Origin of the sequence: Photobacterium sp. SP02 (genome assembly GCF_038519165.1) — a bacterium.
In the GTDB taxonomy this organism is placed as follows: Bacteria; Pseudomonadota; Gammaproteobacteria; order Enterobacterales; family Vibrionaceae; genus Photobacterium; species Photobacterium halotolerans.
On record NZ_JASJOJ010000024.1, the window covers coordinates 1 to 57,671 of the forward strand.

53 protein-coding genes and 1 riboswitch (1 of these 54 running past the window's edge) are annotated in these 57,671 nt (G+C 48.8%); of the genes, 20 read left to right on the forward strand and 33 right to left on the reverse strand.

Annotated elements, in window-relative coordinates; all coding sequences use genetic code 11:
- Window positions 1–16: 16 nt before the first annotated feature.
- Genes P0Y67_RS11980 through P0Y67_RS11990 form a run of 3 tightly spaced genes read right to left on the reverse strand, consistent with a single transcriptional unit; the run spans window position 17 to window position 1,493 of the window.
- Window positions 17–250 carry a hypothetical protein gene (locus tag P0Y67_RS11980; protein ID WP_342392040.1) on the reverse strand — a complete coding sequence of 78 codons (234 nt, stop codon included), beginning with the start codon at window positions 248–250 and terminating at the stop codon, window positions 17–19.
- Window positions 250–648: a flagellar motor switch protein FliN gene (gene fliN / locus P0Y67_RS11985; RefSeq protein WP_027252352.1), complete on the reverse strand. Its 399-nt coding sequence runs from the start codon at window positions 646–648 to the stop codon at window positions 250–252. Before fliN ends, P0Y67_RS11980 begins: the two co-directional genes overlap by 1 nt.
- Window positions 649–677: 29 nt before the next feature.
- Entirely contained in the window at window positions 678–1,493 is an 816-nt protein-coding gene (locus P0Y67_RS11990) for a FliM/FliN family flagellar motor switch protein (RefSeq protein WP_027252351.1), read from the reverse strand.
- Window positions 1,494–2,010: 517 nt separating this feature from the next.
- Here P0Y67_RS11990 and P0Y67_RS11995 point away from each other — a divergent pair.
- Genes P0Y67_RS11995 through fliJ form a run of 8 tightly spaced genes read left to right on the forward strand, consistent with a single transcriptional unit; the run spans window position 2,011 to window position 9,930 of the window.
- On the forward strand, window positions 2,011–2,895 hold the full coding sequence (locus P0Y67_RS11995) for an OmpA family protein (RefSeq protein WP_342392041.1): 885 nt from the start codon (window positions 2,011–2,013) through the stop codon (window positions 2,893–2,895).
- Window positions 2,895–4,259, forward strand: coding sequence for a sigma-54-dependent transcriptional regulator (locus P0Y67_RS12000; protein WP_342392042.1), 1,365 nt, complete (start codon window positions 2,895–2,897; stop codon window positions 4,257–4,259). The genes P0Y67_RS11995 and P0Y67_RS12000 overlap by 1 nt, the downstream gene beginning before the upstream one ends.
- 18 nt (window positions 4,260–4,277) lie before the next feature.
- Window positions 4,278–4,628: a flagellar hook-basal body complex protein FliE gene (gene fliE, locus P0Y67_RS12005; RefSeq protein ID WP_342392043.1), complete on the forward strand. Its 351-nt coding sequence runs from the start codon at window positions 4,278–4,280 to the stop codon at window positions 4,626–4,628.
- Between the two features lie 3 nt (window positions 4,629–4,631).
- Entirely contained in the window at window positions 4,632–6,341 is a 1,710-nt protein-coding gene (gene fliF, locus P0Y67_RS12010) for a flagellar basal-body MS-ring/collar protein FliF (protein WP_342392044.1), read from the forward strand.
- Window positions 6,319–7,347 carry a flagellar motor switch protein FliG gene (locus P0Y67_RS12015; protein ID WP_027252346.1) on the forward strand — a complete coding sequence of 343 codons (1,029 nt, stop codon included), beginning with the start codon at window positions 6,319–6,321 and terminating at the stop codon, window positions 7,345–7,347. The genes fliF and P0Y67_RS12015 overlap by 23 nt, the downstream gene beginning before the upstream one ends.
- Before the next feature lie 3 nt (window positions 7,348–7,350).
- The gene (gene fliH / locus P0Y67_RS12020) at window positions 7,351–8,148 is read left to right on the forward strand and encodes a flagellar assembly protein FliH (RefSeq protein ID WP_342392045.1); all 798 of its coding nucleotides are present in this window, start codon (window positions 7,351–7,353) and stop codon (window positions 8,146–8,148) included.
- Window positions 8,141–9,484, forward strand: coding sequence for a flagellar protein export ATPase FliI (fliI, locus tag P0Y67_RS12025; RefSeq protein ID WP_342392046.1), 1,344 nt, complete (start codon window positions 8,141–8,143; stop codon window positions 9,482–9,484). The genes fliH and fliI overlap by 8 nt, the downstream gene beginning before the upstream one ends.
- 11 nt (window positions 9,485–9,495) lie before the next feature.
- Window positions 9,496–9,930 (forward strand): flagellar export protein FliJ, encoded by a 435-nt coding sequence (gene fliJ, locus P0Y67_RS12030; RefSeq protein WP_342392084.1) that lies wholly within the window; start codon window positions 9,496–9,498, stop codon window positions 9,928–9,930.
- A 297-nt stretch (window positions 9,931–10,227) separates the two neighbouring features.
- Here fliJ and P0Y67_RS12035 read toward each other — a convergent pair whose 3' ends face one another.
- The 5 genes from P0Y67_RS12035 to punC all read right to left on the reverse strand — a co-directional run bounded on the left by P0Y67_RS12035 (window position 10,228) and on the right by punC (window position 16,498).
- Window positions 10,228–11,460 (reverse strand): L-lactate MFS transporter, encoded by a 1,233-nt coding sequence (locus P0Y67_RS12035; protein ID WP_342392047.1) that lies wholly within the window; start codon window positions 11,458–11,460, stop codon window positions 10,228–10,230.
- Between the two features lie 235 nt (window positions 11,461–11,695).
- On the reverse strand, window positions 11,696–11,932 hold the full coding sequence (locus P0Y67_RS12040; RefSeq protein WP_120511864.1) for a YdcH family protein: 237 nt from the start codon (window positions 11,930–11,932) through the stop codon (window positions 11,696–11,698).
- Between the two features lie 256 nt (window positions 11,933–12,188).
- On the reverse strand, window positions 12,189–12,533 hold the full coding sequence (locus P0Y67_RS12045; protein WP_027252341.1) for a hypothetical protein: 345 nt from the start codon (window positions 12,531–12,533) through the stop codon (window positions 12,189–12,191).
- An 80-nt stretch (window positions 12,534–12,613) separates the two neighbouring features.
- On the reverse strand, window positions 12,614–15,079 hold the full coding sequence (locus P0Y67_RS12050; protein ID WP_342392048.1) for an EAL domain-containing protein: 2,466 nt from the start codon (window positions 15,077–15,079) through the stop codon (window positions 12,614–12,616).
- 204 nt (window positions 15,080–15,283) lie between these two features.
- A complete protein-coding gene (gene punC / locus P0Y67_RS12055; protein WP_342392049.1) occupies window positions 15,284–16,498 on the reverse strand; it encodes a purine nucleoside transporter PunC in 1,215 nt (404 codons plus the stop codon).
- A gap of 131 nt (window positions 16,499–16,629) precedes the next feature.
- Between punC and punR the strand changes: the two genes are divergently transcribed.
- Together punR and P0Y67_RS12065 are read left to right on the forward strand one after the other, a co-directional pair.
- Window positions 16,630–17,532: a DNA-binding transcriptional activator PunR gene (punR, locus tag P0Y67_RS12060; RefSeq protein WP_342392050.1), complete on the forward strand. Its 903-nt coding sequence runs from the start codon at window positions 16,630–16,632 to the stop codon at window positions 17,530–17,532.
- Window positions 17,533–17,773: 241 nt separating this feature from the next.
- The gene (locus P0Y67_RS12065) at window positions 17,774–18,004 is read left to right on the forward strand and encodes a hypothetical protein (protein ID WP_342392051.1); all 231 of its coding nucleotides are present in this window, start codon (window positions 17,774–17,776) and stop codon (window positions 18,002–18,004) included.
- Window positions 18,005–18,079: 75 nt separating this feature from the next.
- Here P0Y67_RS12065 and P0Y67_RS12070 read toward each other — a convergent pair whose 3' ends face one another.
- From P0Y67_RS12070 to P0Y67_RS12125, 12 genes are all read right to left on the reverse strand, one after another.
- Entirely contained in the window at window positions 18,080–18,697 is a 618-nt protein-coding gene (locus tag P0Y67_RS12070) for a CDP-alcohol phosphatidyltransferase family protein (protein WP_342392052.1), read from the reverse strand.
- The gene (locus P0Y67_RS12075) at window positions 18,690–19,346 is read right to left on the reverse strand and encodes an ATP-binding cassette domain-containing protein (RefSeq protein ID WP_342392053.1); all 657 of its coding nucleotides are present in this window, start codon (window positions 19,344–19,346) and stop codon (window positions 18,690–18,692) included. Before P0Y67_RS12075 ends, P0Y67_RS12070 begins: the two co-directional genes overlap by 8 nt.
- A complete protein-coding gene (locus P0Y67_RS12080; protein ID WP_342392054.1) occupies window positions 19,312–21,006 on the reverse strand; it encodes an ABC transporter permease in 1,695 nt (564 codons plus the stop codon). The genes P0Y67_RS12075 and P0Y67_RS12080 overlap by 35 nt, the downstream gene beginning before the upstream one ends.
- 57 nt (window positions 21,007–21,063) lie before the next feature.
- Window positions 21,064–22,257: an ABC transporter substrate-binding protein gene (locus tag P0Y67_RS12085; protein WP_446728831.1), complete on the reverse strand. Its 1,194-nt coding sequence runs from the start codon at window positions 22,255–22,257 to the stop codon at window positions 21,064–21,066.
- A complete protein-coding gene (locus tag P0Y67_RS12090; protein WP_446728832.1) occupies window positions 22,254–24,476 on the reverse strand; it encodes an FAD-dependent oxidoreductase in 2,223 nt (740 codons plus the stop codon). The genes P0Y67_RS12085 and P0Y67_RS12090 overlap by 4 nt, the downstream gene beginning before the upstream one ends.
- 59 nt (window positions 24,477–24,535) lie before the next feature.
- Window positions 24,536–25,135, reverse strand: a complete 600-nt coding sequence (locus tag P0Y67_RS12095; RefSeq protein WP_342392055.1) for a carboxymuconolactone decarboxylase family protein — start codon at window positions 25,133–25,135, stop codon at window positions 24,536–24,538.
- A 90-nt stretch (window positions 25,136–25,225) separates the two neighbouring features.
- A complete protein-coding gene (locus tag P0Y67_RS12100; protein WP_342392056.1) occupies window positions 25,226–25,618 on the reverse strand; it encodes a hypothetical protein in 393 nt (130 codons plus the stop codon).
- 196 nt (window positions 25,619–25,814) lie between these two features.
- On the reverse strand, window positions 25,815–26,429 hold the full coding sequence (locus P0Y67_RS12105; protein ID WP_120510715.1) for a TfoX/Sxy family DNA transformation protein: 615 nt from the start codon (window positions 26,427–26,429) through the stop codon (window positions 25,815–25,817).
- A 131-nt stretch (window positions 26,430–26,560) separates the two neighbouring features.
- A riboswitch (cyclic di-GMP riboswitch) is annotated at window positions 26,561–26,660 on the reverse strand.
- Between the two features lie 213 nt (window positions 26,661–26,873).
- On the reverse strand, window positions 26,874–27,878 hold the full coding sequence (locus P0Y67_RS12110; protein WP_342392057.1) for a substrate-binding domain-containing protein: 1,005 nt from the start codon (window positions 27,876–27,878) through the stop codon (window positions 26,874–26,876).
- 437 nt (window positions 27,879–28,315) lie between these two features.
- Window positions 28,316–29,137 (reverse strand): heme ABC transporter ATP-binding protein, encoded by an 822-nt coding sequence (locus P0Y67_RS12115; RefSeq protein ID WP_342392058.1) that lies wholly within the window; start codon window positions 29,135–29,137, stop codon window positions 28,316–28,318.
- Complete coding sequence (locus P0Y67_RS12120) at window positions 29,134–30,180, reverse strand: FecCD family ABC transporter permease (RefSeq protein ID WP_446728833.1); 1,047 nt, start codon at window positions 30,178–30,180, stop codon at window positions 29,134–29,136. The genes P0Y67_RS12115 and P0Y67_RS12120 overlap by 4 nt, the downstream gene beginning before the upstream one ends.
- Window positions 30,181–30,223: 43 nt before the next feature.
- Window positions 30,224–31,060 (reverse strand): heme/hemin ABC transporter substrate-binding protein, encoded by an 837-nt coding sequence (locus P0Y67_RS12125; protein ID WP_342392060.1) that lies wholly within the window; start codon window positions 31,058–31,060, stop codon window positions 30,224–30,226.
- Window positions 31,061–31,417: 357 nt separating this feature from the next.
- On the opposite strand from P0Y67_RS12125, the gene hutX reads away from it, so the two are divergent.
- Window positions 31,418–31,930: a heme utilization cystosolic carrier protein HutX gene (hutX, locus tag P0Y67_RS12130; RefSeq protein ID WP_342392087.1), complete on the forward strand. Its 513-nt coding sequence runs from the start codon at window positions 31,418–31,420 to the stop codon at window positions 31,928–31,930.
- Complete coding sequence (gene hutZ / locus P0Y67_RS12135; protein WP_342392061.1) at window positions 31,930–32,475, forward strand: heme utilization protein HutZ; 546 nt, start codon at window positions 31,930–31,932, stop codon at window positions 32,473–32,475. Before hutX ends, hutZ begins: the two co-directional genes overlap by 1 nt.
- 56 nt (window positions 32,476–32,531) lie before the next feature.
- Here the strand turns inward: hutZ and panP are convergent, their stop codons facing one another.
- The 5 genes from panP to P0Y67_RS12160 form a co-directional block, all read right to left on the reverse strand.
- Entirely contained in the window at window positions 32,532–34,193 is a 1,662-nt protein-coding gene (panP, locus tag P0Y67_RS12140; protein WP_342392062.1) for a pyridoxal-dependent aspartate 1-decarboxylase PanP, read from the reverse strand.
- Window positions 34,194–34,318: 125 nt separating this feature from the next.
- Window positions 34,319–34,831: a hypothetical protein gene (locus P0Y67_RS12145; protein ID WP_192016582.1), complete on the reverse strand. Its 513-nt coding sequence runs from the start codon at window positions 34,829–34,831 to the stop codon at window positions 34,319–34,321.
- 239 nt (window positions 34,832–35,070) lie between these two features.
- Entirely contained in the window at window positions 35,071–35,169 is a 99-nt protein-coding gene (locus P0Y67_RS12150; RefSeq protein ID WP_120510723.1) for a MetS family NSS transporter small subunit, read from the reverse strand.
- Window positions 35,170–35,171: 2 nt separating this feature from the next.
- A complete protein-coding gene (locus P0Y67_RS12155; protein WP_342392063.1) occupies window positions 35,172–36,653 on the reverse strand; it encodes a sodium-dependent transporter in 1,482 nt (493 codons plus the stop codon).
- Between the two features lie 386 nt (window positions 36,654–37,039).
- Entirely contained in the window at window positions 37,040–37,666 is a 627-nt protein-coding gene (locus tag P0Y67_RS12160; protein WP_342392064.1) for a hypothetical protein, read from the reverse strand.
- Window positions 37,667–38,032: 366 nt separating this feature from the next.
- Between P0Y67_RS12160 and P0Y67_RS12165 the strand changes: the two genes are divergently transcribed.
- The 3 genes from P0Y67_RS12165 (at window position 38,033) to P0Y67_RS12175 (ending at window position 41,537) form a co-directional block, all read left to right on the forward strand.
- On the forward strand, window positions 38,033–39,238 hold the full coding sequence (locus P0Y67_RS12165) for a patatin-like phospholipase family protein (RefSeq protein ID WP_342392065.1): 1,206 nt from the start codon (window positions 38,033–38,035) through the stop codon (window positions 39,236–39,238).
- Between the two features lie 131 nt (window positions 39,239–39,369).
- Complete coding sequence (locus tag P0Y67_RS12170; protein ID WP_342392066.1) at window positions 39,370–40,665, forward strand: alpha/beta fold hydrolase; 1,296 nt, start codon at window positions 39,370–39,372, stop codon at window positions 40,663–40,665.
- A 272-nt stretch (window positions 40,666–40,937) separates the two neighbouring features.
- Window positions 40,938–41,537 carry a GTP cyclohydrolase II gene (locus P0Y67_RS12175; protein ID WP_027252319.1) on the forward strand — a complete coding sequence of 200 codons (600 nt, stop codon included), beginning with the start codon at window positions 40,938–40,940 and terminating at the stop codon, window positions 41,535–41,537.
- Window positions 41,538–41,710: 173 nt separating this feature from the next.
- Here P0Y67_RS12175 and P0Y67_RS12180 read toward each other — a convergent pair whose 3' ends face one another.
- The 4 genes from P0Y67_RS12180 to P0Y67_RS12195 all read right to left on the reverse strand — a co-directional run bounded on the left by P0Y67_RS12180 (window position 41,711) and on the right by P0Y67_RS12195 (window position 48,092).
- Window positions 41,711–42,253 (reverse strand): GNAT family N-acetyltransferase, encoded by a 543-nt coding sequence (locus tag P0Y67_RS12180; protein ID WP_342392067.1) that lies wholly within the window; start codon window positions 42,251–42,253, stop codon window positions 41,711–41,713.
- Between the two features lie 110 nt (window positions 42,254–42,363).
- Window positions 42,364–43,752 (reverse strand): efflux transporter outer membrane subunit, encoded by a 1,389-nt coding sequence (locus P0Y67_RS12185; RefSeq protein ID WP_342392068.1) that lies wholly within the window; start codon window positions 43,750–43,752, stop codon window positions 42,364–42,366.
- Between the two features lie 4 nt (window positions 43,753–43,756).
- Window positions 43,757–46,891, reverse strand: coding sequence for an efflux RND transporter permease subunit (locus P0Y67_RS12190; protein WP_342392069.1), 3,135 nt, complete (start codon window positions 46,889–46,891; stop codon window positions 43,757–43,759).
- 22 nt (window positions 46,892–46,913) lie between these two features.
- Window positions 46,914–48,092, reverse strand: a complete 1,179-nt coding sequence (locus P0Y67_RS12195) for an efflux RND transporter periplasmic adaptor subunit (protein WP_342392070.1) — start codon at window positions 48,090–48,092, stop codon at window positions 46,914–46,916.
- A gap of 102 nt (window positions 48,093–48,194) precedes the next feature.
- Here P0Y67_RS12195 and P0Y67_RS12200 point away from each other — a divergent pair, with 102 nt between their 5' ends.
- The 3 genes from P0Y67_RS12200 (at window position 48,195) to emrD (ending at window position 51,590) form a co-directional block, all read left to right on the forward strand.
- A complete protein-coding gene (locus P0Y67_RS12200; RefSeq protein WP_342392071.1) occupies window positions 48,195–48,971 on the forward strand; it encodes a response regulator in 777 nt (258 codons plus the stop codon).
- Window positions 48,968–50,023 carry an ATP-binding protein gene (locus P0Y67_RS12205; RefSeq protein WP_342392072.1) on the forward strand — a complete coding sequence of 352 codons (1,056 nt, stop codon included), beginning with the start codon at window positions 48,968–48,970 and terminating at the stop codon, window positions 50,021–50,023. Before P0Y67_RS12200 ends, P0Y67_RS12205 begins: the two co-directional genes overlap by 4 nt.
- Before the next feature lie 358 nt (window positions 50,024–50,381).
- Entirely contained in the window at window positions 50,382–51,590 is a 1,209-nt protein-coding gene (gene emrD, locus P0Y67_RS12210; RefSeq protein ID WP_342392073.1) for a multidrug efflux MFS transporter EmrD, read from the forward strand.
- A 59-nt stretch (window positions 51,591–51,649) separates the two neighbouring features.
- Here emrD and P0Y67_RS12215 read toward each other — a convergent pair whose 3' ends face one another.
- Window positions 51,650–51,976 carry an HI1450 family dsDNA-mimic protein gene (locus P0Y67_RS12215; RefSeq protein WP_027252317.1) on the reverse strand — a complete coding sequence of 109 codons (327 nt, stop codon included), beginning with the start codon at window positions 51,974–51,976 and terminating at the stop codon, window positions 51,650–51,652.
- Window positions 51,977–52,184: 208 nt separating this feature from the next.
- Between P0Y67_RS12215 and P0Y67_RS12220 the strand changes: the two genes are divergently transcribed.
- Complete coding sequence (locus tag P0Y67_RS12220; RefSeq protein WP_342392074.1) at window positions 52,185–52,958, forward strand: nucleotidyltransferase domain-containing protein; 774 nt, start codon at window positions 52,185–52,187, stop codon at window positions 52,956–52,958.
- 40 nt (window positions 52,959–52,998) lie between these two features.
- The gene (locus P0Y67_RS12225) at window positions 52,999–55,377 is read left to right on the forward strand and encodes a DNA polymerase II (RefSeq protein ID WP_342392088.1); all 2,379 of its coding nucleotides are present in this window, start codon (window positions 52,999–53,001) and stop codon (window positions 55,375–55,377) included.
- Here the strand turns inward: P0Y67_RS12225 and P0Y67_RS12230 are convergent.
- From P0Y67_RS12230 to P0Y67_RS12240, 3 genes are all read right to left on the reverse strand, one after another.
- A complete protein-coding gene (locus P0Y67_RS12230) occupies window positions 55,374–56,015 on the reverse strand; it encodes a response regulator transcription factor (RefSeq protein WP_342392075.1) in 642 nt (213 codons plus the stop codon). The genes P0Y67_RS12225 and P0Y67_RS12230 overlap by 4 nt on opposite strands.
- Window positions 55,984–57,378 carry a cache domain-containing protein gene (locus P0Y67_RS12235; RefSeq protein WP_342392089.1) on the reverse strand — a complete coding sequence of 465 codons (1,395 nt, stop codon included), beginning with the start codon at window positions 57,376–57,378 and terminating at the stop codon, window positions 55,984–55,986. Before P0Y67_RS12235 ends, P0Y67_RS12230 begins: the two co-directional genes overlap by 32 nt.
- Window positions 57,379–57,517: 139 nt before the next feature.
- Window positions 57,518–57,671 carry the end of a TRAP transporter large permease gene (locus tag P0Y67_RS12240; protein WP_342392076.1) on the reverse strand. It continues 1,130 nt past the right edge of the window, so only the last 154 of its 1,284 coding nucleotides appear in the window; the start codon falls outside the window, past its right edge; its stop codon occupies window positions 57,518–57,520.

Below are 57,671 nucleotides of genomic sequence, written 5' to 3' on the forward strand. Positions count from 1 at the left end.
TGAATCGGCACCGGCTTCACAGGCTCTGAAGCAACAGGGCAAAAATCTGAACGAGCGGCGTTCTTAACAGCAGCACCTGCAGCTTGACGCTGTATTCCTGGTTGGCGGCACCATCAGACACTGTCATCAGTGTCAGGCCGCCACTTTCAGCCGCAAATACCGGATGTGAAGACAGAAGAAAGACGAGAAAACCGGTGATACATAGCCCGCCTGTGCGGGCTATTCGGTGACAGGTACTGCGGAGCATCATCAGGATTCCACGGAGTTAAGCGGCGAATCCACGATGTCGATCAGGCGCAGACCATATTTATCATTGACCACCACAACCTCGGCATGGCCCATCAGCGATCCATTGACTTTGACATCCAGTGGTTCGCCGTTGAGCTTATCCAGCTCAATCACGCTGCCTTCACCGGCTTTCATCAGTTCGCCCAGCGAGACTTCGGTACTGGACACTTCCAGCGTGACAGTGACGGGGATTTTCTTGAAGAAATTGATATCGCGTGAAGGCACGTCGTCATAGGGAATAAAGGGCGAAGCAGCTGAATCCTGCTCGGTTTCAATATCATCATCCAGCTGGTCCAAATTCAGATCATCAAAGTTCAGATCGTCTTCGCTGAATGCGTTTACGTCTGTCATCTCATTCAAATCAGTCATGTTTCAATCCTGTAATAGTGTTATTTATCTTTAAGAATCAGGACGAGCTGGCCGTCTTTGTCGGCCACGCATCCGTTAAATAAATGTTCCTGTCCGATACGCACCGGCACATTGGTGAGGAGATCAATGTTCAGCACATCGTCAGGACGCAGCTTGAGCACATCATCCAGCGGCATTTTTTTCTGGCAAAGCGTGGCATGAAGCTGAACCGGCGTATTCTCCAGCGCGAGCCTGAAATCATCGCTCAGGTGATGGTTGGTCTGGAACGCCATATCATCCATCAGTACCTGAAGCATGTTTTCATCGAAGTACAGGCGGAACGCCGCCACTTTTTTACGGTAGCTCACAGTGAAAGTGGCCAGTAAGCCGACACCGTAAGTCATGCCATCATCGGTCAGTTGCCACGCCTTCTCATCGGCAACCAGTGAACAAATACGTTGCAGTAATCGCTGCTGAAGACGCAGGTCACTGGCTGTCAGCGTCGAATTCGCGTAACCGGCATCGCTGCGATCGATATCGGCGTTGTAAAATTTATCCGACAGCGCCAGTAACAACTGGGTATCCAGTTGCGCTTCAATCAGCCCTCCGGCTTCATGGCGAATGACAGAGGCATTGTTGCTTTGATCCGTGGCATCCCGGTTGGAGAGTTGAATGTCAGCCAGCTTAATGGTCAGATTTTTGTCTTTCACCCAGCGTTGTAAATCCTGGGTAATTGACGAATCTGCCTGCGAGAAGATTTTCTGCAACTCTTCCCGGATGACATGGATTGGGCGCCCTAAATGTTCAACGTTCAGTGTGGGGAAATGTTGAGCACTGTTTAACTCAATTTTTTTCATATTGGCATATCCGTCAGAACTCATATGCAACTTATTAACTGTTGCGAATTTAATTTACTTCTATTTTGGTAAAACCACTATTAGTTTCGCTAAGTCTAGCCTGAGCTAATTCCTGTGTTTTAGTTATTGATTTTGAATTTGTGATGTTAGTCCACATGTTGATTATATCTTCATTTATAGGGTTTTCTTATATATGAATTGATGAGACTTTTATGGCCGCCTTTGAAATACCCAGTGTTTTGTTAGGTTTTGCTTGCCACAAGTTGCTGTTTTTGAAGCCATATCAAAAAAATCATTCTGACGGATAGAATGGCGGTACGGTGTCAAATTTGTGTCAGGGTGGCGTCAAATATAAATTGAATCAAGATCACCTTTATTTTATTAAAGTGATTTTGAGCAAGAAACAAATATATAGAAACAACAAACCAATTTGGCTGTTTAATATTTTGTGGCTAAGTTGGATATTATGATTAAAAAATGAATTTTGGTTTTTTTCCAAAATCTGAGAAGGGTAAAAATGTTAATTTCATTTCTCAAGAAATACACATTCTTATTTATTGCTCTTGCGGCAGGTTCGGTTGAAGCAAAGCTTGTTTCAACACCGATGGATCTTGTCGAGTGGAAATACCAAGGCGACAAATTTCACTGCTCATTAAATCAGCAGGTGGATAATTTCGGTCAGGTGAGCTTTATTGCGGATGCCGGGGAAAATCTGTCGCTGAAAGTGAAGCCTATGCGACCTGTGGTTCAGTTTCAGTCTGCAGGTCTGTATCTGCAGGATGGCCCTTGGGTGGTGACGCCTAAGCAGACATCACTGAGCCCGGGTAAGCAGGTCAGCCCGACTGAAGTGAGGTTCACCCAGGCGGTCGATGCGCTGCTGGACGGTATGACAGCAGGGCAGTGGGCGCGGGTGGCGATGATTTATCAGAACAACAATACTCCGGTCGATCTGTTGTTATCGAGTGTCAATATGGCACCGGCACTGGCTGACTTTACGCGCTGTCGTTCCCGCTTGCCGGCCATGTCGTACAAACAGGCGCGTGACCTGGTGTTTCAGTTTGATTTGGGACAACGCACAGTTTCCACGGAGCAAAAAGAAACGCTGTTAAAACTGGCTGAATACATCCGTCTGGATACGTCAGTCAATCAAGTGTTGATTGACGGTCACTCAGATAATGTCGGTTCAAAGCTGGGCAATGTTCAGGTATCCAAAGTGCGTGCCGATGATGTGGCCAGTTTTCTCCGGGAAGCCGGTGTGAAAGACAGCTTGATTCAAATCAGGGCACATGGTTCCCGCTATCCGATCGCCCATAACGAAACGGCGAAAGGACAAGCGTTAAATCGTCGGGTAACAGTGCGTGTTATGCGTGCTGGCAACAATGATGAAAGCAGGGTTCAGTAATGATTACGAAGACAATTCAGTTCATTGAACCGGACAGGCAGCAGGCCCAGCAAGTGATTCAGGTGCTGGAGCAGGCGGGCTATCAGGTGGATTACCTGACCTCCGGCAAGGCCGGTTTGCAGTCTCGCCGGGCAGCGATCACTCTGGTCAGCTCCTCGCTGCCGGATATGTCACTGACAGAATGGGTTCGCTACAGCCAGACAGTGGCGGACACTCAGCAGCGCCGGATTGCCATTGCGATTGTCGATCAGCACGAAGGCTTGCTGGCGGCGGAAGCGATGAAGGCCGGTGCGACGGATTATTTGTTAAAACCGTTCGAACCCAGCCAGTTGTTAAGCCTGATTGCCCGGGTGGAAGCACTGCAGAAACCCATGTCTGACATAGTGGCGCAATCCTGGCGCAGCAAGCAGATTCTGCAACTGGCCCACCGTGCAGCCTGTACCCACGCCAGTGTGCTGATCACCGGCGAATCAGGGACAGGCAAAGAAGTGCTGGCGCGCTATGTTCACCAGCAGTCACCGCGCAGCAAGATGCCGTTTGTCGCGGTGAACTGTGCTGCTATCCCGGAATCCATGCTTGAAGCCGTTTTGTTTGGCCATGTGAAAGGGGCCTTTACAGGGGCAACCGGCAGTCAGAGCGGCAAGTTCGAAGAAGCGAACGGCGGCACCATTTTGCTGGATGAAATTGCTGAAATGTCGCCGGCGCTGCAAGCCAAATTATTGCGTGTGCTGCAAGAGCGCGAAGTTGAGCGTGTGGGCAGCCATAAAACCATCAAGCTTGATATCCGGGTGATAGCCGCCACCAATAAAGATCTTCGTGTCGCTGTACAGGAAGGGGTATTTAGGGAAGATCTTTATTACCGTCTGGATGTGTTACCGCTGCACTGGCCTCCGCTTCGCGAGCGTCCTGAGGATATTCTTCCGCTGGCCGATTATTTCATCGCTAAATATCAGCAAGGCAGTGCCTGCCAGTTATCCGCAGATGCTCAGCAGATGATGATGCAGTACCACTGGCCGGGCAATATCCGCGAGCTGGAAAACATTATCCAGCGGGCACTGGTAATGAGACACGGCGATTTCGTGACCTCCCAGGATCTTATGCTGCCGGTAGACAGCAGCAAAATTCAGGCGATTAAACCTGAATATATGCCTGCATCAGCGGGCAGCGCAGGAACAGAACAGGGCCATATTGGTGCGAAGAAACAGGCTGAATACCAGTATGTGCTGGACGTGCTGAAACAGCATGAGGGTAACAGAACACTCACGGCAAAAGCTCTGGGTGTGACGACAAGGGCTTTACGTTACAAATTGGCGGCAATGCGTGAGCAAGGCATTGATATTTCACAAATTGGCTCAGCAGCCTAACGATCAGGAGACACAAATATGCTTGCGACGAATTTGACGCAGACGACCACCGCCCAGCAATTAATGCTGGATAAAATGCAGCTCATGCAAGCTCAGGCTGAACAGAACATCACTGTGAAAGCCAATCCTTTAGACCAACAGGTTCAACCACTTGCTTTTTCTTCTGCCATGACACAAGTGCTTGACCTGGTAAACGGCCATCAGGCCGCTGCGAATGCGAAAATGACGGCGGTTGAAACCGGAAAAAGTGATGATCTGGTTGGCGCGATGATTGCCAGTCAGAAGGCCAGTTTGTCTTTTTCTGCCTTGATGCAGGTAAGAAACAAAGTGGTCGGTGCGTTTGAAGATGTAATGAAGATGCCGGTGTAAATTATGACCATGATTACTCAAGCAGCGGCAGCGGAACTGACTGCTGCCAACCGTTCTGATAATTCACTGCTGGAGCGGGCTAAACGCGCCTGGTACAGCAGCCAGCGTAATCTTGTGTTGTCTGCTGCGCTGGCGGCTGTGGTTGCAGCTATCATAGTGGTTGCACTCTGGACGTCGACACAAAGTTATCGCCCGCTTTACAGCCAGCAGGAGCGCTTTGATACCAGCGAGATTATCTCGGTACTGGAAGCGGAAGGCATTCCATACCGCTTACAGGAAACTAACGGTCAGGTGCTGGTCGAAGACGGCCGAGTCGCTGAGGTCCGTATGTTACTGGCCGCCAAAGGCGTAAAAGCCAAACTGCCGACCGGTCTGGAAACACTTCAGACCGATTCTGCTTTGGGTACCAGCCAGTTTATGGAAACCGCACGTTACCGTCACGGTCTGGAAGGAGAGCTGGCCCGTACCATCATTTCCCTGAATGCCGTCAATAACGCCCGTGTGCATCTGGCTATTCCCCGTCAAACCTTGTTTGTGCGCCAGAACACAGAGAAGACCACGGCCTCTGTCATGGTGGAGCTTAAGCCGGGTGAAGATCTCAAACCTGAACAGGTGGAAGCTATTGTCAATCTGGTGTCGGGCAGTGTCACCGGCATGACGGCTGAGCATGTTTCAGTGGTGGATCAGTTCGGTCGTTTACTGAGTGCCGATATCGGCTCGGAAACGTCCGGCCGAATGAACACCAAATATCTGGAGTACCAGAAGAATCTGGAGAAGCAGGTGATTCAGCGTGCTTCTGACATGCTGACTCCGGTTCTCGGCCCGAGCAACTTCCGGGTGCAGGTCGCCGCTGATCTGGATTTCAGCCGCATTGAAGAAACCCGTGAAATGGTGGATGACAATCCGGTTGTCCGTTCAGAACACAGTATTGAAAACAACTCAACCGATAAAATTGCCTTAGGTGTGCCGGGTTCACTGAGCAATCAGCCACCAACCGTGGAAGAAGACGGTGAAGGTGACGCACCGAAGAACACCAGTGAGCGCTCTGAAGTCAATCGTCAATATGCGTTAGGCAGCAGTGTCAGGCATACCCAGTTTCAGCAGGGGCAAATCAGGAAACTGAATGTGTCTGTGTTGCTGAACAATGCCGTTGCGCCGGACGGTGCCGTGTGGGATGAGGCACAGAAAGCCGAAATCAGCCAGATGATCTCTGAAGCAGTCGGTCTGAATGCCGAGCGTGGCGACAGCCTGAGCCTGATGAGCTTCAACTTTACCCCGGTCAACATTGAACCTGTTGCTCCTATGCCGTGGTGGCAGGATACAGCATTGCAGCAGCCATTGCGTTACATCATTGGTGGTTTGCTGGGACTGGCGATGATCTTCTTTGTCCTGCGTCCTTTGATTCGCCACCTGACCGGTGTGGACAAAACACGACAGGAAATGGACATTGCCACTTTGCCAGACAATATTCTGAGTAAAGAGCTTGATGAGCAGGCGCAAGAGAATGAACTCAACCGACGTCTGTCCGACAGAGGCCTGAGCAATACCACCAACGGACTGGATGCAGATGCTGAGATGATGTTGCCGCCTTCAGGTTCGCCTTTGCACATCCAACTGAAACATCTGACATTAATTGCCAGCGAAGAACCGCAGCGCGTTGCTGAAGTCCTCAAACAATGGGTAAATGGAAATGAGCACAACCGAGACAACTAATCCGGCAGACATGCAAACCTTAAGCAGCGTGGATAAAACAGCGCTGGTTTTGCTGGGCATGGGAGAGGATGCAGCCGCTCAGGTTCTGCGTTATTTCTCCCGCGATGAAGTACAACGCGTCACCCGATCCATGGCGAAACTCACTGGCATCAAAAGTGAGAACGCCAAGGTCGTTATTCAGCGGTTTTTCGATGATTTTCGTGACCACAGTGGTATTCGCGGCGCGTCGAAAGATTATCTGTCGAACACACTGTCGAAAGCCCTGGGCAATGATCTTGCCAAAGGTGTACTGAACAGTATTTATGGCGATGAGCTGCGCAATAACATGCAGCGCCTGCAGTGGGTCGATACTGACGTTATCGCAAAATTTATCAGTCAGGAACACCCGCAAATGCAGGCCATTTTCCTGGCTTATCTGCCGCCGGAAACTTCGTCTCAGGTGCTGGCGAAACTGCCGTCAGAGCAGCATGATGAACTGATTTACCGCGTCGCCCGCCTGAGCGAAATCGATCATGAGATCGCCAAAGATCTGCATCTGCTGATCGACCGCTGTATCCAGCAGGTTTCGGGCGGTCAGGGCGCATCGGTGCTGGGTGCCAAGCAGGCTGCCGACATTATTAACCGCTTTGAGGGTGATCGTGCTCAGCTGATGGAAATGCTGAAACTGCATGACGAAAAAGTGGTCAGCGAAATCGAAGAAAATATGTTCGACTTCGTGATCCTTTCCCGTCAGCGTGAAGCAACGATGGATCGCCTGATCCAGGAAATTCCGCTCGACCTGTGGGCAACCGCGCTGAAAGGGGCAGAGCTCAAGCTGCAAATGGCCATCAAACAGTCCATGCCACAGCGTATGGCCAACTCGCTGGATGATGAAATGGCCATGCGTGGTGCGATGCCATTATCCCGGGTTGAGAAAGCCCGCCAGGATATTATGCAAGTGGTTCGTGAACTGGCCGATGCCGGTGAGATCGAGCTGAGCTTGTATCAGGAACAAACAGTGGAGTAAGTGATGCGTTCAGTAAAAGTGATGCAGCTGAATCCTGGTGAATACCGCTCACACCGCTTTCCGCCCATGGTGAAGCCTGTTGTACAGCACGAAGGTGGTGCACAGGATGCAGACAATTATGTCGCCCAGGCGGAGTTCAATACCAAAGAACATCAGGCCGCTTTGCAAAAACAGCTGGAAGAAGGGTTTCAGCAAGGCTTGCAGCGGGGCCATGAAGAAGGCTTGCGTCAGGGTGTTGAGCAGGGTCGTCAGCAAGGCTTTACCTTAGGTCAGCAAGACGGTTTTCAGCAGGGATACAGCAAAGGCGAAAGCCAGGGCCGCGAAAAATATGAATCTGCCATTGCGCCGGTACAGGCACTGCAGGCGCATATTCAGCAATGGCAGGATGAGCGGGAACATGCTCAGCGCGAGCAGATTTGTTCCCTGGTGCAGAAAGTTGCCCAGCAGGTTATTCGCGCGGAGCTGACACTGATGCCGCAGCAAATTCTGGCGCTGGTGGAAGAAACGTTAGACAGCATGCCGGGTAACAGCGACAAGGTGGTGATCAATCTTAATCCGCAGGATCTTGAGCGTATTACCAATCTCAGTCCGACCCTGCACCCGAGCTGGAAACTGGTCGCGAACAAAGAAATGCCTGTCGGCGGCGTTCAGCTGGTAACGGACCATGCAGAAGCCGATGCCAGCAGTGATGCCAGACTGGAAGCCTGTATGGAAACGCTGCGCGAGCACTTGCTGGAGAATCCGGCGGCTGAAACCAGTCATGCCGCAACAGCAGAAACGGCGGAGAGTATCAGTGAGTGACGGTGCATTTCATGATCGTTTGAATGATGCTATCGCCTCCATGTCATCCATTCCGATTGCCCGGGTTACCGGGCGGTTGGTCAAAGTCAACGGCCTGATGCTTCAGGCCGTTGGCTGTAAGTTCAGACTGGAACAGCGCTGTCTGGTCGAAACGGATGACGGTGAAGCCATTGAAGCCCAGGTGGTGGGCTTTGACCGCGACGTGGCGTATTTGATGCCCGTGAGGCAGTTAGGCGGGCTGTACGCCGGAGCGAGAGTCGTTCCGCTGGACGGCGACAGTACAGTCGCGCTCGGTGATCACTGGCTTGGCAGGGTCGTTAACGGTCTTGGCGAGCCATTTGACGATCTTGGCCCGCTTAAAGGCGGAGAGAAAGTGTCGCTCAACCCTTCACCGATCAATCCGTTGAAGCGTCGCCTGGTCGATACACCGCTGGATGTGGGCATACGTGCAATCAACGGGCTGCTGACCCTGGGCAAAGGCCAGCGTATCGGTTTGATGGCAGGCAGTGGTGTGGGTAAAAGTGTCCTGATGGGCATGATCACCAAAAACACCAAGGCCGATATTGTGGTGGTGGGCCTGATTGGCGAACGTGGCCGTGAAGTCCGGGAATTCATACAGCGCAATCTCGGCGCAGAGGGTATGAAGCGGGCTGTGGTGATAGCAGCGCCGGCCGATGAATCTCCTTTAATGCGTCTGCGTGCCACGAAACTGTGTCACCGCGTGGCGGAATATTATCGTGACAAGGGCAAAGATGTCCTGCTGCTGATGGATTCTTTAACACGTTACGCCATGGCGCAGCGGGAAATTGCCTTGTCCCTGGGTGAGCCGCCTGCTTCTCGTGGTTATCCGCCGTCTGTGTTCAGCCAGTTACCTCAACTGCTTGAGCGTGCCGGTAACGGTGAGCACCCGGATGGCAGCCTGACGGCAATTTACACCGTACTGGCGGATGGCGATGATCAGCAGGATCCTGTGGTGGACTCTGCCCGTGCCATTCTTGATGGTCATGTGGTGTTATCCCGTACGCTGGCAGAGCAGGGGCACTATCCGGCAATCGATATTAATGCCTCTATCAGCCGTTGTATGAGCAGCTGTACCGAAAATTCTCATGTCACAGTGGCCAACCGTTTCAGGCAGCTCAATGCCAACTACTTGCAAGTCAAAGAGCTGTTGCCTTTAGGTGGGTATCAGCCCGGACAAGACGCCGAACTGGATCTGTCTGTCCAGGTGTTTCCGCAACTCAAAGATTTTCTGGTTCAGCAGGTTGATGAAGTGACTGACTACCAACAGTCGCTGGTTCGGCTTGCTGAGTTGTTTACGCAAACGCAGCAAGGTTAGGAGACGGTGTGATGAAGGGCAGACTGAAAGCCGTGAGTCAGCTTCAGCAGATCGCTGAGCAGCAGCGTGATCGTCACGGACAGCACTTTGCACGGCAGCAGGATCAGGTCGGCTTTTTTGCCCAGCAGCTGCAGGCGCTGGCCGGGCTGAAATCGGGCTGCCAGCAAGAAGGAAGCGCCGGGTTGAACGCACTGGCGCTGCAGAACACCACTCAGGTCAATACTATGCTCAGCCGCCTGATTTCCCATCAGCAGCATGAAATGGCCTTGATGCATGCAGAAAGCCAGCGCACTAAAAAAGCGCTGGAACAAAGTCAGGTCAAGGTGAAAGGCCTGGAAACTGTGATGGAGCGCTGGCAAGCGAAACAACGCTATGAGCAGGCGAAGAAAGAGCAAAAGTTCATCGAAGATCTGATCAATGCCAGATGCAAGCTCAAAAAAATTTAGTGATTTAATTGTTAGTAGCAGGGATAAATGTTTAATCTCTGTGAAAAATTGGACGCCCTATTAATTTGCTACCTGAGTACCCGTGAAGAATGTTGTTAAGCCAATCGCACAGTCTTCCAGAGCGGTACGCTAATAGCGCATATCCTGTTCCCATCAGGAACATTTTCACCACTATTTGTTTGCCCGGTCCCTTTGGAACCGGGTTTTTTTTTGTCTGTCCCATCTCTCGTTCTGAAAGGTGAAAATAAAAAAGCACAGCCGGCTGGCTGTGCTTTTCAACAAGAGTCAGGCGTACCGTTATGCGGCTGTCGCCAGCTTCTCTTTAGCCACTTGTGCATTAACAGGTTTGGTGATGAATGACAACAGTACCGCGACGGCCAGCATGCCAGAACACACAGAATAGGCCAGCGTATAGGTGCCGGTCATATCGACTGCCACAGCGGCGACCACAGGGCCAATGAAGCCACTGACACCCCAGGCAGTGTAGAGCACGCCATAGTTCGCACCGTAATTCTTCAGACCGTAAAAATCGGCGGTGATCGATGGGAAAACGGCAAGCAGAGTACCGTAGCCGACCCCGGCAACGGCAGCGCCGACCATCAGGCTGAACTCGTTATCGAAAGTGGCAAACATCACCATGTTGATCGCTTGCATGATAAAGGCAATCATCAGGGTTTTCACGCCGCCGATTTTGTCTGACAGCATACCGGCAGCGATACGGCCACCTGAGTTGAACACAGCCAGAATCACCACCAGAAACGCCGCATCAGACAGGTCAGCCTGCGCCGCTGCAATTGAGGTAATATTGCCGATAATCATCAAGCCTGCCGCGGAGGCAAAGGCGTACATCACCCATAAAGAGTAAAACTGGGGTGTTTTCACCATGCCACGCCAGGTCATGTTAACAGCCGGTGCCGGATTGGCAGAGGCCGCGACGGCAGACGGCGCCTCAGGCTGGTAGCCTTCCGGCGGGTTGTTGATGGTGCATGCCAGAGGGACAGCGACCAGCAGCACAGCGATGCCGAGGATCAGGAAGCTCTGATTAATACCGTAATCGGCAATCAGGGATGATGTCAGCGGTGCCAGGTACACAGCAGCCAGGCCAAAACCGGCCGCAATCAGGCCGTTTACCATGCCTTTCTTTGACGGGTGGAACCATTTCATTGCTGATGGGCTTAAACAGGCATAGCCAAAACCGATACCGCAACCTGTCAATACCCCGAAAGTCAGTACCAGCAGCAGTGGCGTGGTGGCAAAGCTGGATACAATCATGCCCAGGCCAACCATGGTCGTGCCGAGCAGCAAGACCTTACGCGGACCGATTTTGTCCTGAAGAATACCGGCCAGTAACAATGAGAGAGAAAAGGTAATGATAGCAACGGTATAGGGCAGAGACGCATCGGCGTTAGACCAGCCAAGATCCACCACTAAGGCTTTCTTAAATACACTCCAGGCATACAGAATGCCCATACACAAGTTAATACAGAACCCTGCCAGCAGGATTTGCTTGGCGCGATCAAATGTTTTCATAGGTCTCTCTAAATGCCGGAACGGCAACTGCTTTACTAAACTTTTCTTGGTAGCAATCAAAAAAAGATGTATTTGTTGTTGAGGGCGCGGATTCTATCAATAAATGTTATGAAAATACCGGGCAGCAATATTTTGTTACAAATGGCTTATTTGAGGCAGGTGATGATGGTGTTTGGCGGCGAAGGTTCTCCACCCCCTGGACAGCGAGGGTGGAGCCAGTGAAAAGCTGACAACATCAGTTCATGAGTATGTTGTAAATTTTGTCTTTAAGCTGCAAACGCTCCATTTTCAGTTGGGTGAAGTGGTGATCTTCGGTGGGAATGTTGCTGCATTCCAATCCCCGTATTCTATGGTCAAGCTGGTGATATCTGTCTGACATGGCCTTAAAGTTTTCGTCGCAGGTCTTCAACTCTGTGATTTTGTCCTGCATTTCGGGGAACTCTATGAAGAGTGCGTGATTTTCACCTAACATGTCTGTCACTCCATAAATCTTAGTGAATGAAAGCCCTGCTTTTTCGTCATTATTCTTGTGAATGTTCAACTATTTGCTTATTGGTCAGAGATTACTGCTGGTCAGCGCATCCCTTGCAGTTAAAAATGTTTACTCGTTTAAGCATAGTCGAATGAGGTTATTTTCAACCCCACTGAGGCTGAAAATCAGATGAAAGGCACAAAATCTGTAGTGACGTTGTCACAAGCTGGCGAGGGGCTGGTGGGCAGTCGGGCGATTATTGATACTTTTTGGCACGTAGTGTTTTTTTGAGTGATTCAATATAGGCAATTCTGTCGGCATTAGCAGGCGCTGCCTGAGTTTGCAATTTTGCTTTAGCCTGTGCCTCTTCCTGCGACATGTAGCGGCCATTTATTCTGACATGAGGGGCTTTGGTTTCCTGTTCGGCACGAACCGAAGCGTCTTCCTGGGCTTTGGCTATTGCATCACGCGCCGTACTTTGGCTGGTTTTGTCTTCCATACGCTGTTGCAGCCAGACAGGTTGCTGCTTATTTTGGACCGGTTTATTGGCCTGTTGCTGACGTTGCTTAAGCACCGTTTCCAGATAATCGCTAAAATCCATGTTTCTATCCTCGCCCACACTGAGCGTATTGTAATTGGCTCTTGGCAGAAGTGAAAGTTTACAAACCCAGGTAATCTGACTCAGTAGGTCGAATGTTCTTTCATATTCTGAACTGGCAGCAAAAATCTTGTTTCAAAATCTGATAGCGGCAGTGGCTTACAGTACAGAAATCCCTGAAATTCTTCTACACCTATGCTTGCCAGGAAATCTGCCTGTCCTTTGGTTTCTACACCTTCTGCCACCACGCTGATATTAAGATTATGGGCCAATTCAACGATAGCGTTAGTGATGGTGACAGATTCTTTATTGAGGGGTAAATCACGGACAAACTCGCGATCGACTTTGAGTATCTGAATCGGAAACCGACTGAGATAAGCCAGGGAGGAATAGCCGGTACCGAAATCATCAATGGCAATTCTGACTCCCAGTGCGTTGAGCTGGCGTAACTTATTGAGTGCCAGCTTCACGTCTGACATGACGACACTCTCTGTGATTTCCAGTTCTAAAAAACTGGGGTCACACTGGCTGCTCTGTATTGCTTTGCTGACGGTACTGACAATATCGGAATTGAGCAACTGCCGGGCTGAAATATTCAGGGCAAAATGCAGCCAGTGGCCTTGTAACTGCCATTGGCGTAATTGTTTGCAAGCCTGTTGAATCAAATGCTCACCGACCTCGATAATCAGACCTGTGGTTTCCAGAATCGGGATGAACTCAGTGGGTGACTGGATGTGGTTGTCATCATCGATCCAACGCAGCAGCGCTTCTACCCCGCAAAGCTGGCGGGTCCGTGAATCAAACCGGCCCTGATAGTAATACTGATAGCGCTCAGTGCCGCAGCTTTGCCGGAGCTGTGCTTCCATTTCCAGCCGTTTGACACTGTTGGCCCCCATTTGCCGGTTATAAACCCGGTATTGTTGCTGTTGTTTGTTGTCTTTGGCTTTATACAGTGCAATGTCTGCCTGCCTGAGCAGGGTTTCGCTGGTCGAATGGCTGCTGTCACTGTAGGTGATGCCAATACTGGCACCGACCACCACTTCTTTACTGCCCAGCGTCATTGGCTCGCTGAGATGGCGAAGGATACGCACGGCCAATTGTTCCAGAGCAGGCAGCCGGTTATCAGAGACCACCAGGATGGCAAACTCATCACTGCCTAACCTCGCCAGCATGTCATTTTCACGCAGAATAGTCTGCAGACGCTCACTGACGGCTAGCAGCACCTGATCGCCGGTGTCGTGACCCAGAGAATCGTTGATTTGCTTAAAGCGATCCAGATTAAGGGTCAGCAGGCCCATGACCGGGCAGGGCGATTGCTGTAGCAGGTGATCGATCTGCTGTTGCAGCATTAATCGGTTTGGTAGCTGGGTGAGTATGTCAAAATGCGCTAACTGTTTGAGTTTGCTTTCAAACAGCACTCGGTCGGTAATATCTTTGCCTGTTGTAATGTAATGGCTGATTTTTCCCAGGTTATTGCGGATAGGGGAAATGCGTTTCTCCATATACACCAGGCTGTTATCTTTCTTACGGTGCGAGATTATGCGGTTGACTGTCTGGCCTTTGACCAGTTGTTGCTGCAATTTTGCCAGCTCTGCCGGGTTTTGCAGAGCGGTAAGAATCAGGTGCGCGGCATCACTGCCGATCAGCTCGTTGGCATCGAGCTCGTTATATTTTTCAAAGCTGTGGTTTACATACTCGATGATCCCTTTTTCGTTGGTGATGATGATAGAGTCGTCACTTTGCTCCAGGGCGCGGGACAGGCTTTTCAGTTTTTCTTCACGATCAACCCATGCAGTGACATCTCTGATATTCAACAAAATCTCATTACCGTCATTGTAAGCGGTTTCGCTCGCAATGATTTCAAGGTGTTGTACAGAGGTGGTGTTAATGGTGATCTGTTGGCTGACGGGGCGGCTATCGCCCTGATTCATCCTGCCGTGTACCTGACTGAGCAAATCAGCCAGTTTATTGCTGGCCTTGGGATCGCTAACCAGTGCGGTGATCTCCTGATGTGAAGCCTGTTGTTCAGAGGTATTCAAAATCTGGCAGGCGGACTGATTGATATTGAGTACAGTGTTGTCCTGCTTAAGCAAAACCATGCCATCCGGCGCATGTTTCAGTACATGGCTGAACTTTTTGACCATGTCGTGCAACTCGGTTTTCAGGCGTTTTTCATGGCGAAGCATTTTATGCAGATGCCAGGCCAGTACCAGGCAACCGAGAAGAAAGCCGAAAGAGATCAGTGAAAACAGCGTGAATTTTTCAAGTTTCTCCCGTGAATACAAATTGTTAAAGATGAACTGATTGACGCTGAAGTAGTTAAGTGCCGAGTGTAAAACCTCAGAGTTTTCCCATTTTTCTGCCAGAGTTTGATATCCGTCAGACAAGAAAGTGTGATTAGCTAAAAATGATGAGGCCTGACTAACAGGGGGATCCTGCTTCGCCTGACCGGACAGCGGACTCGCATTGAGAAAAAAAAGACACAGCAAAAAAATAAAAAGCAGTGAAATCAACAGCAGCGTTTTTAAACGAATCACATTTCTCTTCATATATCATCCATCATCCATGATAGAGCAGAGTCCCTAAGAGAACAGTATAGTGACGGTTTTCTGGGCATGCATAACACGCATTTCATGCGTATCAGGAATTTTTTGGCTTATCGATGAACAATAGACAATATTTTTCATATTGAAAAATACAGGCAGCTATAGAGGGCTGCCTGTAATAGAAGAGCTGAAACAGAACGGAATCGATCAGTTCGAGGTGGATTGTGCCTCAACCAGTTGCTGGCGCTGGCTGCTGACAACGAAAGAGAAGCCAATCAGAACGAAGACACAGGTTCCGGCAATGCTAAAGGCAACAATGCTCAATCCCTTATCGGCAAAAGCCGCAACCAGTGAACTGGCAGCAAAACACCCTAATGTTTGCAGGAAATTCATCAGCCCGGCCGCGGTTGCGCTGCAGTGCTTGAAATCTTCCAGGGCTTTACTGATAACAATGGGGTAAATCGCACCGTTAGCAACTGCAATAAAACAGAAAGGCAGCAAAACGGGCCAGATGGTGTCGGGTTTGTGCTGCACAGTGATCAGCAGTATGACCAGCGCACTGCCGATGAACAGTTTCAGCAGCCAAGGCAACAGCTTTTTACCTTCCATGCGGTTTAACAATGCCCGGCAGCCGTAGCCGCCAATCAAAAAGGCAATAGTCTGCGGCACATAACTCAGGCCGATATCTTCGCTTGAGTAGCCCATAGCGGACATGATAAACGGCGAGCCTGTCAGGTAGGCGAAAAAAGCCGCAGAGCAGGCTGCGAAAATGAGCATGTTACCCATGAATTTTTTTGACTTGAGCAGGCTTGTATAGTTAATTGCCAGTTCTGACAGGACGTTACCCTGCTTTTTTTCACCCTTGGCACTTTCAGGCTGCATGGCTGTCATCAGTGCCAAAACCGCCCCTAAAGCAATCAGGCTCAGGAAAATGGCACGCCAGCCAAAATGCGATTGAATTGCAGCGCCCACTAAAGGCGCAAGGGCTGGTGAAAGGGCAACCAAAGGCATGATAGTTGCGAACACTTTTTCGGCAAGCTTGCCTTCATATCGGTCAATAACAATGGCTTGCCAGAGCACGGTAGCACTGCAGGCACCCAGCGCCTGAAGAAAACGAAATGCCAGCAGAATTTCCACATTCGGTGCCATCGCACAGCCCAGAGTGGCGAGACTGAACAACAACATGGCACCCAGCAATACTTTTTTTCTGCCTAAGCGGTCAGAGAGAGGGCCATAGATAAGCTGACCAATGGCCATGCCTAACAGGAAAATGCCGAGTGTCATGCCAATCAGGCTGGATGAGGTATTCAGGTCGGCCTGCATGGCGGTAAAAGCAGGCAGATACATGTCGGTGGCCAGAAAGCCGAGCATGCTAAGTAATGCAAACCAGGCAAGTGTAACGGTAGTTGGTTTTGTCGTCATTTTATTGTAACCAGAAATTTTTTCAGTGATCAGATTGTAAGCGTGGTGATTTGTGCTGTGAAACGCTAAAATTTCAACATTGCTTTCAAAAAATTTGATTCAACATTGCGCGTAACTAAGTAGCAGGATATATGTTTTCTTTCAATGATTTGCAAGTAATTGATGTTGTTGCGAGGCGTGGCAGCTTTTCCTCAGCGGCAGAAGAGTTGCACAAAGTGCCCAGCGCAATCAGCTACACGGTCAGGATAATCGAGGATAAATTGTCTGTGACCTTATTTGAGCGTCATCACCGGCAGGTCAGCCTGACTCCTGCAGGCCAGTACTTTGTCGAAGAAGCCAGACAGCTACTTAAACAAATGGAGCACATTAAGTTGCAGACGCAACGTGTTGCCAATGGCTGGGCTGAAAATGTCTCGGTGGCACTGGACACGGTTGTCAGACAAAGCCGTGTCAGTACCATGGTGCGAGATTTTTATCAGGCGTTCCCGGATGTCGAGCTGCATCTGACGATGGAGGTCTATAACGGAGTGTGGGACGCCCTGGCAGACGGCCGGGCAGATTTGGTGATTGGGGCGACGGCGGCCATTCCGGTCAGCGGGGATTTTGATTACACCGATATGGGAAACCTGCACTGGGTGTTTGTGATGGCGCCGGATCACCCGCTGACGGAAAGGCCGCTGCCTTTGCTGGATTCAGAACTGGCAAAGTATCCCGCTATCTGTCTTGAAGATACCTCACGTACATTACCCAAGCGCACAACCTGGCTAATGAATAATCAGCGCCGCATTATGGTGCCGGACTGGTCCAGCGCGTTTCAGTGTCTTGAAGCCGGGCTGGGCATAGGCGTCGTGCCTGAACATATGGCTGCACCCAGGCTGAAACGAGGCAAACTGGTGACCCGCACACTCCCGCATGCGCCACCGGTCAGTCCCTGCTGTCTGGCATGGAACAAAGCCAGCCTGAACCCCGCCCTGAGCTGGCTGCTTGAGTACCTGGGAGACAGTGAACAACTGCACAGGGAGTGGATGCGCTAGCAAAAAAACAACAATGTTCAAAGCGTTCAGTGGGTGTTGTTCTGTTACAACAACAGATTGAGACGCGAATGCTTGTATGAAAAACCAGCAAAAGGATAAAAATCTTCTTATACGCTGCGCTAAGTCATAATTCTTTCATTCGGACCGCTTAGGATGCCCTTCGTCAAATCCATTACTTCCGATGAAGATGAATAAAAATACAGTGTTGATGATGAACAGAACGACAGAAAAGAATAGCGAGATGTTGGCAATCGCTATTGATTACATCTACCAGGCCTTTCCGAACCTGAGCTATCGCCCCAGACCTGATGACGTTAAGCTGTTGGCGGCGTTCCTGCAAAGTCAGAATCCTGACTCTCCGCCTTGTCTGGGTGAGTTGATGAACAGCAGCTATAACGCGATTGATATCGAAATTAATAAATTTCACAGCCGGCAGGAAAAACACAATCAGAGAATACCGAGCTTCAGCTAGAAGGCCGGTAAACAAAAATGGCGGCAGGGCAGGCCAGGGTCGCCGTTTTTGTTGCTGACATTCTCTCTGCTAGCGTTATCCTACCGGTGTTTTCAGGGTCTGATAGCCAGCCCAGATCCGGGTTGCGGTTGTCACCCAGCACAATGATCCGAAAATCCATGCGATGAGTGCAAAGTGTTCCGGCAGCAGGCAAAAGAGCACAAAACACGCGATAGTTTCTGTACCTTCAGTCAGTCCTCCCAAGTAAAACAGAGATTTATGCTGATAAACCGGATTATCAATATCGCGTTTACCCGCCATGATGGCAAAAGCCAGAAAACTGGAACCTGTGCCGACAAAGGCGAAGATCAAAAACGCACCGGCAACTGCATTCTGCGTCGGATCAGCCAGAATGAAACCAAAGGGCACCAGGGAGTAAAACAGAAAATCCAGTGTGATATCCAGAAAACCACCACAGTCTGTGATGCCTCTGTGTCGGGCCAATGCGCCATCCAAACCGTCAAAAATGCGGTTGAGAATGATAAAACACAGTGCCAGCCAATATTGCTGGTAGATGAGCGCAGGCAATGCCAGCACACCTATACCAAACCCGGTCACCGTAATTTGATTAGCGGTGAAAGGCGTTTTCGCCAGCAGTAAGCCAATACCGTTAACCGGCGCTTTGATGAGTTTGATGGCGTAGCGATCAAGCATAGGACTGTTTCTCCTCCTGCTCGGTGGGCCAGTGCAGTACCTGACCATCAGGTGGCACGTCATCCTGATCATGGGTAACCATCAGCGCTGGGATATTCAGTTGCCGGATTTCCTTAAACACCAGGTCGCGAAACTGGATACGCAAATCTTTATCCAGCTTACTGAAAGGCTCGTCCAGCAGTATGGCGTCCGGCTCTGCCAGCAGGCAACGCATCAGGCTGATCCTGGCGCGTTGTCCGCCAGAAATCTGGCTCGGGCAATGAGAGGCCAGTTCTGTCAGGCCTAACGCCGCTAAGGTCTCATAAGCTCTGGTTTTGCGTTCTGTTTTTTTCACGCTGGACGGTAAACCAAATGCCAGGTTCTGCCACACATTCAGGTGCGGAAATAGCAGATCATCCTGAAACAGCAGGCCAATGCGCCGTTTATCCGGGGCCAGATCGTTGAGTAATCTGTTATTGAGGTTGATCTCGCCCTGATAGAGGCAGTCGGGCGGAATATGGCCGGCAATTACACCCAACAGAGTCGACTTCCCACAGCCACTGGGGCCCATAATCGTCAGTACCTGTCCCTGCTCAACCGACAGCGTCAGTGAACTGAGCAATCGCTGATGTCCATTATTTATAGTGAGGTTTTTGACTGACAAGCACATTGGCTTTTGCATTCCTTGTGTATTTTCCGGATGTCATTTTTGATTGATAGTAACGGCTGGCGAAGGTGGCAAGCGCGAAGAGCATAAAGGGCACCAGTCCCTGCAGCAGCCCGTAAATTGCACTGACTCTTCTGTCCTGTCCGCTGGCGAGCGCAACAGCTTCTGTGGTCAGGGTGCTGACCCGGCCTGCACCAAGGCTGAGTGTCGGCAGATACTGAGCCAGGCTGACACTGCAGCCTACGGCCAGTGCCAGACAAATTGCCGGCATCAGCATAGGGCGTTTGACCCGCCACCAAGCCTGGAATCCCGATAAGCCAAGGCTGTTGGCCGTTTGGGTATACCGGCGGTCAAAGCTGCGCCACGGGCCATCCAGCGCAAGGTACAGGTAGGGAAACACAAACAGCACATGGCTCCATATCACCCAAAGCAGGTGATGCTGGCCGGGGATCATATAAGTGGTGACCTGAATCCCGAACAGCAAAGAAACCTGAGGCAGCACCATGGGCATGGCTATCAGCCAGCCAGGGATGCCGGTTCCTGTTTTGTCCCTGTATTCCAGACAGCCAATGGACAGACAAAGCGCAATTGCGGTACTGATACCGGCCAGCATCAGGCTGGTGGAAGCCAGATCGGTAAACACGGCGGTTTCCTGTTGCCAGAATTGCACACTGAACCGGCTTGGTAACAAATCGGGAAACCGCCAGCGCAGCGCCACTGACCAGAGCACGAGAACAGGAATGACCAGCAGCGGTACCGCTATTAACGGCCAGTGAAAGTAACGTCCGGGCAGGTGTTGATCGCGATGGCCGGCATATTGCCAGCCCTGAAAACCACGCAGAATCAGCCACTCCAGCGCGCGAAACACAGCAAGCAGGCAAAGGCCCAGCATAAGCAGCATTAATGCGCCGACGGCGGCTCTGGGCAGTAGAGCGACATCCGGTTCATTGAACCATTGCCAGACCAGTACCGCGAACGTGGGAGGACGGGTCGGGCCCAGAATCATGGCCATGTCTACCACTGAAATGCCATAAGCTAACACGGCATAGATCGGTAGTCGCATTCTGGGGAGCCATTGCGGTAGTATGACAGTGAGCCATGTCGATGACCGGTTGTAGCCCAGTCCATTGCCTGCAGCCAGCAAGCGGCCGACATTCAGTTGCTGCAGAACAGAGATACTCATTAATAACAGAAACGGGGTTTCTTTGATCGCCAGGGCCAGGGTGAGTCCTATGCCATACGAGTCCTGCAGCAGAGAAAACTGACCGGGATCGCCGCCCAATGCGGAGAGTAAACGGGTGATGATCCCGGTGGATGAAAAAGTAAAAGCAAAGCCAATGGCAAAGGCCACATGTGGAATCGCCAGCATCGGAGAGAGCCAGGATTCTATATTCCGCCAGCGGCGCGAGCCCCAATACCTCTGCAGGATCAAGAAGGTAAAGGTTAATGCCAGTAAAGTACTGACGACGCCTGTGGAAAGCGTCAGCAGAATAGAAGAAGACAAACCGGGCCAGGCCAATGCCTGATAGAAAGCCTGCGGCCCGGGATGAGCCAGGCCAGCAAAGGGTAACCAGGACAGGGCCGGCAGCAAAATGCCTAACAGGCCCGGTAACAACGGCAAACAACAGATCAACAGCGTGGCAATAAACATCAAGTACAACATATTGCAACGTTCGCCTAGTGGGTGTCAGGGGTAAATTTACAGGGTGTCAGGAAACGCTCAGTGTCCATATTTTTGCTGCCAGGCGGCCTCCAGCGCAGTTTGCCAGCTGGGGTGTGGCTCAGGGATAGCGCGATACAGTTCAAAACCTTGTGCTTGGTCGGCACCCATAGCCTCAGGTGTCAGTACGGCAGGATCACCCCAGATCTGAATATTCGCTTTTCGCTGTTGCGCTTCAGGGCTCATGAGAAAGTTAATCACAACCCGTGCTCCAGCTTTCGCGCTGGCATTCCAGGGAATGGCCAGAAAATGAATGTTGGAGAGGGCGCCTTGCTCAAAGGCAAATGCCTTGGCTGATTCAGGCAGATCGCCGCGTTCAATCGCCGCTTTGGCTTCATTCGGATTAAAGGTGATGGCAACCAGAAGCTGCCTGTCGTCCAACAGTTGCATCATTTCCGTTGAGCTGGCCGGAAAGCGTTTTCCCTGCTGCCAGGCAACGGCATGGAGCTGATCGAGGTATTTCCAGAGCGGCGCTGTGAGGCGAGCGAATTTCTTTTCATCCGTTGTCAGATCAATGGGCTCATAGAGCGCCGGCGTTGCGTTGGTCAGCTCAATCAGTGCGGCTTTTAAAAAACTGGTGCCATGAAATGCAGGCGGCTGCGGGTAGGTCACTTTGCCCGGAAAGGCAACGGCCAAACTCAACAGTTCAGCAAAACTATTGGGTGGGTTGTTTAAGGTCTGGCTGTCATGAATGAAGACCAGTTGTCCTACCCCCCAGGGGGCTTCGAGACCTTCTGTGCTTTCGGTAAAATCCTCATAGACGGGCAGTTGTTTATCGACCAGCTCCCAGTTGGGTAACTGGGCGACAAACGGGCCATCCAACAAGTGATTGGCTTTCATGGTGCGGAAGTTTTCGCCATTGATCCAAACCATATCGACGCTACCGCCGGTTTGTTTGCCGGCCGCTTTTTCCGCTAACAGTCGCTGAGAGGTTTCAGCAATGTCGGCCACTTTGACATGGTTGAGTGTAATGTCATAGCGGCTCTTTACTTCGCGGGCAACCCATCTTAAATAGCTGTTGATGGGCTGGCTGCCTCCCCAGGCATTGAAGAAAACAGTCTGTCCGCGCGCCTGCTGTTCAATTGCTTCCCAGCTCATCTCTGCGATGGGCGAGGTTTCCGTCTGTGCTTCATTTGCCAGAGCAGGCATAGTCGCTGCGATTGCCAACCCAAGTGCTATCCATGTCATTTTCATTGCTGATCCTTACTTTCCTGCAGATGAGCTTTCAGATTGTCGCTCTGTGATTTTTGTTGAGGGCCGTTGTCGCCACCCCGGCGCCAGCGATGAAATTTCTCCAGCAATGCCAAAACCCGTTCCGGCTTATTGGCATTTTTCCATACGCCCGCGGTGTATTTATTGGCTTCACTCATAGTGGGGTAAGGGTGAACCGTACCCAGAATTTTGTTCAATCCAAGCCCGTGTTTCATTGCCAGGGTAAATTCCGCGAGAAGCTCACCGGCCTGGCTGCCCACAATGGTGGCTCCGAGGATGGTATCTTTCCCTTTTGGCGTCAATACCTTAATAAAACCATAGTCTTCACCGTCAGCAATTGCGCGATCTAAATCATTCAATGCATATTGAGTGACTTCCGCGTCTATGCCCTGAGCACGCGCTTCTTTTTCATTAATGCCGACACGTGCGACTTCGGGGGCGGTGTAAGTCACGGCTGGCAGAACACGGTAATCTGCTTTGAACGACTTAAACTGTCCGAAAAGACCGTTTACAGCCGCATACCAAGCCTGGTGCGCGGCGGCATGCGTCAACTGGAACGGACCGGCAACATCTCCGACGGCGAATATATTGGGATAGCGGGTTTGCAGGTATTCGTTAACGTCTAGGGTTTTGCGATCGTTCAGTGTGATGCCAAGTTCTTCCAGGCCAAAACCTGTGACATTGGCAGCACGGCCTAACGCCAGAATGACCGCATCAAATTCAACCTGATGCTGCTGCCCGTGATTGTCCTCAAGAATGACATACTGAAGGGGAGCGCCGGAATCTGACGTCGAAGCGCCAAACTTTACCGCTTTGTGTTGCAGTTTAATGTCTACGCCGTCTTTCATCAGGCTGTCCTGAACCTGTTTTGCCACATCGGTATCTTCCCGGACCAATAATTGATCCGTCATTTCAACTTGGGTGACCTGACTGCCCAGGCGTTGAAAACTCTGTGCCAGCTCGCAACCAATCGGGCCGCCACCCAATACCAGCAGTTTTTGGGGTTGCTCTGTGATGGACCACAAGGTGTCTGAGGTCAGATAGTGCACTTTTTCAATGCCATCAATAGGCGGCACAACAGGACGGGCACCGGTCGCTATAACTATGTTGCGTGTCGTGATGCGTTTGCCGTTGACTTCCACTTCCCAGGGGGAAAGGATACGCGCTTCGCCCCGAATGCAGTTCACCCCAAGCTCAGTGTAGCGTTCTACGGAATCGTGCGGCTCGATCCCTTTGATAACACGGTGTATACGTTGCATGACAGCGGGGAAATCAACCTGAGCTGGCTGGCTGTGAATGCCGAACTCCGGCGCCCGGGTAATGGTATGCAGCGTATGCGCGGCCCGGATTAATGCCTTAGACGGCACGCAGCCGGTATTCAGACAGTCACCGCCCATCTGGTGTTTTTCAATCAGAGTGACTTTGGCTTTGACGGCTGCGGCAATATAGGCGCTGACCAGCCCGCCGGCACCGGCGCCGATCACCACCATGTTCTGATCAAAACGCTCAGGCTTCTGCCAGCCTTGATAGACTCGCCGTTGTTGGACGAAGGCCATGACGGCTTTGGCGATAAAGGGAAAAATACCCAGCAAAACCAGAGACAGCAGAACAGGCAAAGCAATCAGTCCGGACAGCGACTGAATCTCACCCAGCTGTGTCCCGGCATTCAGGTAGACAACCGTACCCGGTAGCATGCCTAACTGGCTGACCCAGTAAAACTGACGCGGACGCATAGGTGTCAGGCCCATCAGCAGGTTGACCAGAAAGAAGGGAACGATGGGAATTAAACGCAGCGTAAAGAGATAAAAGGGACCGTCTTTTTCTATACCACGATTAATCGCGGCCAGACGCAGGCCAAATTTGCGCTGCACCCAGTCCCGCAATAAAAACCGGCTTGCCAGAAAGGCCAGTGTTGCCCCGATGGAGCTGGCGAAAGAGACGATAAGCAGGCTCCACCAGAAACCGAACAGTGCAGCGCCAAGCAATGTCATTATGGCAGCCCCCGGGAAGGACAAAGCCGTCATAACAACATAAATGAGGAAAAAGAGTCCGCTGGAGAGCAGAGGATTTGCGGTAATGCTTGCCTGTAACGAGTGCTGGTAAACCTTAGCCTGTTCCAGAGTGAAATAATCGCCAAGATCGAAAGCGAACCAGGCCGCTATGGCGCTGACGATGAATAGCAGCAATAAAGGTTTTTTCATATTGTTCATCATTGATTATCTGCGTTGCTGTTGGTTTGTGTTGCTATCCGTTGACGTTGCTATTGGCTTGTATTGCCATTCGACGGCTTATCTTTTTGCTCAGTGTGTTTGTGATCCTTTGTTAAAGGAATAGTGCAAAACGCCTGAGAAGGGACATCTAACGCAGTATTAAATTTCGCTGACAGGTTTTGAAAGCTGACCAATGCAGTTAACTCAACGAGGGCATCGTCGTCATACCACTGTTTAAGATCAGCAATCATGGCTGGCGTGACTTTCTTGCCTGTCACTGTCATGGCTTCTGTATAGGCAAGAACGGCTTTTTCTTGTGCATCGAACAGCGGGCTGTGCTGCCAGTCAGACAGAGATTGTATTTTTTCTACAGACTGGCAACGCTGCGCCAGTCGCATACCGTTGGCATCAATGCAGAATGCGCAGTCATTTAACTGCGAAACACGTACACAAACCAATGAGCGTATCACATCAGAGACAGGGGAGCGTTTTCGGTCGAGATAGCCAAAAAAACTGGCAACCAGATAAAAGAGCAAGGGGCGGCGCCCCCAAAGCAAAGCCGGGTTCAGGGGCTTGCCAAAGTGCCGTGTCTGCAGCCAGAGCAGTGGACGGATCCAGATTGAATAATGCTGTTTTGGGGTGATGCGCACCTGAAGGTCTCCGGATAATGCGATTTAAAATACCGACCGCGGATACCCGGACAAATTTCAGAAAACAGTCAAATTTGTGTGTTCTTGTTGTTAATTGACTGAAAGTTGAACACTGCGAGGGGCTAAGTGGTTTGCTGCTGTTTTAGTTTCATGCTGTTCCAGCAATATGTAACTGCTTGCGATTACAGGTAAAAGTGCAATCAACATGGTTTTGCCGATATGGTAATTTCGGTACCAGTGTTTACGTGCTTTGACTTTCAATATGATGCCCCAGAAAAACAGCAAAATATTGAGTGCAGAAGCAATAATGCTGGGGATCAGCACCTCGTCAACGTTAACTGCGTCAGCGTGCACAAGTGCGACAAAAAAGGCCGGAGGTAACAAACTGATGAAGACCAGGTAACGCATCAGCCTTGGCCATTTACAGAATTTGTCTCTGAATATGTTGTCAGTCTGACCCGGAAACGGCGATGACGAACGCATGAAACCTCCATGGGTGGTGGCAAAACATACATTCTAAAGGTGACGGAGCTGAAGGGAAGTTAACTGATAACCTTGTAACTTGTGTTTGTGAGTTGAGTCTTCATTTTACACAGCCCTGACGGAGCGCCAGGGCTGGAAAGCAGGTTATAAACCGTCAGTGTTCATTACGGTTAATGAAGCACTGACAGGGGAAACCTTAATGATGAGCACTTAAAGCTGATGTTTCCAGCTTTGACAACAGCTCATTTCGGCGTTGTGGGGTAATAACAGACCAGTGTTTGCCACTGACTGCACCTTCCAATGCCCAGAGCAGATCCAGACTCAATGACTCGTGATGAGATTCCTGTAACGCCTGGAAAGCACCAATAGCACCGACTTCGAAGAGCTGATCAACAGAACTGATGCCGGCTTTTTTGAGCATACGCTCATTAGCCAGACGCAGGTTGGGCAGATCTTTAATGCGATTAGGGCTCGCCTGCAGTTTTTTCTCTTTATCTGCCTGAGCAGCATTCAGTGAACGTTCTGCATGTTCCAGGATGACATCAGGGGTTTCCCACCAGCTATCCGGAATGGCATAGTGCTTCGTAACGACAGGAAAACCGCGCTTCTGGTAGACGTACGGTTTGAGGTCTGCTTGTTTGAAGGCTTCTTCATTTCTCGCATTAGCGCGCAGATGCAGCTTGTTGTTAACAACTAGAGCGAACATCGTTTCACCTGCGAAAATGCCAAACCCGCCAAACATAGAGCGAGATTTTATTTGACCAAATTTCTCAAATAAACGAATTGAATCTTTCAGTAATGGTTTGTCCATGCTTCTTTTCTCGGCAATTATTTTCAACAAAAGAAGTCACTTAACAAAGGAGCGAGGATTCAATTATGCACAAGATTATGAATGCTTTGTCATATTAATGACAAAAACAGCCTATAATCTTCACTTCATCCATCGGCAACCCCGCTACCATGAGCAAAAACTAATCAAGTAATTACTTTTAGGCCGGAAGCTTTGCGTCCCATTCTTTCAAATGGTTTGCCTTGTTCGTGACTGTTTAATCATATATCAATAAGACGAATTTGATATGGATCGCACAAAAAAATTGTGAGGTTAATCGCAATAAAAATCGTATAAATTTTACAGAATGCGATGGTTTGTCTCATTAATTCCCCCATGGCGTAGTAATATTCCATATGCAAATAGCCGATAGTCAAATTAATATCGGCTGTAAGCCACATAACATGGAGGAAAATCGTTTATTTTTTACGTGATTCGTTTTACGGAATGGCGGACAACTAATTCCGGATTTATTTCAAATGTCTGGAAATCATGGCTTTTGCTTTTGACTCGCTCCATCAGGATTCCCACTGCCGTTTTGCCCAGACGCCGCTTGGGCTGGTGGATAGTGGTCAGAGGTGGAGAAAAGTAAGGGGCCAGATCTATATTGTCATAACCGATAATGGAAACATCTTCGGGCACTTTCACACCGGCTTGCTCAAACGTGCTGATTAATGCCATGGCCATAATGTCATTGAAACAAAAAATGGCTGTTGGGCGATCTTTCATGGCAATAAATTCATTGGCTGCAACAACGGCAGATTCACATTCGAAATCACCTTCAAGAATCCAGTCTTCGTTGACAGTCAGACCCGCTTCGCGCATTGCTTTATTAAAACCTTTCAGCCTTTCACGGCAGGTGGATTTATCTTTCTGGCCAGACAAGCAGCCGATTTTAGTGTGTCCATTGTCAATAAAATGACGGGTTGCCAGGTAGCCGCCCAGCTCAGCGTTATCTTGTATATTGTCGGTTTTGGGGCGGGCCGGACCCCAGTCCATGATCACCATTGGCAGATCAGGCTGTCGCTCCAATTGTTCCAGCAACTGGTCATCCAGATCAGAACACATGACCAGTAGCCCATCGACGCGTTTTTCAGACAGCATGCGCAGATAATCTTTTTGTTTGCCGAGATTACCTTCAGTGTTGCAAAGGATCAGCGTGTATCCTGCTGTATAGCAGTACTCCTCGACGCCATGCACCAACTCGGCAAAAAATGGGTTGGTCGATTTGGTCACCAACATGCCGATTGTGCTGGTTGTGTTGCATTTCAGGCTGCGTGCAACAGCACTTGGCGCATAATTCAGCTCTTCAACTGCAGTCAGGACTTTCTTCTGTGTTGCCTCCGCTACGAAGCGGGTCTTGTTGATCACGTGTGAAACTGTGGTTGTCGATACACCAGCCATACGTGCAACATCTTTAATGGTTGCCATAGTTGTTCTTCTAGTCATCAGGCCCATTGGGCCTTTTTGAGTCTTAATGTTGGCCAGACGCTAAAAAGCCGCTTTATGCATAAGAAAGCGGCGAGAAATGAATGACTCAGGCCCGGTCGTAAATCACGTTTTATCGTAGTTGTGTTATCTGACAATGACTTGAAAAGATACCCACAACGCACTGTAAAAGAGAACCCGAAGGCTATCGCCCAAGGGAGCGTAAACCGGATAAAAGTTTGACTGCCATTACGCTTCGTTTCATCGGTTAATCGCTTGCGATCACATTTTACTGAGACTCACGCACAGTGCAACGTTTCTCTTGTTGAGTGGAATGATTCTTGATAGAGGTCAATAATAGGATGCAACAATTGTACACCATTTTAGTGGTGTCAAGTCAGCAGAAGGCACAGCCTGATGTGCCTTCATGGTTTGTGGCGTTATGCTGACAGGACGATAGGGAAATGCCCGCGCGGGTGACTTTCTATGATGACAGGGGCACCATACACGGATTGGATATTCTCTGCTGTTAATGTGTGCCAGGCATCGCCATCTGCTTGTATTTTACCGTGGTTGAGCAAGATCAAACGATCGGCATACTCGGCGGCGAGGTTCAGGTCGTGAATAACAAGAATGACCGCAGCGCCATTGTCTGCCATCTTTTTCGCCAGGCTTAAGCAGGTTTGCTGATGGGCAAGATCTAAAGCAGAGGTGGGTTCATCCAGCATCAATATACATTGATCTCCGGCAGCGCTGAGTTGCGCCAGGACTCTGGCAAAGTGGACACGTTGTTTCTCCCCGCCGGACAGCGAAGGATAAAGCCGCTGGCTGAGATGACAGATACCCACATCGGCCATTTTTTGACGTGTTATGTGCTGGCTGTCATTAAGGCTGAGTTTTAAGGGCATAGTGCCCAATTGCGCAACTTCCTGAGCGGTAAAGCCAAAAGACAGCGTACTGTGCTGGGGGAGCACTCCCATATGATGCGCCAGTCGGTTGGCATTCCAGTTACTACGATGCTCACCAAAGATGTAGACATTGCCTTTGGCATGCATTTCCCCCGATAACACTTTCAGCAAAGTACTCTTGCCGGCGCCATTGGGTCCGAGTAAAGCGGTCAGCTCACCACTGCGAAAACTGATGCTCAGGTTGTCGAGCAACACTTTACCGCCCAGAGTCAGCGACAGTTGCTCCGCTGATATTGCCACTGGCCGGTTTCTGCCAGCTTGTTTTTTGGGCTGACGTACTATGTGGTGGATCATTGCAAACGACCTCGCTGTTTTGTAAGCAGGACGATAAAAAATGGCGCACCCAGAAGGGCTGTGATGATACCCACCGGCAGTTCGGCGGGCGCGGCGACAACGCGGGCTAGCATGTCGGCAATCAACAGGATGAGTGCGCCCAGCAGTGCGGAAAGGGGCAGCAGTGTTTTATGGTTGGGGCCAGTTAACATGCGGCCAAGGTGCGGTACGATCAATCCAATGAAGCCGATCACACCGGATAGCGAGACGGCCACACCAACGCCGGCTGCACACAATAGAACCAGTAAACGTTTCAGTGCCTGTACATTGACACCTAAATGCTGAGCCTCAGATTCACCCAGCAAGAGGGCATTTAATGCATTTGCCTGGCGAGTGAACAGCCAGAACAGGGCTGCAAGGGTAACAAAAGACAGAGTAATACCTGGCCAGGTCGCCCCCGCCAAAGAGCCCATAGTCCACAGTGAGAGATCACGCAGTGCCTGATCATCGGCATAAAAATTTAACAGCCCGAGCGCTGCACCGGATAAAGCGCCAATCGCCACGCCGGCAAGCAGCATCACTGTGACGGAAGTGCCGGTTTTATCTGTGCCGAGAAAGTACACAATCCAGGTGGTGATGGCGCCACCCACAAAGGCAAAAACCGGTACGGTTCCAAGTGTCAGCAGCAGCGGAAATGACGCTGCCAGTGAACCGAACAACACTATGGCGAATGCGGCGCCTAAACTTGCTCCGCCTGCCACGCCTATAATGCCGGGATCTGCCAGCGGGTTTCGGAACAGTCCCTGCATGACCGCGCCACAAAGCGCCAGCACAGCGCCTATGGCAATACACAGCAGCGTGCGTGGTAAACGCACTTGCTGAATAATCAACTCAATATGGGGAGCCACCTTATGTTGCCCCGGCAGAATAACCTGCCAGATGTCGGAGAACGAGATAGCCATAGGTCCGACAATGATCGAGCAGCTTGCCGCAACGGCCAGTAACAGGCATGTCGCGGGCACGATAGCTGACGTTGGCAATCGCAGTAATGACAACAGACGGATGCCTGGCATCCTTGAGTTAGGCACGGTTGGGTTAGACATGGTTTTACTGGCCATACAGAGCCTGATTCAATCGCTCGGCTTCTTCCAGACTCTTCAGGTTCAAGCCGCCAATCAGGGCAGTACCGTCAATGGTATATAACGCATTGTTCTGACCGGCTGGTGTCGCTGCCAGTAAGGGTAAGCTTTTTATCAGACCTTTGAGTCCGCCTATCGACTGGCTGGCATGAGTACTTAGCAGGATGATATCAGGCTGCATCTCCACCATAGCTTCCGCAGATAAGGGTTTGTAAGATTCAATGGCGGTAGCCGCTGGATTTATGCCGCCTGCGAGTCTGATAACCGTATCAGCCGTGGTGTGGCGTCCTCCAACCATAGGTGCCCGTCCGGCGTGAATGGTCAGAAAGAGAATACGTTTAGGTGTGTGTTTGTCTGCCAGACGCGATTCAATTCGCTTTACTTGCTGTTGAATCTGGCTGTTTATCTGTGTTGCCTGTTCCGGTTTACCTGTGAGCTGACCTACTTGCTCGACACGTTTGAGCAGATCATCAATAGTATCGCCCGAATTGAGGATGTCGACTGAGATACCTGCCTGGCGAAGCAGCGAGAGGGTAGTCTCAGGTCCCATTTCTTTAGAACCCACGACCCGGTCCGGCGTCAAAGCGATGATGCTTTCCGCAGCAAGCTGTCTGTGATAGCCAAGGGTTGGAATGTCATTACCGATATAAGCTTTACTGGTGATATCGACACCAACCAGCTGACTCTCTGCGCCCATTGCCACTATGAGTTCGGTAATGCCGGAACCTGCACTGATTATTCGTTCTTCTGCCCATGCAGATGTGGCAGCGAAGAAAAGAGCAACAGACAGTACGGCGCGTTTCATGAAAATCCCTCAATGCGATTGCAGATAGACTTGATAAATCAAAGCAATATCAATTGGTTATGTCAGTCTGACAAAATATCTCAAGTGAAATATAGATGAAAATCAGCATCATGCAAATGATATTGTTATCACAAGTGATAATTATTATTAGTCGCGTCATTATCCATGAATGGTAAACAATATCAATTATCATTTGCAAAAGGACATAGAGCACCTTATCATTTTTACAAATACAATTAATTATCATTAGTTTTTGTGTGATGTTGTGCTGTATGCCGATGAGACTGACAGGCGGTGAGGACAGACTCCATAGAAGCAGCACGATGAAGGAGAGCGTGAGTGTTTGAGAAATTCAGTTTGGCAGCGCTGAAAACACAAGTTGGTGCGATGCTGGAAGAAAACCCTAATTTGCACGCAGTGCTGATAGCGGAACAGCTGGGTGTGACTGAGGGCGAAATCATCCTGGCCTTACCGGATGAACTTGTTACCCATATTGCAGGGAAGCATGCTCAGGCTATTTTAGAGGCGCTGCCGGAGTGGGGAATGATGACAACTATTGTTCACTCTATGGGGTCAATCTTTGAAGTAAAGGCGCCCTTCCCGAAAGGCAAAGAAGCGCGTGGATACTACAATCTGATGGGCAAAGCGGGTGAAATGCATGGTCACCTGAAGCTTGATCGCGTGTCGGATGTGGTTTTAGTCAGTAAACCGGTGCAAGGAAATGAAAGTTATTTCATTGGTTTTCTGGCAGACAATGGTGAGTGTATTTTTAAAATTTACCTCGGCAGGGATGAAAAGCGCCAGCTTATCCCTGAGCAAGTTGAGAAATTTAATTCGTTGAAACAGGCTTTTGTTGGAGAAAAAGTGTAATGAGCGAAGTGAAACAAGAACGTCTGCAAAACCGTCTGGAACCACAAATTCAGGCGTTCAGAGATGCTTGTCAGACACTGCAATTGGCAACAGTAGACTCAGAAGGCAAGCCGAACGTGAGCTATGCGCCATTTGCTTTGTTGGATGACGGATACTATGTGCTCATTTCGAAAATTGCCCGACATGCCCGAAATCTGCTGGAAAATCCGCAGGTATCTCTGATGATGATCGAAGATGAAGCCACCTCTAAAACGATTTATGCGCGTACCCGTTTAACATTTGAAGCCAATGTTGTACTGGTAGAGCGTGACACTGAGCGCTGGCAATTGGGTGTTGCAGCGTTAAAAGCGCGTTTCGGTGAGATTGTTGACGGGCTGAGTGGCCTGGAGGATTTCAAACTATTCCGTCTTGAGCCGACTCACGGCCTGTTTGTTAAAGGTTTCGGCCAGGCATTTCAAGTGACTGGTGATGATCTGATCGATTTTGTCCACCTGACGGAAGGGCATAAACGCATTGACGATAGCGATGATGTGAAGTCAGCCTGATAACCATTTATACAAAAAAACGGACAGTTTACTGTCCGTTTTTTTGTGGTGCGTATTTAATTGCTGAGATTGGCCTGAGAAAGAATGCGCGCCGTTATCGCGTTAATCTTAGGCAAGCTTTGCTGGCTGGTTAATGCCAGCTGCTTCTGTTCTTTGAGCACGTCACTCAGAATGTCTGGTGTTGTCAGAGGATTAGCCAGCACCACACGAAAGACTGTAGTGATCCGGCGATCCCATTGTTCTGGCATCAAACGTGTCCGCGAGACAAAGGACTTACCCGATTCACGCTGACGTTTCTGGATGTACTGAGTCAGATCGTTCAATGCTTCGTGAATAGCCTGTTTGTCTTCATCGTTAGCAATAGCCAGTGCCTTTTGTGTATCTTCAGGCACGTAACGATAAGTCAGCAGACACAGCTCTGGTGCTGAAATCAGTTCAAACTCGGGGTCGGATTTGATCAGCTCTGCAAAGTACCGGGCTTTCTCGATACTGTTATTGATCAGTAATTCATATCCCTGGCGGCTGATAATATTCAGGCTGGCAAACACCAGCATCGCCATACCATTTCTGGATCCTTCAAGCGTATGGCTGCCAAGGTCTTTGGAGCCTTTACGGAGTATGTACTCTGCATGATGTTCAATTGCAGCCATAGAGGCGGGATTTTTAAAAATCACCATACCCGCACCCATAGGGATATACAGCTGCTTATGGGCATCAATGGTTACTGAATCTGCTCGCTCGATGCCTTTGAGTAACGGACGGTACTTATTGGACATCAAGGTCGCGCCGCCCCAGGCCGCATCAACATGGAAATGGCAATTGTGTGCGAGAGCGATATCGGCTAACTCATCCAGCGGATCGATGTTGCCTGTTTCTGTGGTTCCGGCAACGCCAACAATCGCGAAGGGTTTGATATTTCTGGCTTTGAGATTTTCGATAGTGCTCTGCAGATCTTCGGTACAGATCTTATTATTTTCATCGGTTTTGATCGCAATCAGGCAGTCTCTGCCAATACCGAGCACATCGGCGGCTTTTTTCAGCGAATAATGCCCGCGTTCCGACACCAGTACAGCCAGATCATCATAGCCGTAATGTTTCATCGCCCGAAAAAGACCTTCCTGCGCGACCCCTTTAAAATCACCTTCTGGCTTTAGCAGGTTGTTACGGGCAACCCATAGTGCGGTGATATTCGCTATTGTTCCGCCCGAACAAAATGCGCCTAAAGAATGTTCAGCACTGTGCATCCAGCGTTGATAAAACGCATCTCTTTCACCGTAGATCAGATTGTGGAGAATCCCCAGTACCTGCCGTTCAAGTGGCGTGAAGGCCTTTGAGGTCTCGATTTTCACCAGGTTCTGGTTGAGGCCAATCATGATCTTTGACAGCGGCATCAAAAAGTAGGGCAGAGCCGATGTCATATGACCAATGAAAGTGGGTGCGGATGTGTGAACAGACTGAGCAACCAATTTTTCCAGTAAGAAATGGGTATGTTCAGAGACAAAACTGGGTTGCTCTGGCACAGAAGCACAAGAGAAATCTTTTTCAATTTCAGTCAGCGGCTTTTCCTGGGCGGCAATGTGAGTCTGTAAAAAGGCGTTGAGGTTTTCGGAGATCTCTTTCTCGATCCGACCAAGCGTGGAGTCGGGGGCTTCCGGCACGGTAAAGATACGGTGCAGGGTATCAAGAGATGCTTCAGCTTGTCTGTTTTCCACTGCCATAATGAGTTGTTACTTTTAGTTAACGTCGGCAAATCCGGCTAATTTACTGGAAATGAGGATAATTGTCTTGAAATTTTTATCAGAATGCACCGAACGTGTCACGTCCGGTGCCAGTCGGTTGAGCGTTATTCGCACTGAGTGGCAGCAATAGCGCTCATTTGTCGGTTGTATTCTTTGAGTGGCTTATCAATGTCATCCGGGTGGGTTAACAGGTCGGCAAAAGCGCTGCGAAGCTCATAATTTTTCGGGTGTGGCGTGCTTTGACGATCCTCAAAGACTTTCTTCGCGTAATCGCCGAGGCTACCTTGCTGGGCAGATAGTGTTTTAATGTCTTGCTGAGTCAGTTTAAGCCAGGATTCGACAGATTGTGACAGGTCTAAATGGCTTTTATCGTTTGCCAGGTACCAGTCAACGGCTTCACGTTTCAATTCAAAATGGTGGGTTCTTCCTTCCATGAACCAGTCGCCGACTTCCTGTAAATCGGGATCTTTTTGCACAGTCAGCTGGACCAGGTTCTGGTACCACTCAAGAGAAGCATCAATGTACTGATGGTATTTATTGCTTTCGCAAGTTTGTGTGGAAGCGAAAGCAGTAGTAGGTAGCAGGGCGAACGAGAGAACAAGAGCTGGAAACTTCATGGTCTTTCCTTGAACTGTTTGATAGAAGCTATTAACGCCATGTCATCATGGTGTTCAAGCTTTCGGAGTATTTTGGCAAATTGTAGCGGTAGAAGCGTCTGAAAGGAAAGAGATCTTGGTATCATTCGTTCACATCATGCGATGAATATGAATCAAGGCGCACTTTTGGGTGTGAATCGACTGTAATATGTCTGAGGGGAATACAACAAGAGGCCCGCAGGCCTCTTGTTAGTAAAGGGTTACCCCTTGTTTTTCATTGCTACAGAGATGCAGTAAGCTGCGCCTCCCCAGGTAATACCCAGGCCGAATAGCATCATGATGATAGCACCAGCAGTCATACTTATACCTCTTTCTTATCTAGTGGTTTAGATGCAACATTGATAATCACTGCAATCACAAACATCGCTGCTACCAGGCCCCAACCCAGCATTAGCAAATCAGACGTTTCGTAACCACCGTAGCCGTTATTAAAGGTATTGGTCAGGTTGGTACCCAGGATGATTGCCAGCATAATTGGGCTGATAAAGCGGATACAAATTTCAAACCATTTACCGATAGAGAACTCAGAAATGCTGTTCACATAGCTGCGAATGTCAGAAACTTTCAGCAACCAGCCAATAACCAGCAATTCAATCAGGCAGCTTGCCAGCAGAGCAACGTTGTTGATGAAGTAATCAACCAGATCCAACAGCAGCAGACCGCCATTGGTTGCAAATGCCATCGAGACGATAAAGCCCACACCGCAAACCACGGAAGCGGCTTTTTTACGCGACCATTTCAGCTTATCCATTATCGCTGACGTCACAGCTTCAATGATAGAAATGTGCGAGCTCAAACCAGCAACAACCAGAGCCAGGAAGAACACCGGGCCAAGAATATACGGAGCCGGTAACAGATTGATTGCCGCAGGGATGGTGACGAAAGCCAGACCCACACCGGCAGAAACGACTTCAGTGAGCGGTTTAGCCTGTTCCTGAGCCATATAGCCAAGCACAGAGAAAATCAGAATACCCGCTACCATAGAGAAGCCACAGTTGATCAATACCGTCATAAAGGCATTGTTGCTGATGTCGGATTTCTCAGGCAGGTAGCTGGAGTAAGCAATCATAATGGCAAAACCAACACTCAGGGTGAAGAAGATTTGCCCATAGGCAGCAGACCACACTTTTGCATCCAGAATTTTGCTGAAATCAGGCTGGAACAGGTAGTTCAGACCGTCCAGTGCGCCATCCAGGAAAATAACACGGGCAATTAGCGCCAGCACCATCAGGAACAGCAAAGGCATCATGATCTTGCTCGCGCGCTCAATACCGCCTTTAACGCCGGTGAAAATAGCCGCGAATGTGATACCCCAGGCAATGACCATCGGAATGGCGATGTGTAATTGCAGTCCACCCAGATTACTTGGCGAGTTATCACCGAGTTTCAGATATTCACTGAAGAAGAAAGCATTAGTATCGCTTCCCCAGCTTTGTGTGAACGCAAAACCCATGTAAGAAATCGCCCAACCGATAACGGCGACGTAATAAACGGCAATGACAGAGGCAATGAATACCTGGAACCAGCCCAGCCATTCCAGTTTCACACCCAGCTTGGAGAAGGCTCTTGGCGCCGCACCACGCAGTTTGTGTCCCAGGCTGAATTCCATAATCATAAATGGAATACCGGCCGTTATCATGGCGAAAAGGTATGGAATAAAAAATGCGCCGCCGCCGTTTTCGTAAGCCATATAGGGGAAACGCCAGATATTCCCTAATCCTATAGCAGAACCCACAGCTGCCAGGATAAATCCGGCACGGGTTCCCCATTGTTCGCGTTTCATAAGTATCTCCTTGTGTACTGTTTTTCTCTATGAAACAGTATCTATTAAGTTTTTTATTCTAAGTATTTACTTCCTGTATCGTGGAATTTGGTTTGAAACCCCACGCAGTTAAAACGAGATTAACCACTGATACTTACCAGCGCAATAGACAGTAACTTTTGGACTATTGGTTATAAATAGGCATTACTATTGACTTATTCCTCCCTACTGTGGAAATAACAAGTTGTTAATGAAATGTTTAGACGATCACACCGTGATGTTGTGATTATTGAGTGAATTGTTTTATTTTAATTTTTTAGCGCCGATGACTAATAAATAGTCAAAAATTAGACTTTTGCAACATTATGAAGACTAATTGTACTAAGTAAGTAGTTTACTATTTTCTTTCAGAACACAAAGCTGACACCAAGATTGGTTTGATACACACTCAACCAGTCACTATCAATATTTACGTCACAGGCTTGTGTACCGGTTGCTTGCTGACAGTTAGCCGTGGTGCTTCCGTCAACGCGGCTGGATAACCATCTGGCTTCTAACCGAATTCTGGCGTTGTTATTGATGAAAAAGTCAGAACCAAAAAAGGCGCCGCCTGACAATAAAATATTCTGTTTTGACCAGCTGGCATCCATGAGTGTTCCGCCCAGACTTAAGCCGATAAAGCTGGTAAGCATAGGCGCTACGCGATAATGGCTGCTGCTTTGAAAATGAAAAAACGTTGCACTGCCGTCGTCATCAAAGCCTTTGGTTTGCATTTTCATGTGCTGTGCAGTAAATCCAATCCGGCCATTGAATAATGATTGTTTTCCGTAATTACCTTCAATGGTGACACCGAAAAGATCCGCGTTATCCGGGGATATTGTTATCCCGCCTTCAGACTCAATACTATCCGGGAAGGAGTAACCCCAATACGGCGTCACATAGATTGGTTTTTGTGAACTCGCTTGCGTTTCAGCTGTGATTGCCAGAGTAGAGACGATGCACATTATGAATAAGTGATTGTTATTTAATGCCATTTTTCCTTCCTTGCGCCAGTATCGAATATTTGTGATAGTCGCCCTAAAACCATGCCTTTTGTATGGTCAAGGTGCACGCTCAGCCCTACAATCTGCTAGTGTTAGTACCAGTGAATGGTGCTGGCAGCCTGCACTCACAGTGATAGTAAATATGGAGCGTATATGAATCATTTAACCCCTGAATTTAAAATGGCGTTAACCGTTGCCGTTATCATTATGATAGTCCTTTTCGGATTTGGGTTGACGGCAATAACGCATTAATCGTTATATATCACCCTGTTATTATTTTTCTCCTGTTGTTGAGCATCCGCTTTACAATGAAATGAGGGGAAGGTTTTTTGTTTTTTAACAGAGTGAGTTAGGTGTATGAATCACTTGCCTTTTAGTCTCGGGGATCTTGATGACAGTCTTGTCGACACATTTTCTGCAAAATTGTCGGAATCAAAAAAGCAAAAAATTGCACTGGTGGTTCAAGGGGGCGGGCAGCGCGGTATTTTTACTGCCGGTGTTTTTGATGCCTTTCTGGAGGCCGGGTTTGACCCGTTCGAACTCTACATCGGTACATCTGCCGGCGCGCTGAATCTTTCCTCTTTCATCAGTCGCCAGCCCAAGTTTGGCCATGATTTCATCGTCAATCTGACAACCCAACAAGAGTTTTTTAATCTCTACCATTATCTGAGTCAGCAAAAGCCGATGAATCTGGACTGGGCCTTTGATCAGATTGGGCTCAATGGCAAGACGCCTTTAGATGTCTCGACGGCCCGCCGGGTACTGACGTATCGCCAGGCACTTGCCTGTGCCACGCGCAAAGATACCTTACAGGATATCTACCTGCCTATGTACGAAGATAACTGGCGTGATGTATTGCGCGCGTCCTGTGCCATTCCACTGCTTTATAATTTGCCCGTTAGTCTCAATGAACTTGAATGGGTCGATGGCGGCGTCAGTGCGGCTGTGCCTGTGAAGGAAGCCTGGAAGCGAGGGGCTGAACTGGTCATAGTGGTACGTACCGAACCTCTGCAGATGATACAGCAAACACCTGGGGTGCTGGATGACTGGAGAGAGCGCATTGAAGTTGCCCTGCCGGAATATATTGAGCGATTCAGCCTGAATGAATCTCTCGATCGCGTGAAAGCGGTGCGTCATGAACTGACCGACCGTTTCGACAATTGGAAGCGTTTGTGGCTGGATAAAGAAACACAAGGCATGATCGCGGCCGATGAAATGAATAAAGAACTCGAAGAAGAGAAAAAAGCGGTGAATGGCTACCGTAAATGGCTCAGTGGCTTGAATGTTGAGCGTTTTCTGTCCTTAACCGGTAAGCGCTCCGAAGTGTTTGATATGCTCAATCGTTATTATCAAACCTACAAAGATGATAATGAATTCCTTATTCATCCACCTGAGGAATTAAAAGTGATCCAGATTGCGCCGCAAAAAGCCCTGCACAGTAAGGCTCTGTTGAGCAGCCAGCAGGATTTGAATCTTGATTACGTGCAAGGCAAGGAAATCGGCCGTGAATTTTTGGCGTATTTTGCTGATATGCTGAACAACAAAACGACAGTCAGGCAGTAACCTGATTTTCAGTACCGGATATACAATGACGTACCAGTGGCGTAATGGCCATAACCGGTGACAGTAGCCATCTTTTGGCGCATGACATCAGGTAAAGACGGAGAGTTCTCCGTTGGTACATGGAGAAAATGATGCAATCAGGTTTTTATATTGGGGACATGTTCTGTCAGTCTCACGTTTTTCAATTGCCTCTGAACTATCAAAGTCCTGAAGGTCAAAAGATTCGTGTGTTTGCCCGTGAAGTAGTGGCAAGAGGTCAGGAAAACAGCGATTTACCCTGGTTGGTTTATCTGCAGGGTGGGCCGGGTTTTCCATCACCGAGGCCGGAGGCCGAAAGTGGCTGGCTGAAGCGGGCATTAAAAGATTACAGAGTCCTGCTGCTTGATCAGCGAGGCACCGGACAGAGTGAGCCGGTCCATGCGCAGACTCTGGCAGGGTTAACGGCGCAGCAGCAAGCCGATTACCTGAGCCATTTTCGGGCAGATAATATAGTGCGCGACGCAGAAGCCATTCGGGAAGCATTGGGGATCAAACTATGGTCACTGCTTGGGCAAAGCTTTGGCGGGTTTTGTGCTCTGCATTATCTTTCTTTTTACCCGGACAGCCTGGTCAGTGCTTGTGTGACGGGTGGAATTCCGCCAATCGCTGGCCATGCTGATGAGGTGTACCGGGCAACCTATCGCCGGGTGCTGGATAAGAATATGGCTTTCTTTAAGCGTTTTCCTTCCGCTCAGGCACTGTGTAACCGCATTGCAGATCATTTATTGACCCATGATGTTTTGCTGCCGAACGGGCAACGATTTACTGTTGAGCAGTTTCAGCTGATTGGCATTAATCTTGGCAGAAGTGGCGGGGATCTGGCGCTCTATTATCAGCTGGAGAGTGCATTTGTTGAGGTAAACGGGCAGCCGGAGCTCAGCTATAGCTTCCTGAACGCCATGCTGGCGGAGCAGTCCTACCAGACCAATCCAATTTATGCGATTTTGCACGAGTCGATTTATTGTCAGCACCAGGCGTCCCGCTGGTCTGCGCATCGGGTGCGCGACGAGTATCCTCAATGTCATTATCAGACCGGCAAAGATTTTTGTTTTACCGGTGAAATGGTTTATCCGTGGATGTTTGAGCAACTGGATACCCTGAAACCATTGCGTGAAGCGGCAACGATTCTGGCAGAAAAAGCAGATTGGCCAGCGTTATATGATGCCAGCCAGTTGGCCGCTAACAAGGTCCCGCTGGCTGCCGCGGTTTATGTCGAAGACATGTACGTGGAATTCGATTACAGCCGTGCCACCCTGGCCGGTATCCCAAACAGTAAAGCCTGGATGACGAATGAGTTCGAGCACAACGGGCTGCGGGCCGATGGTGAGCGTATCCTTGATACCTTACTTCGCTTTAGTCAGGAGATTCACGATCAGTTTAAGGGGTAGAGCAGGGGGCTCTGAGGTATACAGAGCCCTTTATCTCTGACAACAGTCATTATTGCTCATGCCTTAATTGTTATGTTATAACACTTCTCATGGGTGGCGTTGGAGCATAAGTCAACGGTGATGACTGTTTTAGTGTCATAATTTTAGATATCATCAGCGCCACATGCATACCAACAGCGCATTGAAGTCAGCGGTCTAATGAACTGTGTCGGTAGATAACATAGCAATCAATTGTCGTCAGACTGTGGTTGTATGAGAGGTAATAAAACAAGATGGTAAATGTAAGGGCCAGAGTCCCCTTTAAAGTCGGTACGAAAAGCCATATCCCTGCCGATATTCTCTCTTTTGATGGCCTAGCTTCAGGAAAAGAGCATGTTGCGCTTATTTTCCGTGATGCAGATAAACAACAGATCCCCCCTTTGGTCCGGATGCACTCTGAATGCCTTACCGGGGATGTGTTCCATTCGTCACGCTGTGACTGTGGTGAGCAGTTAGATGAAACCATAGAGCGGATGGCCGAAGAAGGTGGCATTATCTTGTATCTGCGCCAGGAAGGCCGTGGTATTGGTTTGTATAACAAAATCGATGCCTACTTGCTGCAGAGCCAGGGTATGAATACCTATGAAGCGAATAATCATTTGGGATTTGGTGATGATCTTCGGGATTTTTCCGAAGCGGCACAAATGCTCAAAGCACTAGGTGTTGAAAGCATCAGGTTGATCACCAATAACCCGAAAAAAATTCAGGACCTGGAAGCTTTAGGCATTTCGATTGAAGAAGTTGTGGGTACAAAAGCACACTTGAAAGAGGGCAATGAAAATTACCTTCGTGCCAAAGCCAGCCGTGGTAAACACCGTTTTCATTTTGACTGAAACCGGTATATACCAATGGAAAAGTGAGCTGAAACGCTTAATGCCGTTCGGATAAGCATTAAAAGTTATATCTAAACGGGTATTTGGCAGGAACGAAGAGGACTGAACGTGGAGACGTTCGGTCCTCTCGAACTTGTAAATATCAAAAATTTTAATTTTGACAAGTAAATATTTTATAACTTCATTATCTTCTCAAATTTGAAAAAATCCGCTTCACTTAGTCCTGCGTCATCGATATCGACATCACCAGTCTGAGCATCATTTTCTTGATGGTATTTGTTAAAGAACTCAACAATGTGGAAACCACACTTATTGACATAAAAGTTGATGTTCCTTTTTTCAAAATAAGGCGTGACTGTTGTCCAGACCTTCGTTTTCGGGTACGCAGCTTCAATGGCTTTCCATGCTGCCAGTCCTAGACCTTTGTTATGACTTTCGGGGTAAATAAAAAACAGATCGAGACTGTTGTATTGGGTGTCTGTATTAATATTTAGCACAATACCACCAACTTTTTCTTGTCCGAAGAATATATGATTTATTACAGCACCCTTCGCATTAAAAGACTCCGATATATCTTCATCGGATGGTATCGGCTCACTATGGGAAGGACCAAATTGCTCGACTAACGCATCGGTGAAAGTCTGCTGCAACCTGGTTTTAAATTTAGAAAGTTCTTTTCTTCCTACCGGTACAAAGCGTACACATTTTTCATTCATAACCTAAGTTAACCTTTTGAAAATATGTTTATTATTTTTTGAGTCTTTTTTTATTCTAGTACTACAGCAAAAACTGGCTGTCACATGTAAGCATCGAATCAGTGACAATGTTATATCAGCCCACCACCTAACGCTTTATATAGAAATACTGCGTTATTTAGTTTTTGTTGCTTGAGTTCAAGTAACGTTTGTTTAGCTAAATAAAGCTGTCGTTGCGAATCAAGCAGTTCTAAACGCCTCTCCACGCCAGCCTTGTAACGTAGATCAGATAGCTTAGTTCTTCGCTCGGCTGCAGATACGACTCTTTCTTGCGCTGTAGTTTGTAACTGATACGTTTCACTGCCGACTAATCCGTCTGCGACTTCTTTAAACGCAATTTGAATTGCTTTTTCATATTCTGCAATTGAAGTCGATTTACGAACTTTAGCCAGTTCTAACTCTGCATCGAGTCTCCCGCCTTGAAATATAGGCAGTGTAACTTGCGGGGCGATTGACCAAGTCTCATAGCCGGAGCCTACTAAATTCCTGACATCTTGGCTTACATACCCGATCGAGGTTGTCAGTGAAATGCGAGGAAAATACGCAGCTCGAGCCGCCCCAATATCCTCGTTAGCGGCAATCAAATTCTGCTCCGCTTGCAGGATATCAGGTCGATGCAGCAACAAGTCTGACGGTAACCCTGCCGGTAAAGACGTATTCACCGATTGATCAGAGAGTAAATTTGGCTCTGGAAGATCATTCGGTATGTCTGAGCCAACTAATTGACGCAGTGAGTGCCTTGCCTGCTCTAAAGCTCGCTTATTTGCAATCTGAATCGCTTCTGCACTCGCAACTTGCCCCTCAGCTTGGGCGACATCAAGAGCACTGTTTTGACTCGCCATTCGTAGTTGAATTGTTAACTCTAGCGATTTTTTCCAATCCGCCAACGTATCTTCCGCCAATTTAAGTTGCTCATACGCGAGTTGTTCAGAAAAATAGGCTTCACAAATTGAACTAATCAAAGAAATTTGTGCTGCTTGACGCCCGTAATCACTCGCTAGATAACGGGCAAAGGCTGCCTCTGACATTGAACGTGCACGACCAAACAAATCAATTTCGAATGCACTAATTCCAACATTTAAATTACTCTGCTTTTCTATTTGAGATATCTTGGGATCGCCACCGGTAACTGAGCGTTGTCTCGTGGTATCAAGAGAAGCGCCCACACTCGGCAATCTTGCAGCGCGTTCTATTCCATATTGAGCTTTCACAGCTTCTACATTCAGTGTCGCAATACGCAGATCCCTGTTATTGATCAACGCTAACTCAATCAGCGCCTGTAAGCGTTTATCGATGAACATTTCACGCCAAGCCATTTCCGCGGTTGGCTTTGAAGATGGAGGTACAGCTTTTCCATCTATAGTAAATACTTCCGGTACTGGCGCGGCTGGCTTTGTCATTTCAGGAGTCAGAGAACAGGCTGATAAAAATAAAACCATAATAAAAATAATATAATGCATAGTACTAACCTTTAAGCTGCATTGGTGACTTCTTATTTGTCTGTTGCCAAGACTTTAAACGCTCTTGAATACTCATCACGAACACGAAGAAAGCAGGTACAAAGTAAACGGCGAGTAATGTTGCACTGACCATGCCACCGAACACACCTGTTCCTATTGCACGTTGAGTTTCTGCACTAGCGCCTTCGGCCAGCATCAGTGGCACAACACCAAGACCAAATGCCAGAGAGGTCATTAAGATAGGTCTTAGTCGCAACTTCGCAGCTTGAACGGCTGACTGAACCAACCCGTTGCCTTGCTCTCTCAACTGTTTGGCAAACTCAACAATCAGAATCGCGTTTTTCGCCGAAAGACCAATTACGGTGATCATCCCGACTTTGAAGAAAACGTCGTTTGGCATGTCACGTACTACAATAGCGAGTACTGCACCTAACAATCCCAAGGGCACAACCAGCATGACCGATAAAGGAATAGCCCAACTCTCATAAAGTGCCGCCAGCACTAAGAAGACGACTAACATCGATAACGCCATTAGCATCGGTGCTTGTTTTGCTGAGTGAAGCTCTTGCAATGCCTGTCCAGTCCATGCAATGGTGAAGCCTGACGGAAGTTGCTTAGCTATTTGTTCTATTTCAGCCATCGCCTCGCCGCTGGAAACTCCAGCAGCTGCGCTACCAGAAATTCGAACTGCAGGATAACCCTGGAAGCGAATAAATTGCGGTGCCGACTCAGACCAAATAGGTGTCACGATTTCTGATAACGGAACCATTCCACCATTAATGTTTCTCACATAAAGCTTAAGTACGTCCTCAATCTGCATCCTTGATGAAGCATCTGCTTGCATAATGACTTGCTGCATTCTGCCTTCATTAGGAAAGTCGTTGATGTATAACGATCCAATCGCAGTTGATAACGTCTCACTAATACTCGTAAATGAAACACCTAACGCCTCAGCTTTCTGGCGATCAATATCTAAATGAATACTCGTACCCGCAGGAAGTCCATCAGAATAGACATCGCTAAGTGGCTTACTATTTTTCGCCAACTCTAACATCTTGGCCTCAACGGCTTTCAATGCCTCGTATCCCTGATTACCGCGATCTTGCAAGAAAAACGTAATATCAGAGCTGGTTCCTAGCTCTTCAATAGAAGGAGGCAGCATGTGCATAACCGTGCCTTCTTTTACGTCAGCCATCGCTTCCTCAGCAAGTTTTAACTCATCCAGTGTTGAGGTATCGTCGCGTGATTCCCAATCTTTCAACGTGGTAAAACTCTGCGCGGTGTTAGTACCTGAACCGGAAAATCCAAAACCAATCACCGTCATTGTTGACTCAATTGCAGGACGGCTTAACGCATGCTGTTCAAATTTTTTCACAGCATCCAACGTACGTACTGTCGTTGCGTCTGCCGGAAGCTGAATATTGGTAATAAAATAGCCTTGGTCTTCTTCTGGTAAAAACGATGACGGCAACTGTCTATAGACGAGAACCAAAATTGCGCACAGAAACACAAAGACAAGCATCATTCGTCCTTTGCGATTCACTAATGTGCTGACCTGAGCTTCATATCTATTGTTCATTCGGTTAAAGCCACGATTAAACCATTTAGCGAATCTTGTTTGCTCGTGGTGATTAGCATTAACCGGTTTTAGCAACGTGGCACAAAGTGCAGGCGTTAGGGTTAGCGCCAAAAATGCTGAGAACAGAATTGATACCGCCATCGATAATGTAAACTGCTTATAAATGGCGCCAACCGAATCACTGGCAAATGCCATCGGGATGAAAACCGCCGTTAGTACAAGTGTGATACCTATGATGGCGCCAGTAATCTCCTTCATCGCCTTTGATGTCGCCTCTTTCGGAGATAAACCTTTTTCCGACATCAAGCGTTCCACATTTTCGACAACGACAATCGCATCATCGACGATAATACCTATCGCCAGAACCATACCGAACATCGTTAACACGTTGATCGAAAAGCCGGTTAACAGCATGACGGTGAACGTCCCCAACAAGGCTATCGGCGCTACGATGGCTGGGATTAAGGTGTAGCGAATATTCTGTAAAAACAAAAACATAACAAAAAACACCAGCACCATAGCTTCAACTAAGGTATGGATAACCTTATTGATTGAAACTTTAACGAAAGGTGCTGTGTTAAATGGAATTGAATAGGTCATCCCAGAAGGTAGACTTTGACTCAACTCCGCCAAACGCTTTTGTACAGCATCCGCAGTTTTAACAGCATTCGCTCCCGGTGTGAGCTGAATAGCCGCAGCCGTCGCTGTTTTACCATTTTCACGATTCAAATAGCCATAGGATTGAGAGCCGATTTCTACACGTGCAACGTCGCTTAGGACGACTTTCGAACCGTTGTTATTTGCGCGAAGAATAATATTTGAAAATTCTTCAACACTGGTTAACTGGCCTTGCACGGTTAATGGAACCGTTACTCGTTGCCCTAATACCGTCGGTGCAGCACCGATACTTCCGGGCGCTATCTGCGTATTTTGCTGAGTAATGGCCTGGCTGACATCATTCATCGTTAAACCCAATGAATTGAGCTTACTCGGGTCAACCCAGATTCTCATTGCCTTCTCTGCACCGAATGACTGTACACGTCCTACACCTTCAATACGGCGCAGTTCGTCTACGATATTGCGAGCTAGGTAGTCGTTCAGTGCTATTTCGTCAAAGCGGTTATCATCAGATTTTAATCCAACAATCATCAGAAAATTTGATGTTGCAGATTCCACTGACAAGCCACTTTGACGCACTACCTGCGGTAAACGTGACTCGACTGCTTTTAGTTGGTTTTGTACATCAACTTGTGCCAGATCTGAGTCTGTTCCGGGTTTAAATGTTGCCGTAATCGATGCAGAACCGGAGTTGTCAGCAGACGACTCGAAATACATCAAGTTCTTAACGTTCGACAGCTCTCCCTCGATAAGACTAAGAACACCGTCGTTCATTTCCTTTGGGCTGGCTCCCGGATACGTCGCCATAATACTGACCGTCGGAGGCGCAACAGAGGGATAACGGGAAATAGGCAACTTCGGAATCGAAATGCATCCAAACAAAATAATGAAAAGAGCAATAACCCAAGCAAATACGGGGCGATGAATAAAAAACTGAGACATAAATAAGACACTCTAACCTTAATCAGTTTGTCGCGGATGTTAAAAGAATCTCAGATTCTTCCCATTTGCGTTGGTCTACGAGAACACCGTCCTCAAGCCTTTCCCTGCCTTCTACAACGATATTTTCTCCTTTGTTAACACCTGATTTCACGCGGTACTGACCATCGATCAATTCTCCGAGCTTTACAGGTTTTAAATGTGCATGCCCATCCTGATCAATACTCCAAAGATGAGGAGCGCCAGCAAGATGCATAACCGCCTGTTGCGGAACAATTAACGCGTTGTCATAACTCGAATGAAGTACCTTTGCCTTCACGAACATACCCGGTAATAGCAAACGTTGAGAGTTGTCCACGAGTACTCGTAACAACACATCACCTGTGCCTACATCGATATTGATTCCAGAAAACAGGATTTCACCTTTGACCGGATAAGGAACTCCGTTGCTGCGTAAAATTTCAATTTTGGTTCCAGCAACGCTAGGTTCTCCATCAGAATTGGCCGCTAAAGCCTCACGAATAGCTTCTAATGAAGACGCAGGTCGACGAATATCAACAAAAACTTGATCGATCTGTTGGATGCGCGTCATCGGTGTTGCGTCTGTACTGCTGACTAACGCGCCCTCAGTCACCAGGGTTTGCTCAATCAGTCCAGATATCGGCGCTTTTACATTTGCGAACTTCAAATCAAGCTGACGTCGAGTCAAAGTAGCTTTAGCGACCGCAACTTCTGCAGCAGCTTGGTCACGCTGTAACACAGCATCGTCATACTCTTGACGACTAATCGCGTCGGCTTCCACCAAAGGTTTTAAGCGTAGTTCTTTGTCCAAAGAACGTTTGTAGGTCACCTGCGCTCTTTGTAAATTAGCTTTGGCAGTGTCAACTTCCGCTTCAAATGGCGCTGGATCAATCTGGAATAGCGACTGACCTGCTTTCACTTCGGCACCTTGTTTGAACAAGCGATGTTGTACGATTCCAACCACTTGTGGACGAATCTCCGCAACGCGCACAGCCATCACTCTGCCGGGTAACTCTTCATAAACATCTAAATGTTGTGGCTGCGTGGTTATCGTTGAAACTAAAGGCAAATACTCTTGTTGTCCGGCTTCACTTACGTCTTTATTGGATTGATTACAGCCAACTAAAAGGAAAAGCACCAATATATGTAAGCTACTAGATACACATATATTTCTTTTTTTCACTGAGGTATCCTCTGAACACATTCAAGCGGGCTATCCGCTGTGGATAAATGCTGAGTCTAATACCTGAGTGTTGAGGTCCCGCTGAGTGAATGTGGAGATTTGATGGAGATGAACAATTTGTACGTTGAAGGGCAGAAATCTGCTGCGGATTCCGATCAAGATACAGAGGCGGGGTCTTACCATCAGGCTGTGATTCTGATCGTTGAGGATGAACTTGAAATTGTCGATATACTCTCCGCGTACCTAACGCGCAGTAATATGCGTACGATTCACGCTTCAGATGGACGAAAGGCACTTGAACTTCATTCATCCATGAAGCCAGACCTTATTCTGCTTGATATCCAAATGCCAAAAATGGATGGATGGAAAGTGTTGTCTGAACTTCGTCAGAAAAGCAACACGCCTGTCATCATGCTTACAGCGATGGACCAAGATTTAGATAAACTGATGGCGCTTAGAATCGGGGCTGATGATTATGTTGTTAAGCCATTTAACCCGGCAGAAGTTGTTGCGCGGGTTCAAGCCGTTCTTAGGCGTACTTTAGGAGTTAATCAAACCAACAGAAAAAATATGCTGCGGACAGAGCCGTTTGAAGTTGATTTAGAAAGTCACGAAATTGTTGTCAATGTGGAGGGAGAACGTCATGCCCTAGTGCTGACTTTAACTGAATTTAAGCTGTTGACGCATTTCATTCGTTCACCTAAGCGAGTGTTTAGCAGAGCAGAGCTATTAAACGCCTGTTTACCGGAAGGGGACACGCTGGAACGAACGATTGACAGCCACATAAGCAAAATCCGCAAAAAACTTGAAGTCTTTGGTATTCATGGTATTCCTGCTGGTGTGCGTGGCGTTGGTTATCGTTTCAGGGGAGACCAATGAAATTAAGTGGTTTGAGCCGTCAGATTACATTATCCATGATGAAGATAGCCATAGGCTCTGCATTAATTACAACTTTTGGCTCGTTCTTTTTTTATTATCTTTGGGATAAATACTGGCCCAATTATATACCCAGTGATGACTATATTACTCCCTCCTGGCCAGAATGGATTTGGATTGCTTTGACATGCATTATTGTCATTCTGCTCGCTGTCAGTCTTGCTATTAAGTTATCCCAACGTATCTTGGAACCTCTCAGTGCAGTTGCTGAAGGGATGCGAAAAATCGCTGAAGGCGAGCTACATTTTCGAGCTAATGTTGGTGACCGGTCATTAGGAGAAGCCGCTTTATTAGTGGATGATTTCAATCTGTTAGCTGAGAAACTTCAACGAATGACTGAAGATCACGCCTTTTGGAATGCCGCTATCGCTCATGAACTCAGAACCCCAGTGACAATTTTGCGGGGCCGATTACAAGGGTTAGCAGAAGGTGTATTTACTCCAGATAAAACCCAGTTCACTAAACTATTAGTACAAATTGAAGGGTTATCTCGTTTAATTGAAGATCTCCGTGTTATTAGTTTAATGAATAGTGATGAGTTACGAATAAATATAAAAGAAACTAACTTAGCTAAAGAAATAAAATTACTCACTGATTTATCGGTCAATATGCTTCATGAAGCAAACCAATATGTAGAACTGAATTTAACAACACAGCCCGTCTTTTGCGACCCCACCCGAATAAGGCAAGCCTTGTTAGCTATACTGGAGAATGCGAGTAAATATGCGCTTCCAGGAGCAATAACAATCACCACTCAACTGAAAGATGGTTTTTGCTATTTGAGTGTGGAAGATTCCGGCCCGGGGATTTCACTGGAGTTAATTCCGCATATTTTCGCAGCATTTCGCAGTGCTAAGGATAATCCCCAAAGCGGCAGTGGATTAGGCTTGGCTGTCGTTGCTGCTATTGCAACCGCGCATGAAGGAAGTGTTAGCTGCCGCATAAGCAAAAAAGGCGGGACTATCATTGAACTGGGTTGGCCAACTAACTCTTGAGCCAACATAGAAAAATCCCCACTCACAGTGAGTGGGGACTATCATACGATTCAGGGATCGTTCAAGTCTTTAAATCAATGGAAAAGCGAGCGGAAATGCTCGCTTTTTTTTGCCCGAAAAACCGTGATATTGAGATTAGTTTTTATAATCCGATTCATAATAAAGTATCGTGCTGATTAGGTTAGGATTTACTTGTTGTTCGCCTTGCCTGCCATTACTATCCCGCTCGAAAGCTCGTCATAAGCCTACTTGATGCAAATGGTCGATTCTGCAGCCATTTATCAAGGTTCATTTTTCGCCTTGGCTTATGATGACTTGAACTTATCTTTTTCTTTGTATTGTTGTAAGGAGTGAGGTTGTGCAAAGGCAATCTTATTCTGCCAGTGTGGCAAAAATTCTGTTTCTGATTATTATTCTGGCCGCCGTTGGGCAAATGACCCAAACCATGTACGTGCCAGCGATCCCACAAATGGCAGCGGCATTCAGCGTCAAGCCCGCTTTCTTGCAGGCTGTGATGGCCGCGTATCTCATTCCATACGGTCTGTCACAGTTCGTCTACGGCCCTTTATCGGATCGGATTGGACGTAAGCCTGTGATGTTGGCCGGTATGAGTATTTTCATACTCGGCACAATACTGGCGCTGTTTGCGCCTTCGTTCGAAGTCTTTCTGCTCGCCAGTTTTATTCAGGGCATGGGAACAGGATGCGGCGGCGCAATGTGCAGAACCATTACCCGGGACTGTTACGATGGTGCAGAACTGCACAAAGTAAACAGTCTGGTCAGCATGGGCATTATTTTCTCGCCACTGGTCGCGCCGGTACTGGGCGGATACCTGTCCGAGGCATTTGGCTGGCCGGCAAGTTATGTGTTTTTGCTGGCGTTGGGTACTGCCGTCACCTTAGTTATTTTATCCCGCTTCACCGAAACTCTGCCTGCTGAGAAGCGCAGGGTAGAACGTGTGACTGTCAGCTACAAATATGTGCTGAGTAATCGCAAATTTCAGGGGTATGTCATGTGCTTAGTGGCAACCTTTTCAGGACTTGCCGTATTTGAAGCTGCCGCTGGTGTTTTGTTGGGTAATGTACTGAAACTGGATCCGACGACAGTGAGCTGGCTATTTGTTATGCCATTGCCGGGATATTTGCTGGGCTCCTGGATGTCGACTCTGCTGCTCAAGCATATGGGGCAGCAGCGGGTGCTTTATGTCGGGCTGGCAGCACTTGGCTTCGGCGCGTTAACCATTTTGCTGCCTGGGATGGCAGGCTTAGTCACCGTCAGCTCACTGATTGGCGGCGCATTTTTGTATTTCATTGGCTCCGGGATTGTGTTTCCTGTTACCACAACAGCAGCGGTGGAGCCTTTTCCTTTCCATGCCGGTACGGCGGGGGCTGTGCTGGGTGGTTTGCAAAACTTAGGCGCGGGTGTTGCGACGCTGGTGGCGTCTATGCTGAGTGCAAAAGACCAGTTCAGCCTGGGCGCAATAATGACGTGTATGGTGCTGATGGCGATTGCCAGCCTGCTCTGGGTCAGACGTTGTCAGCAGGAAGAAACGCCTGTATTGGTATGATTTAAAAAACGGTGCTGATATCAGCACCGTTTTTTGTTGTATCTGGCTTAATTACCGGATTAGTCGCGTTTCCACAAGATGTGACAGAATTTATTGTCCGGGTTACGGCTTATCAGCATGCGGGCAAAGACGTCATCCAATTCATCGTTGGCTTCATTCACCAGCCCGATCCGCACTTCTGCATATTCTTCGCCATCCACAGCGAAGCCAACATGGCCAGGCCAGTCTTCTCCGGTTTCTACAACCTCAGCAGCGCCACGGTCATCAAACTGAGCCGTGAACAGCAAGACATCGGCGGGTTCCAGACTGTCTTGTGCCATTTCCAGAAAAATATCGTAGGCAGCTTCAATAACGTCGTCGTATGAAATCAGGTCTAAGTTATCCATGTTTGGGTCAATATCAGTTTTATTGAATAGAACCGGGAGTATACCAAGGCCACCTGTCGATGGCTATGATACAGACGATTGTGCTGTAGCAGGCGCGGGCAGGCCTTAGTTGGTTGAGATTGCAGCGCTTAAGCCTGTTGCCAACTTTAAGGCTGGCACTTTCATGCTATGATGCAGGCAGACAGTGCGGTGCCCCAGGAAACAGATATTGCCAACTTTTCTTCCCGTCATTGATAACAACCGGCCTTTTCAACCGGTGTTTCAACCCTGTATTAATGAGACTTTGCAACACCTCGGTGTCCTGTTCAAAGAAACACTTCACAGCGTATACCTTGCAGGTAGCGTTGCGCGTCGTGACGCTGTGCCCGGGCAGTCAGATCTCAATCTGACTCTGGTGTTTGAACGGCCTCTGAACGAGTTGGAAAAAAGCCGGTTACACAGCCTGAGCACCCATATAGCCAGGCGTCACAGGGCCGTGAAACGGCTGGATATCAGGTATGCCATTACGCGTGATGTCCTGTCACTGGACGGTATTTTTCAGTGGGGCTTCTGGCTCAGACATTGCTGCGTGTGCCTCAAGGGCGATGATTTGTCCGGCCGCTTTGGTGCATTCGAACCCAGCTGGGACGCGGCAAAATCATTAAATGGGCCTTTTGAACCCATCCTCATTGAATACCGGGAGAAAATCCTGAAAACACGGGTGCCTGAGCATTACCTTGACTACTGTGAGTATATAGGGAAGAAAATGCTGTGGACGGCATACACGCTTGTGTTTCACCGGGAAAAGGTACTGGCCCTGTCAGTCAGAGAGGCCACTGATCTGTTTTTGAAAAATTATCCTGATAAAGCTGTCGATGTCGAGCGTGCGTATATTCTGATGAGCCGGACACAAGTGCCTAAAAAGGCCTCCTTGTTTTTGATGCAGGGTTTTGGCCAGTGGCTCGTTGATGAGTGGAATAAAATTGAACGCAAAATCGGCTAAGCATCCCCACGTCCCACCAGGGCAAAACACACATTCTTCATTGCAGCAAGCTGAGGGATTCGTGCTCACCCGTCAAAGCCGTGACAGGCAAGGGCAGACTCAGATTGTTATCTGGGTGAAAACGGACCAGGGGCCTTGCCAGCTGGTTATCGACGGTGAGCATCCTGTGTGTTTTATTCCGGCCAGTGAGCAGCAAAGGGCAGACACTGTACTTACCCAACTCGGCCTTTCAGTCAACTGGCGCACGCTGGACATGAAAGACTTCCAGCACCAGACCATGTCGGCCTGCTACAGTGCAACGATCAGCGCCAGCCTTCGGATTGGCGCATTGCTGTTAGCGGAAGGCATTAAAGTGTTTGAAGATGATATCCGGCTTGCTGACCGTTATCTGATGGAGCGTTTCATCCGCGGTGGAATCGCCTTCGCAGGGAATGCCGTTATCAGAGACGGGTATACCGAATTTCGTCAGGTGAAAACCAAATCGGCGGATTATCTGCCTTCCCTGTCTGTTGTTTCACTGGATATTGAATGTTCAGAGAAGGGCATCTTGTATTCTGTCGGTCTGCACAGCGAGGCTGACAGCCGGGTGATTATGGTAGGAGAGCCACTCAACGCTGAGCAAGAGCAACTGACCTGGATTGAATGGGTCCGGGATGAAAAAGCCCTGTTGGTGGCCATGCAGGCGTGGTTTATCCGCTATGATCCTGATGTCATTATCGGCTGGAACGTGGTCGATTTTGACTGGCGCTTGTTACTGCGGCGTGCAGAATGGCACAACTTGCCTCTGCGGCTTGGCCGTGGCAGGCAAACGCCGCACTGGCGCCAGTCCAGTCAGAACCCGAATGCCGGTTTCATCACTATTCCGGGCCGGGTGGTGATGGACGGTATTGATACGCTGAAAACCGCCACCTACAACTTTCGCTCCTGGTCGCTGGAATCGGTCGCACAAGAACTGCTCGGCGAAGGCAAAGCTATTCACAATGTCTACGATCGCATGGCTGAAATTAATCAGATGTTCCGCGAAGATAAAGTGTCACTGGCGCGCTATAACCTGCAGGACTGTAAACTGGTTACCCGGATCTTCGAAAAAACACACTTGTTAGATTTTGCGCTGGAACGTAGCCGACTGACGGGCGTCGAGCTGGACAGAGTCGGCGGATCGGTTGCTGCATTCACCAACCTGTATCTACCTCAGTTGCATCGCGCTGGTTATGTTGCTCCTAATCTCGAAAGCGAAAACTGGATCGCCAGCCCTGGCGGTTATGTGATGGACTCGAAACCGGGTTTGTATGACTCGGTGCTGGTGCTGGATTTCAAATCGCTGTACCCGTCGATTATCCGCACATTCTGCATCGATCCCATGGGGCTGGTTGAAGGTTTACTTCTGGAAGAAGGTAAATCTGAGCATCAGGCCATCGCTGGCTTTCGGGGCGGCCGTTTTCACCGGCAGAAACATTTTTTGCCCGAAATGATTGAAGCGCTGTGGGCTGCCCGCGACCAGGCGAAAAGAGACGGTGAAAAAGCGTTTTCGCAGGCGATAAAAATTATCATGAACTCTTTCTATGGCGTACTGGGTTCCTCAGGCTGCCGTTTTTTTGATCATCGTCTGGCCTCATCGATCACCATGCGCGGTCATGAAATTATGAAACTGACCCGCGAGCGCATTGAAGAGCAGGGTTATGAGGTGATATACGGCGACACGGATTCGACGTTTGTGTCGCTGAAAAAGCCCCACAGCGGTGAGGATGCGGATGCCATTGGTGCCCGGCTGGTGGTTGAAATCAATGCGTGGTGGGCCCGGCATCTGCAAGAGCATTACAATCTTGCCTCCGCCCTTGAGCTGGAATACGAAACCCATTATCACAAATTTCTGATGCCGACGATCCGGGGGCAGGAAACCGGCAGTAAAAAGCGCTATGCCGGTCTGGTGATTCGAAACGGTGTTGAGGAGATGGTGTTTAAAGGGCTGGAGACGGTCCGCACCGACTGGACGCCCTTGGCGCAGGAGTTTCAGCAGACTCTTTACCGTAAAGTGTTTCATGATGAAGACGTGGAAGAGTATGTGCGTTCTTACGTGGAAATGACCGGACAGGGAGCATTTGATGACAAACTGGTGTACCGCAAAAGGTTACGCCGTCACCTGTCTGAGTACCAGAAAAATGTGCCGCCCCATGTCCGGGCCGCCCGTCGGGCCGATGAAGTGAATCAGCAGTTGGGGCGTCCCTTGCAGTATCAGACTGGCGGCTGGATTGAGTATGTCATTACCACCCATGGCCCGGAACCGGTGGAAGCCAGACAAAGCCAGATCGACTACGACCACTACATAGACAAACAACTAAAGCCGATTGCAGATGGGATCCTGCCGTTTATCGGACGGCATTTTGACGACATTATTGCACCGCAACTGGGGCTGTTCTAAATCAGATTTTCTTTCACGGCATAAGCGGTGAGCTCAGCCGTGGAGTACATGTTGAGTTTATGCTTGATATTCTGACGGTGGGTTTCCACCGTTCGGGTGCTGATCCCCAGTTCCATCGCAATTTTTTTACTGCTTTTGCCCAGCGCCACCTGACGCAGCACGGTTTCCTCCCGCCGGCTTAATGCTGCCAGCACCACTTCAGCAGGCTCAGCCTGCGCAATGGGGGCGGCGAATAAGGTATCGGCGACCAGCCGGCAAAAATACCGTCCGCCCTGATGTACGGCTTCTATGGCTTGCACCATTTCCTGTGCGGAAACTTCTTTGAGAATATAGCCGCTTGCACCGGCCTGCATGACCTGAAGAATGTATTCGCGATTGTCATGCATGGTCAGGATCAGCACTTTGATCTCAGGCAAGCGGTGACGGAAATGGCGTGTGGCTTCAATACCGTTCATTTCCGGCATACTGATATCCATCAGTACCACATCGGGTTGGCACTGCTCGGCTTTTCTCAGTGCTTCAGCGCCATTACTTGCTGTTGCAATCACTTGGATGTTGGCTTCGTTGTCGAGCCGGGCTTTGAAACCTTCCATGACGACCTGATGGTCATCCACTAACAGCACTTGAATTTTTGCCATAAATGTCCAGTCCTTGTTTCAGAGGGAGGTTGACCAGGATTTCCGTTCCTTGCCCTGGTTCACTGCTGATATCCAGCTCGCCACCCAGAAATTCCAGCCGTTCGCGCATGTTGCGAAGGCCGATCCCTTTGCCATTCATGGCATGTTGCACGTTAAAGCCCGTCCCATGATCGCGAATCATAAACTGCAGGTTTTCCTGTATCACTGACAGTTCGGTCTCAATAACATCAGACTGAGCATGCTTGCTGATGTTCACCAGCGATTCCTGAGCCACCCGGTATAGCGTCGTCATCATATCGGTAGAGAGGCTGGCGTTACCAAGTGCCAGAGAGCGATGCACACGTATGCCGGTCGAAGCAGAAAAATCACTGAGCAGGTTATCCAGTGCCGCAATCAGTCCTATGTCATCCAACGAGCTGGGACGCAGATTGTGCGAGATACGCCTCAGCTCGGCAATGGCCTGCAACAGGGAGGATTCACTCAGACCCCGATGGCGTATGGCCTGTTCGATGTCTGATTTGGCTATTTTGTCCTGAAGCAACTCCAGGTGGCACTTGCAGGAAACCAGCAATTGGTTCACCCCGTCGTGAAGTTCTCTGGCGACATGCTTTTTCTCTTCTTCCTGAAACATGACAGTTTTATGCGCCAGCTCTTTTAAACGGCTGTCTGCTAACCTGTGTTCATGAAGATTGATCGCCAGCGTGGTGATCAGAATGAGCAGGGTGGTGATGGCAACCAGAACAATGACAGAAATGAAGGTGGTCCGGATGTTAGCCTGGACTCCCTGTTCGACCTTGGTCATCTGGCGGGCGACATCTTCAATGTACAGGCCGGTGCCTATCATCCAGCGCCATTTCGGCAACCATGCCGTATAGCTGAGCTTTGTCACGATTAAATCACTGGAGGGTTTATGCCAGAGGTACTGATGGAAACCACCGCCAGACTTGGCTTTTTCGATCAGTGCCTGAATGAGGTAATCGCCATTATTATCCTGCAAATGAAATAAATTTTTCCCGACCAGCTCGGGCAAAACCGGGTGGGCCAGGTTAGTGCCATCTTCATGGTAAACAAAAAAATAGCCGTCATTGCCGTATCTCAGGTCGCTCAGAACACGTTTTACTTCCGCTTTGGCTTTTTCATCATTGGCAGCGGCGTTTTGATAAATGTGATTGATGCTGTCGAGGGCAAGATCGACCGTGTCTTTCAGTGCCTGTTCTTTAGACGCGATCAGGCTGGCACGAAAAGTGGCGATTTCTTTTTGCCCGAGTGATGTGGCCTGATGGATAGCAATCCAGCTGATCGCCGCGCTGATCAGCAGTAATGGGAGCAGTGTCAGTAAAATCAGCTTCACTTTCAGGGGCATAGTTGCAAACGTAGGGCTGTTGAGCGATTGCATAGTTGCCTTGAATGTTAACAATTTGTTGGGAATATCAAAGCAAAATAGCGGCACTTTATGGAAAAAGTGCCGACTAGCTCTAGATTTGCGGGGTTTCATTGCCTGGCTACAGTCCGTAGAAGCCAGGGAATACTAAGACAGAGGCCAGGATCAGAACCTGAATGGTAATGAAGGGCATAACGCCTTTATAAATATCCCGCGTAGTAATACCGTCAGGCGCAACGCCTTTAAGGTAAAACAGGCTGAAACCAAAGGGCGGA

What these genes read in the sequence shown, in the direction of transcription:
- P0Y67_RS12035 (WP_342392047.1), bottom strand. Translation starts at nt 11,460, where the DNA reads ATGAAAACATTTGATCGCGCCAAGCAAATCCTGCTGGCAGGGTTCTGT.
- P0Y67_RS12050 (WP_342392048.1), bottom strand. Translation starts at nt 15,079, where the DNA reads ATGAAGAGAAATGTGATTCGTTTAAAAACGCTGCTGTTGATTTCACTG.
- P0Y67_RS12235 (WP_342392089.1), bottom strand. Translation starts at nt 57,378, where the DNA reads ATGCCCCTGAAAGTGAAGCTGATTTTACTGACACTGCTCCCATTACTG.
- hutZ (WP_342392061.1), top strand. Translation starts at nt 31,930, where the DNA reads ATGAGCGAAGTGAAACAAGAACGTCTGCAAAACCGTCTGGAACCACAA.
- punR (WP_342392050.1), top strand. Translation starts at nt 16,630, where the DNA reads ATGTTTTCTTTCAATGATTTGCAAGTAATTGATGTTGTTGCGAGGCGT.
- P0Y67_RS12090 (WP_446728832.1), bottom strand. Translation starts at nt 24,476, where the DNA reads ATGAAAAAACCTTTATTGCTGCTATTCATCGTCAGCGCCATAGCGGCC.
- P0Y67_RS12000 (WP_342392042.1), top strand. Translation starts at nt 2,895, where the DNA reads ATGATTACGAAGACAATTCAGTTCATTGAACCGGACAGGCAGCAGGCC.
- P0Y67_RS12100 (WP_342392056.1), bottom strand. Translation starts at nt 25,618, where the DNA reads ATGCGTTCGTCATCGCCGTTTCCGGGTCAGACTGACAACATATTCAGA.
- P0Y67_RS12075 (WP_342392053.1), bottom strand. Translation starts at nt 19,346, where the DNA reads ATGTGCTTGTCAGTCAAAAACCTCACTATAAATAATGGACATCAGCGA.
- fliH (WP_342392045.1), top strand. Translation starts at nt 7,351, where the DNA reads ATGCGTTCAGTAAAAGTGATGCAGCTGAATCCTGGTGAATACCGCTCA.
- panP (WP_342392062.1), bottom strand. Translation starts at nt 34,193, where the DNA reads ATGGCAGTGGAAAACAGACAAGCTGAAGCATCTCTTGATACCCTGCAC.
- P0Y67_RS12115 (WP_342392058.1), bottom strand. Translation starts at nt 29,137, where the DNA reads ATGATCCACCACATAGTACGTCAGCCCAAAAAACAAGCTGGCAGAAAC.
- P0Y67_RS12180 (WP_342392067.1), bottom strand. Translation starts at nt 42,253, where the DNA reads ATGAATGAAAAATGTGTACGCTTTGTACCGGTAGGAAGAAAAGAACTT.
- P0Y67_RS12205 (WP_342392072.1), top strand. Translation starts at nt 48,968, where the DNA reads ATGAAATTAAGTGGTTTGAGCCGTCAGATTACATTATCCATGATGAAG.
- P0Y67_RS12215 (WP_027252317.1), bottom strand. Translation starts at nt 51,976, where the DNA reads ATGGATAACTTAGACCTGATTTCATACGACGACGTTATTGAAGCTGCC.
- P0Y67_RS12155 (WP_342392063.1), bottom strand. Translation starts at nt 36,653, where the DNA reads ATGAAACGCGAACAATGGGGAACCCGTGCCGGATTTATCCTGGCAGCT.
- punC (WP_342392049.1), bottom strand. Translation starts at nt 16,498, where the DNA reads ATGACGACAAAACCAACTACCGTTACACTTGCCTGGTTTGCATTACTT.
- P0Y67_RS12015 (WP_027252346.1), top strand. Translation starts at nt 6,319, where the DNA reads ATGAGCACAACCGAGACAACTAATCCGGCAGACATGCAAACCTTAAGC.
- P0Y67_RS12045 (WP_027252341.1), bottom strand. Translation starts at nt 12,533, where the DNA reads ATGGATTTTAGCGATTATCTGGAAACGGTGCTTAAGCAACGTCAGCAA.
- fliF (WP_342392044.1), top strand. Translation starts at nt 4,632, where the DNA reads ATGACCATGATTACTCAAGCAGCGGCAGCGGAACTGACTGCTGCCAAC.
- P0Y67_RS12185 (WP_342392068.1), bottom strand. Translation starts at nt 43,752, where the DNA reads ATGCATTATATTATTTTTATTATGGTTTTATTTTTATCAGCCTGTTCT.
- P0Y67_RS11995 (WP_342392041.1), top strand. Translation starts at nt 2,011, where the DNA reads ATGTTAATTTCATTTCTCAAGAAATACACATTCTTATTTATTGCTCTT.
- P0Y67_RS12085 (WP_446728831.1), bottom strand. Translation starts at nt 22,257, where the DNA reads ATGAAAATGACATGGATAGCACTTGGGTTGGCAATCGCAGCGACTATG.
- P0Y67_RS12160 (WP_342392064.1), bottom strand. Translation starts at nt 37,666, where the DNA reads ATGGCATTAAATAACAATCACTTATTCATAATGTGCATCGTCTCTACT.
- P0Y67_RS12230 (WP_342392075.1), bottom strand. Translation starts at nt 56,015, where the DNA reads ATGGCAAAAATTCAAGTGCTGTTAGTGGATGACCATCAGGTCGTCATG.
- P0Y67_RS11990 (WP_027252351.1), bottom strand. Translation starts at nt 1,493, where the DNA reads ATGAAAAAAATTGAGTTAAACAGTGCTCAACATTTCCCCACACTGAAC.
- P0Y67_RS12070 (WP_342392052.1), bottom strand. Translation starts at nt 18,697, where the DNA reads ATGCTTGATCGCTACGCCATCAAACTCATCAAAGCGCCGGTTAACGGT.
- P0Y67_RS12110 (WP_342392057.1), bottom strand. Translation starts at nt 27,878, where the DNA reads ATGGCAACCATTAAAGATGTTGCACGTATGGCTGGTGTATCGACAACC.
- P0Y67_RS11980 (WP_342392040.1), bottom strand. Translation starts at nt 250, where the DNA reads ATGATGCTCCGCAGTACCTGTCACCGAATAGCCCGCACAGGCGGGCTA.
- P0Y67_RS12125 (WP_342392060.1), bottom strand. Translation starts at nt 31,060, where the DNA reads ATGAAACGCGCCGTACTGTCTGTTGCTCTTTTCTTCGCTGCCACATCT.
- fliE (WP_342392043.1), top strand. Translation starts at nt 4,278, where the DNA reads ATGCTTGCGACGAATTTGACGCAGACGACCACCGCCCAGCAATTAATG.
- P0Y67_RS12150 (WP_120510723.1), bottom strand. Translation starts at nt 35,169, where the DNA reads ATGACTGCTGGTGCTATCATCATGATGCTATTCGGCCTGGGTATTACC.
- P0Y67_RS12040 (WP_120511864.1), bottom strand. Translation starts at nt 11,932, where the DNA reads ATGTTAGGTGAAAATCACGCACTCTTCATAGAGTTCCCCGAAATGCAG.
- P0Y67_RS12170 (WP_342392066.1), top strand. Translation starts at nt 39,370, where the DNA reads ATGCAATCAGGTTTTTATATTGGGGACATGTTCTGTCAGTCTCACGTT.
- P0Y67_RS12105 (WP_120510715.1), bottom strand. Translation starts at nt 26,429, where the DNA reads ATGGACAAACCATTACTGAAAGATTCAATTCGTTTATTTGAGAAATTT.
- fliJ (WP_342392084.1), top strand. Translation starts at nt 9,496, where the DNA reads ATGAAGGGCAGACTGAAAGCCGTGAGTCAGCTTCAGCAGATCGCTGAG.
- P0Y67_RS12165 (WP_342392065.1), top strand. Translation starts at nt 38,033, where the DNA reads ATGAATCACTTGCCTTTTAGTCTCGGGGATCTTGATGACAGTCTTGTC.
- P0Y67_RS12080 (WP_342392054.1), bottom strand. Translation starts at nt 21,006, where the DNA reads ATGTTGTACTTGATGTTTATTGCCACGCTGTTGATCTGTTGTTTGCCG.
- P0Y67_RS12145 (WP_192016582.1), bottom strand. Translation starts at nt 34,831, where the DNA reads ATGAAGTTTCCAGCTCTTGTTCTCTCGTTCGCCCTGCTACCTACTACT.
- P0Y67_RS12175 (WP_027252319.1), top strand. Translation starts at nt 40,938, where the DNA reads ATGGTAAATGTAAGGGCCAGAGTCCCCTTTAAAGTCGGTACGAAAAGC.
- P0Y67_RS12065 (WP_342392051.1), top strand. Translation starts at nt 17,774, where the DNA reads ATGTTGGCAATCGCTATTGATTACATCTACCAGGCCTTTCCGAACCTG.
- P0Y67_RS12200 (WP_342392071.1), top strand. Translation starts at nt 48,195, where the DNA reads ATGGAGATGAACAATTTGTACGTTGAAGGGCAGAAATCTGCTGCGGAT.
- P0Y67_RS12190 (WP_342392069.1), bottom strand. Translation starts at nt 46,891, where the DNA reads ATGTCTCAGTTTTTTATTCATCGCCCCGTATTTGCTTGGGTTATTGCT.